Source organism: Alteromonas sp. I10 (assembly GCF_003201515.1).
GTDB classification, from domain to species: Bacteria; Pseudomonadota; Gammaproteobacteria; order Enterobacterales; family Alteromonadaceae; genus Alteromonas; species Alteromonas macleodii.
The window spans coordinates 115,344-173,014 of sequence record NZ_QJJN01000004.1 but is presented as its reverse complement, the minus strand read 5'-3'; the positions used below and the strand labels follow the sequence as shown (position 1 = coordinate 173,014).

Genomic DNA, 57,671 nt, shown 5'->3' with positions numbered 1-57,671 from the left:
TAAACTTGTACTACTGTATAATGTGACAATTTTGGGGCAGTTTTGGGACGCTCATATCGTGAACAATCAATGCGTGGGGTAAGTCATTGAAAAATAGGAGAAGTTGGTCGGTGTGAGAGGATTTGAACCTCCGACCCCTGACACCCCATGACAGTGCGCTACCAGGCTGCGCTACACACCGACCGAAAGAGCCGACAAGTCTACTCAATTTCAACGACTTTGCAATGTAAAAAAACCAAATAACCGCCTAAACGATTATTTGGTAAACAAAACCCAACTAAAACGAAGCTTATTACAAGTCGTCTGCACTTACATCTTTGATTTCTGGCCATTCTTCATTCGCCTCATTTATATGAGTAGGAATGTTCTTAGCCCATGCTTTGTATACACTTTCGTCTTTATTCACATAAAGTACGCCATCAACAATTTCAAACGCTTTGCCGTTTATTTCAAATTTCTTACCAAACGTTGCGCCGTAGGCACAAAAGCCGCCGTAAGCTGGTGCGTATTTGTCTGGGTTGCTTACAAACATGTCTCTATTTTTCTGCGATGAAAATCGGTAAATAGCGTCGTTGTGGACAGCCGTTATAGTCGCTTTACCCAGCACTGGCTTACCTTCAGTAAAATAAGCTACAGCGTCGTGCCCGGCTAAAATAATTCCGTTTTCGTCGGTCTCTGTATCAACGCCAGCGAATACCGCGCCACTAGCAATTAGTGAAACTGCAAATAAACTACCTTTTAAGAATACTCTCATGCTATTTCTTCTCCACATTGGTGTTTCGAGTGTTTTCACACTATCTCTGTATAAGTTCGAAGAATATGGTACGTACTTCGGTCTTATACAAACATGCTCCAAACGCTTAAATACTTGTCCAAAACACCATGAAAAATTTAGAAAGCCTTTTTGACCAACTTCAAATAACCACCAATGTATTTCACAACGGACAATATTGCGGTAACTGGCAAATTGACACTTCTGGCACCGGCTTTATTAATTTTCACGCCGTAACTCACGGTCAATGCTACTTACACCGCAACGACGACGGCCCAGTTCTGTTAGAAAAAGGCGACATGGTTTTACTGCCTGTTGATAGCCCACACCTTTTAAGCCCTACAAAAACTCACACTTACAAAAATGTTAGCGCAAGCTCTATTCCTGTTAGCGAGAAACTAGGAGCTGAAGGCCCGGTGCTACTTTGCGGTTACTTCGAGTATCAGCACCCTTTAATGAGAGTAATAACAAAAGAACTGCCAGAATTTTGGATAATTAAAAAAGCATCAAAAGAAAGTAGAGTGCTACATGAAAGTCTGCAGTTACTTATCAGCGCGTCGTTAGAAGTGTCGGACTCAACCTTCACTTCGTCGGTTCTGCTAAACAAAATCGCTGAGGTTGTATTCCTTTTGATTGTGAAGCATTTAATGAGCAAGTACTCATCAACCTTAGGGGCTCTACTGCATCCGGCCATAGCAAATAGCCTTCAAGCGCTGCATAACGCGCCTGAACAACATTGGAACGTAGAAATGCTGGCGAGTATTGCGAATATGTCTAAATCTAACTACGCAGCAAAGTTCAAAGCCTGTGCAGGCGTAACTCCAATTAAATACCTAACGCAATGGCGCCTGCGTTGTGCCTGCACAGAAATAATCCAAAGCAACAAGCCGTTAATTACCATTGCAAACCAATATGGTTACGAAACGGAAGCTTCTTTTTCAAAGGCTTTTAAAAGAGAGATTGGCGTATCTCCTTCACAAAAGCGCGTTCAAGCTAGGCCAGCGTAACGTAACACACCCCAGTGACTACCAGTGCAACTAACACGTTTAGCACCACACCCTCTCTGGCCATAGTTTTTATGTCGAACTTTTCCGTTGAGTATGCAATGGCGTTAGGCGCTGTAGCTACTGGCAGCATAAAAGCGCAACTTGCGCTAATTGCCGCGGGGATCATCAACAACTTAGGATCTACGCCCACAGCCATACCCGCGGCCGCTAGAATTGGCATTAGTAGTGTAGATGTTGCCGTGTTAGAGGTAATTTCCGTCAAGAAGGTAACGAACAAGCAAATTCCAAGTACCAATAGAAGAACAGGAAGCGTAGAAAGTCCCGTTAACCATGTTCCCATAAGAACACTTAAGCCCGATGACATAAATGCTTTGGCTATACAAATACCGCCAGCAAACAATAACAACATGCCCCACGGAATATCGTTTGCGGTTTTCCAATCAAGCAGTTTGTCGTTGTTTCCTTTTTCGTCTACTTCACCGTTATCGTTTCCGCTGTTGGTAAAGAACATAGCAGCAACACCCGCTACGGCAATAGTACTGTCACTTACTGTGCTTATGCCTATCCAAGCAGTCCAAAAAGGTCTGAAAATCCAAGCTAAAGCGACAGTGCCAAAAATAGCAAGAACACGCTTCTCGGCTTTTGTCCATGTGCCTGGGACAGGTAAATCGATGTTCCCCACTTGTTTAATACCGCGCGCTAACCATAAGGCCATAATAGGTACGCCTAGTATTACGATTGGTACGCCTGTTTTCATCCAGTCGATAAAGCTGTATTCAATACCTTGGGTTTCTTCATACACGCTCATAAAGATAATATTAGGTGGCGTCCCAATCGGTGTCCCTACCCCACCTAGGCTTGCCGAATAAGCGATACCAAGTATAAGCGCCACGCCAAATCGAGGATTGTCTACTGCGTTGATAATAGCGATAGCCATTGGCAACATCATTAGGATTGTTGCCGTGTTACTAATCCACATACTGAGTACTGCGGTTGTTAACATGAAGCCCAGTACCAGTTTGAGCGGGCTGCCGCTGCCCGTTATACGCAACATGTAAATGGCGAAACGCTTGTGTAAGTTAGCGCGCTCCAACCCTTTTGAAAGCATGAAAGCAGCCATTAATAGAATGATAACGTGGCTTCCGAGAGCAGAGGCAGCTTCGCTGTGAGACAACACACCAAATAGCGGGAATAGCGCGAAGGGTAAAAGTGAGGTAGCGGGAATAGGGAGCGCTTCAGTCACCCAGAGCACAGCGACAAATAGCGTAATTGCTGCGGTAAAAATGATCTCGCTGGGCTGATCAATGGCCCACAATCCCAAGCCACATAGTACTGAAGCGATAAAGGCAAATAGAATTATACTGTTTTTGCGTGTTGGCTTTCGTTGTAGAGTTTCTGAAGAAGGTTCAGAGTTTGTGTGCATTGCGCTTCCCGTTACTAATAGCTTTATTATAAGTGCTAGTTATTGCTCTTATATTTTCTATCAGTAATTAGCGGGAAACGCACTACGCTTTTGCGAAAAAAACGTGTTTTTAAGACGGTTTCTTTTATTTACTCTCGTCGTCTGACGAGATTCGGCTTGCAACTGCGCCTGCTTGGCCTTTGTATTTAGCGTCCACTCTTGCGTTGTACGGTTTTTCAGCTGGCGCCGATAGCACCTCAAAGCTAAGTGCCCCTATTTTCATTTTAGGGCGAAGCGCCAGCGGTAACTTACCACTGTTGTAAAACTCAAGAACGATGTTGCCCGACCAGCCTGGATCTATTCGATGCGCGGTCACGTGAACCATTAAGCCCAAACGCGCAAGCGAAGAACGCCCGTCTAACCAACCTACGATGTTGTCAGGCAAGGTTACTGACTCGTGGGTAATGGCAAGCGCTAGCTCCCCAGGGTGTAGAAAGAAGGCTTTACCCTCTTCTAGTTCAATTTCATCGCTCATAACATGGTCGAGCGCTTCTTGAACCTGTGCTTTCGGCCCACTTAAATCGATAAACGGCGCTTGGTGATCTTCAAACACGCGAAATTTATTACCTAGGCGGATATCTACCGTTACACCACTTATTTGATCGTAGCTGGGTGTAGGGTCAATTTTAATTTTTCCATCTTGCAGATGTTGGTAGATATCGCGGTCGCACAAGCGCATGGTGTATTCCTCATTTCGTTAGGCCGCTATTATGCGTATGTCGCCGCATGCATTCAACTGCTCAAAGGCTTGTTTTATCTGCTTTTGCGCAATTTTCGTATAGTTTTATCAAATTTTAAATTTAAGCAATCGAACCTGGCTATAATTCACCTTTACTACACCTATCTGAATTTACCTATCCGTCGGGCATTCCTGATATTTGTTACCTAGATATTTCAAGCTAGTTACTCTTTACCAACAATGCCAATAGGGTTGCCCTTAATGTGGTTTACTGCCCCTTTGCGTGGCGCAACAGTAAGGGCCAATTGCATAGACAGGGCGCGAGCAGCCTCACGATAACTTTCACTCAATGCACTTTCGGGCGAGGTAATTAACAAAGGCGTGCCGGCATCGCCATGCTCGCGAATATGGATATCAAGCGGTAGCTGACCTAAAAGTGGCAGTCCATGGCGTTCGGCAAGCGCCTCGCCCCCGTCTTTTGAAAACACATAGTCTTTGGTACCACAGGCTCTGCACTGGTAATAACTCATGTTTTCAATAAGCCCTAATACAGGTACGTTCACTTTTTCAAACATACTTATGCCTTTTTGGGCGTCGGCTAGTGCTAAGTCCTGCGGCGTTGTAACTACCACTGAAGCAGTCAGCGGTACTTGTTGCGCCATCGTCAGTTGGATATCGCCTGTTCCTGGTGGCATATCTACAATCAAGTAGTCCAGCACCGGCCATAGGGTTTCATCTAGCAACTGCTTTAATGCCCTGCTTGCCATGGGTCCGCGCCATACCGCCGCATCTTCCTGAGGCACTAAATAACCAATTGAGTTCGCCACCAGCCCATGTGCCATTAGCGGCTGCATGTGCTTATTATCTTCGCTTTCAGGGTGTGCATCGGGGTTGCCCAACATAATGGGAATAGACGGCCCATAAATATCGGCATCTAAAATCCCAACTTTCGCGCCTTCTTGCATAAGCGCAAACGCTAAATTAATACTGGTTGTCGACTTACCTACACCGCCCTTGCCAGAGGCCACTGCTATGATGTTTTTAATGTTGGTGACAGGTGCTACTTCAGTTTCTCCACTCGCTACGTTTTGTTTAAACGTAAGCTGGTCATCGCCAAGCTTCCCTTTTAGTTGGCTAAGCACTTCTTGTTTAAGCGCGTCTAACTGAGTAGCTATACAAAATGGCAAGGTAACTGTTACACCGGCATCTTCATTTTCTGGTTGGCTAAAAGCACACCATGGCAAGGTATCTTCAACATCTAGCGAAAAATACTTGGCCAAAATTACAGCAACTTTTTGAGTTACCGGCTCTGCTTTGCGAGAAAAGAACATAAAATGCCTTACTAGTAGTAGAATTGTGTGAATTACGTAATGCAAAAAACGCGGTTTTCCGCTAGTATTTGCAGCCATTTTGAAACGCAAAGAATCAATAACGTCATTATGTCAGAAAAACGCCGAATTCTGGTAACCAGTGCGTTGCCATACGCAAATGGCTCTATTCACTTAGGTCATTTGCTAGAACACATTCAAACCGACATCTGGACTCGTTTTCAGCGCCTTCGCGGAAACGAATGTTACAGTGTTTGCGCCGACGATGCACACGGTACGCCGGTTATGCTTAAAGCCCAAGAGCTTGGCATTACACCAGAAGAAATGGTGGCAAGAACGCGTGCTGAACATCACCAAGACCTTGTTGATTTTCACGTAGATTACGACAACTACTATGTAACCCATTCACCAGAAAACAAGGCGCTGTGTGAAGAAATTTACACTCGTTTGGATAATGCGGGTTACATCAGCAAGCGCACCATTAACCAACTTTTCGACCCTGAAAAAGAAATGTTCTTGCCGGATCGTTTCGTTAAAGGTACATGTCCAAGCTGTGGTGCAGAAGACCAAAACGGCGACAGCTGTGACGTATGTGGCGCAACGTATAGCCCAACAGAAGTAAAGAACCCGCGCAGCGTTGTATCGGGTGCTACACCAGTGCTACGTGAGTCTGAGCACTTCTTCTTTGACCTGCCAAAATTTGAAGGCATGTTAAAAGAGTGGATCCGCTCAGGTGCCCTGCAGGAAGAAATGGCTAACAAGCTGCAAGAATGGTTTACTGAAGGTCTTCAACAGTGGGACATCAGCCGTGATGCGCCTTACTTCGGCTTTGAAATTCCAGGTGCGCCGAACAAATTCTTTTACGTGTGGGTAGATGCACCTGTTGGCTACATGGCTAGTTTCAAAAACTTCTGCGACCAAAATAACTTGGAGTTTGATGATTTCTGGAAAGCAGACTCAGAGGCTGAGCTTTACCATTTTATTGGTAAAGATATTACGTACTTCCACTGCCTATTCTGGCCTGCCATGCTAGAAGGTGCGGGATACCGTAAGCCTACTGGCGTAAATATTCACGGTTTCGTAACGGTGAACGGCGCGAAAATGTCAAAGTCGCGCGGTACGTTTATTAAAGGCCGTACTTACCTTGACCATCTGAACCCAGAATATCTGCGTTACTACTTTGCGTCTAAGTTAGGCGACGGTGTTACCGACATCGACCTTAACTTTACTGACTTCGCACAAAAAGTGAATTCAGACTTGGTAGGTAAAGTGGTTAACATTGCAAGCCGCTGTGCAAGTTTTATCACTAAGCGTTTTGACGGAAAACTGTCTGACAACGTAATTGAACCAGAACTGATTGCTGAGTTCCAAAACGCATCTGAAAGCATTGCTGCACTATTTGAGAAGCGTAAGTACCACCAAGCCGTGCGCGAAATCATGGCCCTTGCTGACAAAGCAAACCAGTTCATTGATAACAATGCACCTTGGGTAACCATTAAAGACGAGACTAAGCAGCAGTTCACACACGATGTGTGCTCGCTAGGTATTAACATGTTCCGTCTGTTGGTGATTTACTTAAAGCCGGTACTGCCAGTACTTGCAGAAAAAGCAGAAGAATTCCTAAACGACAAGTTCGACTGGAATTCACTGCAAACCCTATTGAAAGGCCACGCCATCAACAAATTTAAGCCGATGATGCAGCGTGTAGAAATGGAGAAAATCGACGCCATGGTTGAAGATTCAAAAGAAAGCCTAGCGCCAGCAGCACCGGCTATCGACCCAGACAGCCCGCTTGCTAAAGACCCTATTAGCGACACTATCTCGTTTGATGAGTTCGCCAAGGTAGATTTACGTATTGCACGTATTGCTAAAGCTGAACACGTAGAGAAAGCTGACAAACTTTTACGTTTAGAGCTAGATTTAGGTGGAGAAACTAAACAAGTTTTTGCAGGTATTAAGTCGGCCTACTCGCCTGAAGCCCTAATCGGTAAACATACGGTAATGGTAGCGAACCTCGCCCCTCGTAAAATGCGTTTTGGCATGAGTGAAGGCATGGTATTAGCCGCGGGCCCTGGTGGCGACGAGCTATACATTCTTGAGCCGCACGAAGGTGCAAAGCCGGGTATGCGTGTTAAGTAAGCTGTAAAGCGCCCCCTTAAAAGTAAGGTGACATTCAGCGCTATAGCGCGACTGGATGTCACCTTTTTTATTGGGCGGTCAAAGCGGCGCTCAGATTTATAAAGCAAAAATCATATAACCAGAATCAAGGTGCAAGCACATAACCTGGTATGCTATTAAACCTTATCATCTTACACTCCCCACTCACTAATTACTTACCCACTCACTAACCTTATCTGCCTAAGGCAAACCGGCTAGAAAATTCTTGTCAAAACACAGCGCAGTTCCGTTCGGTTTGATTCAAGGCGATCTAACCCTCTTTTTTTAACGTAATCAACGTGGTTAATTAATAAAAGAGGTATTTATGGAAGATTTCTTCGGGACTAATATCGATTTATCGGAATTAACCGAAAAAGCTATATCACTGGTGATGACTTACACCCCCAAATTATTATTGGCTATTCTTACTTTGGTGGTGGGTCTCTGGTTAGTGAATCGTTTTGTAAACCTATTAGATCATCGGCTAGGTAAAAAGGACCCCACGTTAAATAAGTTTTTGTGCGGACTTATCAGTGCGGTGCTAAAAGTAATGCTGTTGATTTCAGTTGCCTCAATGATAGGCATTGAAACCACCTCATTTATTGCCGTCGTAGGTGCAGCAGGTTTAGCTATTGGTCTGGCATTACAAGGCAGCCTGGCGAACTTTGCTGGCGGTGTGTTAATACTGATTTTTAAACCCTTTAAAGTGGGTGACACCATTGAAGCAGAGGGTCATTTAGGCTCAGTGTCAGAGATACAAATTCTTTATACTGTACTTAACACTTTTGACAATAAGCGCATTGTTATTCCCAATGGCAGCCTATCTAATGCCACGTTAATTAACGTTAGCGTGTATGATAAACGCCGTTGCGACATGACATTTGGTATAGGCTACGATGACGATATCGATAAAGCGAAGAAGGTGTTGCAGCGTCTATTTGAAGAAGATGAGCGCTCGTTGACCGACCCTGCACCAAGAATTTGTGTAGGCGGATTAGGCGATAACTCAGTCGATCTGATGTTTAGACCGTGGGTCGCCACAGATGACTTGTGGCCTTACTACTGGGATATGCAGGAAAAAGTTAAAAAAGCCTTTGATGAAGAAGGCATTAGCATCCCATATCCACAGCGAGATGTGCACCTCTATAAAACGAGTGACGACTAACGTCTCAGTTGGGAGATAGCAGTCTATGCTATCTCCAATTCCCCTTTCAAACTTGCGTAAAAACGCGAAAGCCATCCGTTTTAGTTACAACATCTTGGTAAATATAGAAGATGGTTAGCGTCTGTCACTGCTTCCTAGTTAAGAGCTTGGCGTGCTCTCTTTGCACATGGCATACACATTAACAATACTAGCGCAGCGTGCGATTCATCGTAGAGGTCCTTACACTGGCGCCCACCGCCGAAAAACGCGGCTTCAAATTGCGTTTGGGTTTTATTGCGGTCATGGGTATAACCCGCTTTTTCGCGAGTATTACGTACACCGCACTGCACCATGGCAAATAAGATGCTAAATAGTCTTGAAGCTTAACCGCCCCTTTCCACTTTTGTTGAAAAAAGAGCGTTGAAAACATCACTTGACGTTGTTCAACAATTTCAAATCCCAGCAGCTGAAGCCAATCTTTAATGCGATAGGACGTAAAAAAGCGAGCATCGTGTAGGATATTTCCGCGCTTAACAGGTAGAAATTTGGCAATGCCGGCGAGGCTTAAGGGGTTAAAGCCACTTATGATCACATAACCGTTTTGTGTAATAACGCGGTCTACTTCTCTTAATATTTCGTGAGGGTCTTGTGCAAAATCTAATTCATTAGCAAGTAGAAAGCCATCAATGCTGTTTTCGGCGAAGGGTAAGCAGTGCGACTGCCCCACTACCGTGTTTTCTCTACTTATTTTCGGTTCGCGTTTATCACCGCCTAACGATATACCCGATGCATTGTGATTGGGAAAGCCCTCTTTCGCTTCATTGTGGTGTGGCTGCTCGCTAGCTAGGTCATTAAACGGAACGTGATTGATGTGGTGTCGAATTGGGCTGGTATCGAGATTTATATCGGCACTTAGCGAGCCTAGTTTGGCAAAGTGATACCCAAAAATTCGCTCAGCATAATCGCTACAAACTGCATTGACCGCATGTCGAATGTGCTCTCCGGCGGGGAAATCATTCCAATTTGTAGGGTAGCGTGGCGGTTTGGCTTTAAACGCCGATCTCATTAACACTGCGCGCTCTTAGGTTGCTCTGCTCTTCACAAGTCCCTATAGTAACGCATAATTCTACCTACACAAGCAGGTACTCTTATGACGGCAGAAACACTTCCTTCAGGCGTAGCCATTCATCCTATTCCCGCTTTTACCGACAATTACATTTGGTGTATTTATAACGAGAGTAGCGCTATTGTTGTCGACCCAGGTGATGCTGAGCCAGTACTGGCCTTTATTAAAGCCAAAGGCTTAACGCTGAGCGCAGTTCTCATCACTCATCACCACAGAGACCACACAGGTGGTATTGCTAAATTAGTATCTGCAGTACCAGATTTGCCAGTTATTGGCCCAAGAGGCAATCACATAAGAGGAATAACTAAATCTGTTTCTCAAGGCGATACTGTCTCGCTACCTGTTTTTAAAATGGCGCTGCAAGTAATGGAAGTGCCAGGTCATACCCTTGATCACATTGCTTTCTTCGGGCATGGCGCATTGTTTTGCGGCGACACGTTATTTTCAGCAGGTTGCGGACGATTGTTTGAAGGTTCGCCAGAGCAAATGCATCATTCACTGAATAAGTTAAAGCGACTGCCCGACACCACGAAAGTGTTCTGTACACATGAGTATACTCAGGCTAATGTCCAGTTTGCTTTAGCCGTAGAGCCAGACAATAAGGCGCTGTGTGACTACGCACAGTGGGTGGCAGAAAAACGCGCTCAAGGTCAGCCTACACTACCTAGTAATCTCAAAGAGCAAAAAAACATAAACCCATTTTTACGGGCTCATGAACTTTCTGTGAAAACTGCTGCCGAAGCCTATTGCGAAAATAACCTGGCTGACGATGTAGCTGTATTTGCTGCAGTTCGCCGCTGGAAAGATGAGTTTTGATGCAAAAGTAAGCCGATTATCGTAACATGGTAGGTTTGCAGTGCTCCACGAGGTTTCTTCATATATGCAGTTGAAGTTTTTCCCACTGTCGCCACTGATATTGGCGCTAGGTTTAACGGGTTGTCAGTTAACCGATAATAATAACGACAATGCACAATTAGAAAGTAACGAAACCGCTTCACTAGAAGCGTGCAGTGAAATTCATAACAACGAAGAAGCCATTTCTGATTGTGAAATTGCAAGAGACGGCGTTATTGATGTTGTTCACCCCAATGATGATACGCTAGAAGAAGGCGCTGAGCTTACCGATACACCGGATATGCATACGCAGGCGGTCGTTACTGACGTATGGGAACGTGCAAGTGCGAATTTCGCCTTACCTATCCCTGACGACAAACGCATTAGCGCACAGCGTAAATGGTACCTGAAGCACCCAGAGTATATGGCTCGCGTTGTAAAACGTGCCAAGCCTTTTCTTTATTACATTACCGAAGAAATTGAAAAGCGCGACATGCCGATGGAGCTTGTGCTTTTACCAATAGTAGAAAGTGCTTTCGATCCCTTTGCTTATTCCCATGGCCGAGCGGCTGGTATGTGGCAGTTTATTCCTGGCACAGGCAAGCGCTTTGGTATGCAACAGAATTGGTGGTATGACGGACGTCGAGACGTTGTTGCGTCTACTCAAGGTGCACTTGACTATCTAACCTATCTAAACGAAATGTTTGATGGTAATTGGCTGCACGCACTTGCCGCCTACAATAGTGGCGAAGGCCGCGTTCAAAGGGCTATTAAAGCTAACAAACGCGCGGGTAAACCTACCGACTTTTGGAACTTAAATTTACCCAAAGAGACACGTGCTTACGTGCCTAAATTGCTTGCACTGGCTGATATTCTAAAAAATAAAGATGAATATGCGTATGCGTGGCCTGAAGTTGAGAATGTAGCGGTTATCGAAGTGGTTGATATCGGCTCACAGGTCGATTTAGCGTTTGCCGCCGAACTTGCTGGTATGTCTTTAAAAGAACTACACGGGTTAAACCCAGGGTTCAATCGTTGGGCAACGTCGCCAGAAGGGCCCCATAGGTTGATACTTCCTTTAGACAAAGCGGCCGCTTTTTCCCAAGCACTGGCCAAAATTGATCAAAAAGAGCGATTGAACTGGGTACGCCACTCGGTGAAGCCCGGCGACAGCTTAGGTAAAATCGCTAAGCAGTATCACACCACCGTGAAAGTTCTTAAAAAAGTGAATGAGCTAGACTCGTCCATGATCCGCGTGGGTCAAGCGATAATGGTACCAGTAGCACTTCAAGAACTGGACAGCTACACATTATCTCAGGAACAGCGTCTAGCCAGCTTGCAGAACGGCAACACGTCTAAGCAAAAAGTACGTCATACCGTACAATCTGGTGATACGCTTTGGGATATTGCCCGTAAGTACAATATAGGCACTAAACAGTTAGCTAAATGGAACGGTATGGCCCCTGGCGATATGCTTCACCCTGGCAAAACCTTAGTTATCTGGCAGGAAGGTAAAGCGCAAGACGGTGTTACCAAAAAAGTGACCTACACAGTAAGAAATGGTGATTCGTTGTCTCGTATCGCCAGCAAGTTCAATGTTAGAGTAAGCGACATAGGCAAGTGGAATTCACTTAATACCAAGCGCTATCTACAACCTGGTCAGAAGCTAAAACTTTATGTAGACGTAACAAGGTTGAACGCATCAAGCTAACCTTTAATACTTAAAGTTCAATACTGTTCATGCCTAACTGCATTTACGTCACGCTTTGAGTCAGAATACAGGATAAGGAAATGCTAAGAATTAACCGAGAAAATTTGCGAAACAGTCATGAAACGCCTTGGTTAATCTTAGATTTAGTCATGTTAGGTATACTTTTTGTGAACCTAACATGGCTCATTTTCGACGCCTTATACGCCTCCGACTTTGTCTATGGTCTATTGGGCACGTATTTTCCCGCTTTTCTTAGTGCTTACGATCCTGTTCACAACAACTTTCTGTTGGTCGACTTGGTGTTTATCGCCATTTTCTTCAGCGAATTTTGCTTCCGGTGGGTTGTAGCTATTGTGCGTAAAGAACACTTACGCTGGTACTTTTTTCCGTTTTTGCATTGGTACGATATCATAGGTCTAATCCCTACTGGACCTACCCGCCTATTTCGTTTCTTGCGCATATTTTCTATTTTGCACCGCCTGCACAAATTCGAAATCATCGACTTAAATCAAACCGCGGTCTTTCGCTTTTTTGCGTTTTACTACGATGTATTTGTTGAAGAGTTAAGCGACCGGATTGTTGTAAAAGTGCTCAGCGATGCGCAAAAAGACATCTCAGCAGGTTCGCCTTTATTAGACGATATCAACGCACAGGTACTGGCCCCCCGCCGTCCTGTCATTACCCAATGGATGGCTGGCGTTATCAACCATTTAGGCCAGTCAATTCAAAGCGAAGAGCACGGCGAGGTGATACGGGAGCACGTGCGCAAGAGCGTGGGTAAAGCGGTGAGAAGTAATGCACAAGTTTCTTCCCTGCATTACCTACCTGTTATCGGCAAAACCATTGAAAATACGTTGGAAGAGTCAGTCACCGATATCGTGACCACATCGCTAGTTAATCTGTTAAGCGACTTAGACGCAGAGCGCATCGACCATTTCATTTCAGTCGGCATGCACGACTATACCCCTACCGCCGATGCACTTGATAAAGAAGTACTTAACGTTGTAAACGAATGCTTAGAACTGGTAAAAGCGCACGTTGCACAGCAGCGTTGGAAGTCACATCTCACCGAAAAAGAATCGGCCATCCCCACTGGCAAGCCCGAAATTTAATTAATTTGCAAAGCGATAGAGTCAAGGTGAACGCTAGCCAGTATTCTGTTCAGCCACTGTTCATACAAATAAGCTAATATAAAGTCCTTATGAATATAATTATAACGATTAGAGGGACTTATGATGAAAATTAAACGCTGCCGAACGTTCAGCCGCTCATTTAACCACGCAATACTAGTAATTTGTATAGCGGCATTTGCTTCAGGCTGTATGGTGATCTTGCCGACCTCTTCTATTTCCACCAACCAAGAACCTGAAAAAATAGTTGAGCGCATTGAATACAATGCAAACCGATGCTGGTCCACACTGCATCAGCCAATCCATAGCGATATAGTCGTAAACACGTACACAATACAAAACGGCTACAAACTCACGGCCAGTCGTAAAGAAGGGAGCACCCCGCAATATCCTTTTTTACACGTCACCGTTACCCACTCAACCTACGGCAGCGAGGTATCTGTTCGAGAAGGTGAGTTTAACTTGGGCACAGACTTAAATTTAAGTGATGATGTAAATCGATGGATAAATGGCGACAATAGCTGCTAAGACTGATAAGGCGTACACACTATTTTTCAGTAGTAGACAGAATAATACTCGTCTCACTATTAAGCACGCCTTTAACGCCGCGCACTTCTTTTAAAATGCCATCTAAGTGCGCGAGACTTTCGGCGGTTATAACAATAAGTAAATCCCAATTTCCGTTTGTAGTATGAAACCGCTCAACACCATTCACCTGCCTAAGCTTACTAATAAGCTGTGTTGTACTAAGCCCTTCAAGCTCGACTGACATAAGAGCTTTTATTTTGTCTGGTTGCAGCTGCTCGTTAACACGAATAGTAAAACCGTCGATCACCCCCGAATTTATTAACCTGTCGATTCGTTTTTGCACCGTATTTCGCGATAACGAGAGGACTTCAGCTAGCACGGTTACAGGTGTTCGCGCATCGCGCTTCAATATATCGAGAAGCTCGCGATCTTTCGCATCTAAATCTACATACATAGCTATTTCCCCAATAGATAAACAAATCGTCGAGTCATTAACTCGTTCTCCAAGACTAATTAGCAAAACGCATAATGATAAAACTATTGAACATTATGCTTAAACTAAATAACAACTTGCAACACCTTGAGCATGGTTAAGTGAATTCGCCAGAGAATAAAATACACGCTCTTTTCAGTGGAAATATTTCAGCTAAGGGCTGTAGGACGTTATATGCAAGCCAGTCACATCAAAAACTCACGATTAACTACACCAAATTCCGTTTTAATGGTACGCTCCTGTGCCTTTCGCCCCAACGAACAAACAGCCAAAGACAATAGTTTTCAGAAGCCCCTTGTATCGACGGGAAGAAATAGAGCGGAAATATCAAAGAATGCGTGTGCGGAATTTGATGAGATGGTTCGCACTTTACGTATGAACCACATAACGGTAGAGGTGTTTGAAACAGAAGGGGAAAACACGCCCGATGCCGTATTTCCAAATAATTGGTTAAGTACACATCCCAACGGTTTGCTTGTCACCTACCCTATGCACTGTGAAAACCGCCGAGCGGAGCGTCGTGACGATATTGTCAGTTATCTGCAGCAACACTATATCGTACAGCAAGCTAAAGATTTATCTTCCCTTGAAGAAGACGGAGATATTGTTGAAGGTACAGGAGCTATGGTGATCGACCATGTAAACGCGCTAGCTTATGTTTGCCTATCCCAACGAGCCAATAAGAGAGCTGTAATATCGGCGTGTAAAGCTATTGGTTTAACGCCTATATGTTTTAGCGCCTTTGATACTGCTGGTACGGCGATTTACCACACCAACGTAATGATGTGTGTGGGCAGTGATTTTGCCATTGTTGCTACTAGCATGATAGAAGAAAGCGACAAAAATGTGGTGCTTTCAACACTTAAGGAGACAGGTAAAAACGTCATCGAAATTAGCGAAGAACAAGTGAATAGTTTTGCCGGAAACTGCCTAGAGCTTTTGAATAGCAATGGAAAACGTTTATTACTTATATCAGACACTGCTTTTAGTTCAATGAACGAAGAGCAACTAGCTTTACTACCCAGCGATCTTACTTTACTTCCCATCGCAGTGCCTACTATTGAAATGGGAGGAGGCTCCGTCCGCTGCATGGTCGCGGGTATTCACCTTGAGTGTAAAACGATTGGCGCTAAACAAACTACGACTAATAACATCAGCTTTGACACCCGCGTGAGACTAGCAAAAGGTGATGACTTGGAAGGCTTGCTTGCGTTAGCTGAAGCTGCATCGCCAGGTATGACAACCTTCCCACCGGATAGAGCAACGCTTGATAACAAATTAAAGCGTTCCAATAGAGAAGAACAAAAACTTATGCGTCAAGAGCGTCCAGACTACCTTTTGTTTGTATTGGAGGACCTTCGAACTGGCAAGCTTATTGGTACATCTGCAATTTTTGGTGAATTAGGAAAAGAAGACAGTTTTTATAGTTACAAACGAGAAAAAGTCGCACAGCGAAATAAATCACTAGGCGCACACTACACCCACGACATACTGCACCTAAGTCACCATTTTGAGGGGTACGCGGAAGTGGCATCACTCTACTTACTGCCTGAATACAGAAAACACTTCAACGGAAAACTACTTTCAAAAGTACGCTACCTTTTTATGGGCTTACATCAGCATGTATTTCCAAAGCAGGTCATGGCCGATCTACGAGGCTATGTAAATACGCATGGGGACTCGCCTTTCTGGAATGCCGTCGGACGTCACTTTTTTCCTATGACATACGCTGAAGCGGATTTATATGGCGCCGTAAATGGAAATCAATTTATTGCTGATTTAATGCCTAAACTTCCGCTGTATGTAAATATGTTACCCAAAGAGGCTCAGTTGGCTATTGGTAAACCACATAACGACGGCCAACCCGCTATGGCAATGCTTGAAAAAGAAGGGTTTAAATTCACGAACTACATCGATATTTTTGATGGTGCGCCAAGTATGGAAGCTGAAGTTTTAAGCCTAAAAACTGTCAATTCAACAAGGCAAGTAAGAATAAAAGTTTGCGAAGGTACAAGGCGCGGCACCGAGAGTAAAATGACGCTTGTCGCCACGTTGAGCCAGCCTTTTTATGCAATGATGGCAGAAACCGAAGAACAAGACGAAATAGCTGTTATCTCTCGCAAAACAGCACAAGCATTAAACGTTAGCTCGGGAGATACCATCTTACTTTCAGATGTTTAGCCTCGTGCGTATATCCAAAAACCGCTGTTCAATGACGAAAACACGGTGTGCGCTTTAAGCTTAACTAAAAAGAAAGCCCGCAAATGCGGGCTTTTATTCTGTTAAAAAGTATTGGGTGCTAATTACGCTTTACGCCACGTAGTACCGCTCGGACCGTCTTCTAACACTACGCCTTTTGCGTTTAACGCATCGCGTGCGGCATCTGCCGCTGCCCAGTCTTTGGAGGCACGGGCATCGTTACGCTGTTTAATTAACGCTTCAATCTCTGCTGCTTCATCGTCATTGCCTTCACCGCCTTTAAGGTAAGTATCTGGGTCACTTTGAAGCATACCTAAAATTGCACCTAGACCTTTAAGAACCGCGGCCAATTTACCCGCTTCGTCAGCATTGTCTTTTTGGCGGTTAAGCTCACGTGCCACGTCGAATAACACCGAAAAAGCTTCAGGTACGTTTAAGTCGTCGTTCATTGCTGCTTCGAAACGCTTCAGATAGCCACCGTAGCTCAGATCAGTGCTTTCATCTACTTCAACACCACGAAGGGCTGTATACAAACGCTCTAGGGCGGCCTTCGCTTGAGTAATATTGTCTTGAGAGTAGCTTAACTGGCTACGGTAATGCGCCGACATCAGGAAGAAACGCAATGTTTCTGAGTCGTGCTCTTTAAGCACATCGCGCAAGGTAAAAAAGTTACCCAATGACTTAGACATTTTTTCGTCATTAACCTGTACCATACCCGCGTGCATCCACACGTTTACGTAAGGTGTGTCATACGCACAGCACGACTGAGCCACTTCGTTTTCGTGATGTGGGAACGTTAAATCTGAGCCACCGCCGTGAATATCAAAGTGCGCACCAAGATGCTTATGATTCATTGCAGAACATTCAATGTGCCATCCCGGACGTCCCTCGCCCCATGGCGATTGCCATGCCGGCTCACCAGGCTTGGTGGTTTTCCACAGTACGAAGTCTAGCGGGTCGTCTTTTCCTGCCGCCACTTCAACACGAGCACCCGCTTTAAGCTGATCTAAGTCTTGTTTGCTTAACTTGCCATAATCTTCGTACTTGCTTACGTCGAATAGTACATCGCCGCTTTTAGCTTGATAGGCGTAACCTTTGTCCATGAGTCGCTGGATAATTGCAATGATCTCATCCATATGACCACTTACTGTCGGCTCGACGTCTGGCTCTAGTAAGTTAATCGCCGCAAAGTCTTCGTGCATCATGGCAATAGTGCGTGCAGTTAGCGCCTCAAAGCTTTCACCATTTTCATTGGCGCGAGCAATAATCTTATCGTCGATATCGGTGATATTGCGCACGTACTTCACATCTAAACCAAGGTGGCGCATGTAGCGTACTAAGACATCGAAACTCAGGTAAGTACGGGCATGACCCATATGACTTAGGTCATAAACGGTTATACCACAAACATACAAACCCACTTTCCCTTCTTGAAGCGGTACAAACTTCGCTTTTTCACGGGTTCGGGTGTTGTAAAGATGTAGCATGTCTATATTTCCTATTTGTCATAATTTTTCGGCCGCAAAGTTTAGCACTGTCACGATTTAAATGGTACAAGCCTTTTGCAACGATATGGCTGGGTTTTGCGATAACCGTCTCTTTGCGCTAACGACTCGTTTTGCGCTAAAATGCCGCCACTTTATATGTATGCTAACACACAGGACAAACCACAATGGTTACGTTAAAAACAAATTTCGGTGACATCACCCTAGAGCTTTTTGAAGATAAAGCGCCTAAAACGGTAGCTAACTTCATTTCTTACGTTGAAGACGGTTTTTTTGATAACACTATTTTTCACCGTGTAATCAACAACTTTATGATCCAAGGTGGTGGTTTTACGCCAGATATGGATCAGAAAGACACAAAAGACCCTATTGAAAACGAAGCGGACAACGGCGTAGCAAACGAAGTGGGTACAATCGCGATGGCGCGTACCCAAGATCCACACTCTGCGACGGCTCAGTTTTTTATTAATGTAAATAACAACGACTTCCTTAACCACTCTAGCAAGTCTGTCAATGGTTGGGGCTACTGTGCATTCGGTAAAGTAACTGAAGGTATGGATGTTGTTGAAAAAATTAAGGCTGTTAAAACCGGTAACAGCGGCTATCACCAGGATGTTCCTGTTGAGCCTGTTATCATTGAAAAAGCGACTATTTCTTAAATAGCCGCTGACATCTATGCTTGAATAGCTGTCTCAATAACGCCTTGGCCAATATGATTTTCAAGACATACTAAGGCCTTGAGTTAAGAACAAGCCGCGTTACTTTAACGCGGCTTTTTAAACCACAATAAGAAGATTTATGTCGTTCACCTACTTCATTGCCGACTTGCACCTAAGTGCCGACCGCCCTGACATTACAGAATGCTTAATGCGCTTTTTAAAAGAAGATGCGATTAATGCTGATGCACTTTACGTTCTTGGTGACTTGTTTGAAATTTGGATTGGCGACGACAACGTTACTCCATTTAACACTGCCATAGCATCAGCTTTCAAGGCAGTGAGTCAGCATTGCGCTATATACTTCATTCACGGTAATCGCGATTTCGCCATACGTGAAAAGTGGCTATCAAAAGCCGGCATGACGTTATTAAACGAACAAGAAGTTGTAGACTTATACGGCACACCTACCCTGCTTACTCATGGTGACGAACTATGCACTCGCGATGTTGCTTATCAAAAGTTTCGCAAGAAATCCCGCGGTTGGTGGTGGCCACGTTTAATGCTTGCGCTTCCGTTATGGTATCGACAGCGTGTTGCCGATAACGGTCGTAAGGAAAGTAAGGCTAAGCAGCAAAATCTTAAGCCAGATATTATGGATGTCACGCCTGAAGAAGTGGTGAAAGTCATGGAAAAATGGGGCGTGCAGCGCATGATACATGGCCACACACACAGACCCAACATTCATAGCCTTACAGCAAACGGCAAGCCTGCAACTCGTATTGTACTTGGCGATTGGTATGATCAAGGCAGTGTATTGAAGGTTACTGAAAATGATGTGATGCTGCAGAAACATAACTTCAGTTAGTCACCATCATTATTTGTTACAAACTAGCCGAAAGTACATGTGTTAGACGCTGGCTTAATTTTTGTTCTGTGGTATAAAGAATAAAAGCAAGTTAGTCATCATGGATGGTGTAAATGACAGATGTTCTTCTTTCCCCTACAAACTTCTGGTTTAGCATTTCGCTCATAGCCGTTTTCTTTATTTTCATACTAGAACTTGTTAGCACTATTTTTGGTATAAGCCTGTTGGGGTTAGGCGATGATTTTGCAGAGTTTGATGGCGATGGGTTTCTTAATACCTCGTTTGCCAACTGGCTTAATATCAATAAAGTTCCCTTTCTTATTTACCTAGTAGTACTTCTTACTCTATTCGGTTTAGTTGGCTTGATGGTTAACGGCTTAACAGCGAGTGCACTCGGCTATACCTTGCCAGCTTTCCTATCCGTTCCTCTTGCATTTGTTATTGGCGCATTCGTAACAGCTAAAACCGTAAAGGTAATTTCAGGCTTGTTGCCTAGTGTAGAGTCTAGCGCGGTTAACAGCGATGACTTCATTGGGTCTGTGGCCGAAATCACGATTGGAAAAGCAAGCCGAGGCAACCCAGCTGAAGCAAAGTTTACCGACCATTATTCACAGCCTCATTTTGTGTTAGTAGAGCCTTTCGAAGATGAAGAGTTGTTCGCACAGGGAGAGCGCGTCATTTTAGTTCAGAAAAAACAACACAGCTGGTTAGCAACCCGCTACCTATAACCTAAAAGAGATAAAAGTATGGATACAATTCAACCATCTAGCTTGCCGTCAATACTCTTTATTGCCGGTGCTATTGTTGTAGGGCTTATCGTTATTGGCCTTATCTTTGCCAAACTTTACACCCGCGCGACGAAAGAAACAGCGTTCGTAAGAACCGGTTTAGGCGGTGAAAAAGTCATTAAGGACGGTGGCGCTATCGTGCTTCCTGTCGTTCACGAAATCATTCCAGTAAATATGAACACCCTTCGTATAGAAGTGGAAAAAATTCAAAAAGACGCGCTTATTACCAAAGATCGCATGCGTGTTGATGTTAAGGCAGACTTCTATTTACGCGTGGCCCCCAATGCCAATGGCATATCAATGGCTGCGCAAACGCTAGGAACGCGCACCACTCGCGCTGAAGAAGTTAAGAAACTAATGGAGTCTAAGTTTGTTGACGTACTACGTGCCGTAGCTGCTGAAATGAGCATGACCGAAATGCATGAACAGCGTGCTGACTTTGTACAAAAAGTTCAGCAAAGCGTGGCTAACGACCTTGAAAAGAACGGTCTTGAGTTAGAATCGGTGAGCTTGACTGGTTTTGACCAAACCGACCTACAGTTTTTCAATGAGAACAACGCTTTCGATGCAGAGGGGCGTGCACGCTTAACGAAGATCATTGAAGAAAAACGCAAAGAAACCAACGATATTCAACAAGAAAACCGCATTTTCATTGAACAGCGTAATTTGGCTGCTGAGAAACAATCACTAGAGGTGAAACGAGACGAAGAAGAAGCTCGCTTAGCCCAAGAGCAAATTCTAGCCTTTAAACGTCAGGAACAAAAAGCAGAAATTGCTAAGCAGCGCGAAATGAAAGAACGGGAAGAGCGCGAAGCAGAGATCGCTAAAAACCGTGCTATCGAGGCTGCGGAAATTGAAAAATCACGGGAAATTGAAACCCAAGAAATTGCTAAGCGTCAGGCATTAGAGCAAGCGCGCATTCGTCAGCAGCAAGAAGTTGAGGTTTCTGAGCAAATTAAACAAATTGCCGTTGCGACAAAATCTGAGGAAGAGTCGGCCGCGCGTGCTAAAGCTGCTGAAGCGGAAAAGGCTAAAGTGGAAAAAGTGGAAGCAGTAACCACAGCGAAAATGGTGGCAGAAGCTGAGCGTAAGAAACAAATTGAAGTTATAGACGCGCGTAAAGAGGCAGAGCGTGAGGCTGTGGGCATTACCGTAGAAGCACAAGCTAAGAAAGAAGCAGCTGAAAACTCTGCTGCCGCCATTCTTACGGAAGCTAAGGCTGCTGCCGATGCAAAAATGCTTCAGGCTGAAGCTGATGAGAAAGTGCTTGCTGTTGAAGCACAAGGTAAACAAGCGCTTTATGAGGCTGAAAATACGCTTAAGACCGAGCAAATTGAGCTGCAAAAAGCCCTTGCCATGCTCAAAATATTGCCTGAGCTTGTGGCACACGCCGTTAAGCCACTTGAAAACATAGAAGGTATTAAAATTCTTCAAGGCTACGGCCAAGGGAATGGCGTGAAAGGCGATCACACCGTTGCTACTGCTGGTAGTGGTTTAGCTGAACAAGTAACGCAAGCCGCACTAAGCTATCGTGCTAACGCCCCACTGGTAGACTCTATGTTGCGTGAAGTGGGCTTGGTCGATGCGGAAAAAGGCACATTAGATGATTTGGTAACAGGCAACAGCGACATACTGACCAAGGCCAATGCCGTAAAACCTAAACCTATTGTGGCAGCACCAGAAAACCTAAATGGTAATAAAGCGTCAGAAGAGCTTCCAGCTGATTAATGCTCATTGAGCTAGTATTTAGCTAGCTAATACGACACAACATCCTAAGCCCTGTAATTCAACAGGGCTTTTTGTTTTCACGTAATTTATCAACTAACCATTCTGAAAATACTTTTAATCGAAGTGGCATTTGTCTTCTAGAGGGGTACAGGAGATTTACCGGCATCGCCTGGGCCTCGAATTCAGGAAGCACACGAATTAGTTTTCCTTCTTTCAGCTCTGACTCAACCCCCACACTTGGAATTTGCGCAATACCTAATCCACTTGCGCACGCCGCAAAGTAGGCCTGGGTACTGTTAACACTTAACAAGCTTTGCATTTCGACGCCATGGAGTTCTTCACCTTTCATAAATTCAAATTCTGGTGTTTTGTGACTTAGGGTATGGGAATAATCAATAAGCTTGTGATTAGCTAAATCTTCCAGCGACTTCGGTATGCCCCACTTCGTCGCATAATCAGGACTTACACAGTTATAAATTGGATAAGTTAAAAGGCGACGGGCAACCAAACTGCTATCCGCTAATGCACCAACCCTAATCACACAGTCAAACCCTTCTTTAATAAGGTCAACTTTGCGATCGACACTGCTCACTCGCAACGTAATCTTGGGGTAAGTAGAGATAAACTCACCTAAAATGGGAAGCAGAATATTGGTTGCAAATCGGCTTGGCATATCGATACGAAGCTCGCCACTTACACTGTCTGCTGAGGTTATGAACTGTGATTGTAAGGCGTCCCATTCACTCAATAAGGCAATACTTTGCGGCAAAAACGTTTCTCCATCAGAGGTGAGAGAAACGCTTCGCGTACTTCGGTTAAAAAGGCGCGTGCTCAACTGCTTTTCGAGATTTGTTACCGCTTGAGAAATACTCGATTTCGGTAAACCTAGAAGTGCAGCCGCCGCACTGAAGCTTCCCAATCTCGCGGTTTCTACAAACCGTGTAAGCATATCGAACCTGTCCATCTTTCGCCTATTGTTCACTAAATAAGAACAATGTTATCGCTTTAGGTAGGTTTTTCATACCAATTTTAGTCAATATAATCGTCTACGAATTAACCAACAAAGAGAGATAACAATGGCGATTGCATTAATAACAGGTGGAAGTCGAGGTCTTGGGCGCGCTGGCGCATTAGCACTGGCGAAAAAAGGGATAGACGTTGTTATCACGTATAACACTAATGAAGCAGCAGCCGATGAGGTTGTTAAAGAGATTCAGAGCATTGGAAGAAAAGCCTGTGCCCTGCCCCTTAACACCGCCGCCTCGCATTATTCGTTCCCGGAATTTCTAGTTACGCTTAAAGACGTGCTGAACAATCAATTTGGCAAACAGGCTATTACCTATCTGGTAAACAACGCCGGCGTTGGTCTAAATGCTTCTTTTGCAGAAACAAGTATAAAACAGTTCGATACGCTATTTGATATGCATGTGAAGGGACCTTATTTTTTAACCCAAACACTGTTACCTATTATTGAGGATGGCGGAGCAATACTGAATATTTCCTCTGGTTTGGCAAGATTCTGCTTCCCGGGATACAGCGCCTACGGTATGGCTAAAGGAGCCATAGAGGTAATGAGTCGTTACCTGGCTGCAGAGTTAGGAGCCCGTAAAATTAGAGTAAACACCCTGGCTCCAGGTGCCATTGAGACTGACTTTAGCGGTGGCTATGTTCGCGATAATAGCGAAGTCAATAATGCTATAGCCTCTCAGACCGCTTTAGGCCGCGTTGGCCAACCCGAAGATATAGGTGGCGTTATCGCAGCGCTATTAAGTAACGATAGTTATTGGATTAACGGCCAAAGGATTGAGGCATCTGGTGGTATGAAGTTGTAACACCATTAGCATGATGGCGTTGATGTCAGCTTTCACTTATTAACGAAAATGGGTTAAACGCCTTTGCAACCTTTCAAGCTGCAAAGGCGTATCATAAGGAGTAACATACACAGGCAAAGTTGTATTCTCTGCGCTTAAACATTAGGTTTGGACGTGAGGATATTGTTAAGCCTTGAAAATATTATCTGAGATTGAGATATTTTTAAGGGAGAAAGTCGAGGATAAGTGCTATGAAGTCGCTACCCGAAGAACCAGAGAAACCATTAAGAGACGATTGTTGCGGCGGAGGTTCGTGTTGCCCATGTATTTGGGACGTATACTACGAAAAGCTTGCTAAGTGGAAAGAAGCAAAGCGAGAATTTGACGAGTTAGCGAATAATGAGTCATCAGACACAAGGTCTCCAGACTAGCGGTCCGTACTCGTATTTAAAAATGCCCTGTTCGCTATTTCCTACTATTGAACAGCCCTCGAACGAGCTATCCTGCCTTAGAACTTGCCTAATTTAAACCGCCGCATGAGCGTTCGACAGTTCCATTTTTTAAACTTCTCATTTACAAATTTCTATTCTACTGCTATTTTATCTTAATCGATTAAGATTTTGATTTTCTGTGAGTCTCAACCAAATTTGGTCAGTCAATAGCAGAAGATTAAGAATTAAGCTAAACCCGTTACATGGTTAATTTTGAATCTGCCAGACTGGTAGTGCTTAATTCGTAGTAATGTGTGCTCGCGATACGTAAGAGAAGTACGAGCAAGCGCATGCTGAATTTTGGAGAGTTATCATGTCTATACGCAATGGCGTTCAACTAATCACCTATGCAGACCGACTAGGCGATGGCAACATCGAGAGTCTAACAAGCATACTTCAGGGCCCGTTAGGTGGCCTGTTTACGGGTGTTCACATCCTTCCTTTTTACTACCCTTACGATGGTGAAGACGCGGGTTTCGATCCTATCGATCATACCTTGGTCGATGAGCGCTTGGGCGATTGGGACAACGTTAAAAAGCTTGGCGAATCGGTAGATATCATGGCCGACCTCATTGTTAACCATATGTCGGGGCAAAGTGAAGCGTTCAAAGACGTGCTGAAAAACGGGCGCGAATCGAGTTATTGGCCGCTGTTCTTAACCAAGGAAGATATTTTTAAGGGCAACGATCAAACCCAAATTGACGAACAAATAGCACAAGTGTTCCGCCCTCGACCCACACCGTTTTTCAGCGATTACGAGGTGGGCACAGAGACTGGTAACCCTGAAACCGTGCCGTTCTGGACAACTTTTACCTCTAATCAAATTGATATTGATGTGGAGTCACAGTTAGGCAAAGATTACCTATCTTCTATTCTTCAGTCGTTTACTGAAAGTAATGTTGATCTTATTCGCTTAGATGCGGCGGGCTATGCAATTAAACGCGCGGGTTCGAACTGCTTTATGCTTGAAGAAACCTTCGAATTTATCGAAGAATTATCAAACCGCGCACGTGGTATGGGCATGCAGTGTTTGGTCGAAATACACAGTCACTATCAAACTCAAATTGATATTGCTGCGCGTTGCGACAGTGTTTACGACTTCGCTTTACCTCCGCTTGTACTACACACCTTGTTCTCTAAAAATGCAGAGGCATTGGCATACTGGCTTTCAATTTCGCCACGTAACTGCTTTACCGTGCTAGATACTCACGATGGCATCGGCATTGTTGACGTGGGCGCGAATGGTGACAAACCAGGCCTGCTTACCGCAGATGCGATTAATTCGCTCGTTGACCAAATACATGAAAATTCCAATGGCGAGTCTAAAAAAGCCACTGGTGCCGCTGCAAATAATGTAGACCTTTACCAGGTAAACTGCACATATTACGATGCGTTAGGTAAAGATGACTTCGCTTATTTGGTTGCACGCGCCATTCAATTTTTTAGCCCGGGTATCCCTCAAGTTTATTACGGTGGCTTGCTTGCTGCGCACAATGACATGGCGTTACTTGCTAAAACCAATGTTGGCCGCGACATCAACCGCCCATACTTGTCTACTGCCATGGTAAAAGAAGCCGTTGAGAAGCCAGTGGTTAAAGGCCTGATGCAGCTTATTAGGCTAAGAAACGAAAGCGATGCTTTTAACGGTGTATTTGACGTGAGTTACATCAACAACGTATTCGTGCTTTCGTGGAAAAACGGCAACCATGCGGCGTCACTAAACGTGAACTTCAGCACCATGGATGCAACAATTCATACGGTGGATAATGGTGAAGAAAGCGTGTTGTCAATCAGCTCGCTACTTGCTTAAAACGCAATCTTTAGCGATAGTTTAGCTACTTAGCGCTCAGCTATTCAGGAACTAACACGTGCCGTCAATGCGCTTAAACGCATTAGCGGCACGTAAACCTTGGATTAGCCATTACGATTTAAGTATTACAAGCCCCACCAGAAGAACTGGTATTGTTGTGAATTAACTCAGTACTCGTTTACCTAAACGACGTATTATTTTGTGTTGGTGTTTTATCTGTAGTCGTCGTTATACGCCCTACCCCAGTCACATAGCTGACGTAAAGTTGGCTCTAGTGTACGGCCTAAATCGGTAAGAGAATACTCTACACGAGGGGGCACTTCAGCATACACTTTCCTGTTTACCAACCCATCACGCTCTAACTCTCTGAGTTGCTGTGTAAGCATTTTCTGGGTAACGCCTTGCAATCGTCTACGCAACTGACTGAAACGTAGCGTTTTATGGCAAAGGTGCCACAAAATAACCCCTTTCCATTTACCGCCTATTATCTCAAGGGATACTGCTACGCCACAAATGTATTGATTTGAGCCGTTCGTATTTTCTACAGCATTGGACGCATTATCTTGTTTCTGGCTTTTTAGGACGGCGTTATTATCAATGTCTGATGTCACATCACTTTCCTCTGCCACTACACTGTTCAAAGTTGCGGTCATACTACTCCCTCTTAGAGTAATTACGTTCATATTCACTACGTAAAAGGCATTTTTATTAAAGTCAGCATTGATGTCGGTGCACTTTGTTAAAGCGACCAATCGAACAAAGGGTTTACATCACGCCACTAGTATCTTTTAGGGTACTACCCTACTAAAAAGTGCATACTTGCGCAAAGTTTATATATCGTCACAATGGGTAGCGTAATCATTCGACTAACGGAGACAGGTATGACATCGTTTAAAGCTTTGCTTGTAGAAAAGCAGGAAGATAAATCCTTCACGCGCAACGTAACGCAGCGCTCAACTGATGACTTGCCTGAAGGCACGCTACTCATTAAGGTGCATTATTCATCGCTTAACTATAAAGATGCACTGTCAGCCACCGGCAATCCAGGTGTGAGCAGAAACTTTCCTCATACCCCAGGAATTGATGCAGCAGGCACGGTGGTATCGTGTGGTGACAATCGCTTTAAAGAAGGAGATGAAGTTATTGTCACCGGATTTGACCTCGGCATGAACACCGCTGGAGGCTTTGGCGAATACATCAGAATTCCAAGTGAATGGGCGGTAGCTAAGCCAAATGGACTTACGTTGAGAGAGTCAATGATCATTGGTACCGCAGGTTTTACTGCAGGACTATCAGTACAAGGCTTGGTTGAACACGGCGTGACTCCTGACAAAGGCGATATTCTAGTCACTGGCGCTACAGGAGGCGTGGGCTCTGTCGCTGTTGCCCTGTTGGCAAAAGCTGGCTTTTCGGTTGTGGCATGCACCGGAAAAAAGGAGCATGAGGCATTCTTAAAAGCACTGGGGGCCAGCAAAGTGATAACCCGCGACGAGTTATTGGAAAATAAAGAACGCCCTATGTTAAAAGAGCTATACGCTGGCGCTATTGATACGGTAGGCGGTGAATATTTAGCGCAGGCAATTAAAGCGACACAATATGGCGGCACAGTAACGTGCTGTGGCCTAACCGCATCTGCTGAACTTAACGTAAGCGTATTTCCATTTATCTTGCGAGGCGTTTCATTGCTTGGAATCGACTCTGTGCAGTGTCCAATGCCTCCCCGTTTGAGGTTGTGGGACAAGCTTGCTAGTGAATGGAAGCTAAACTGCCTTGATGACCTTACCGAGGAAGTGACCCTTGATGCGGTAAATGAAAAAATAGACGCAATCTTAAAAGGGCAGATTTCTGGCCGTACTTTGGTTAATGTTCAAGGCTAAGCACATAAAAAGAAGGCACCTTAATATGGTGTCTTCGGTTTATCTGGCTCGCCCCTACGAGTGACTAGTTCCCGTCGTTACTCATTTTTTTAGCCAAGTGAATGGTGCTGACCTGCTTTGCTCTTCGCGAGCGAACCTTAATATTCAGAATTTCTACAATAAACGAGAACGCCATCGCAAAATAAACATACCCCTTAGGTACATGAACATCAAAGCCTTCTGTTATTAAGGTAAAGCCCACTAAAATCAAAAACGATAAAGCCAGCATTTTGATGGTTGGGTTTGCATCCACAAAGTCGCCAATCGGCTTTGCAGCTACTAGCATCACTGCTACTGACGCAACAATAGCAATAACCATGATGCTTAAATGTTCAACTAACCCTACTGCTGTGATAACAGAGTCGAGAGAAAAGATAACATCGAGCACCGCAATTTGAACCAAAATTGAGAAAAAACCAGAAGCTGCTACTTCCGTAGTTGATGCTTCGGTCACCTCGAAACTGGCATGTATTTCGTGGGTTGATTTTGCAATAAGAAAGAGGCCGCCCAACACTAAAATAATGTCACGGCCAGATATTTCATTCCCAAAGAGGCTAAATAACGGATTAACTAAGCCCATTACCCAAGCCAAACTAAATAGCAATAACAGTCGCGAGCCCATGGCTAAACCAAGGCCTATTTGACGTGCTTTATTTCTTTGATGTTCAGGTAGCCTGCCCACCAATATTGAAATAAAGATTATGTTATCAATACCAAGCACTATCTCTAATGCCATTAAGGTGCCTAATGCCACCCAAGCTTCTGGACTCGCAAGCCATTCAAACATTTGCGCTATAAACCTTAGCCAAAACCACCTAATTTAGCGCATAGTATTACGGAATATCATCTCAAGCACGCTTTCTTTAGAAGCCCTCTAGAACCAACTTACCGATAGCTCGCCCTTCTTCTAAAATTTTGTGCGCGTCGATTAAGTTAGCAGCGTTAATTTTACCTAAGTGTTTGCCAACGGTAGTTCTAATTTTGCCTTCGTCAATAAGCGATGCTACATGAGTAAGCAGACGGCTTTGCTCTGCCATATCGTCGGTTTCAAACATTGAGCGCGTAAACATGAACTCCCAATGAAGTGACAAGCTCTTCTGCTTTAGCTTGGCTACGTCAAGACTTTCTGGGTCGTCAATTAGCGCTAGTTTGCCCTTTGGCTTCATAACTTCAACAAAGCTTTCAATGTACTGGTGCGTATTATTTAAACTTGCGACATGAGTCACTTCACCAATGTTTAACGCCTTGATTTGCTCAGCCATAGGCTTGCTGTGATCCACTACGTAGTCGGCACCTAACTCCTGAACCCAGCTTTTTGAGCTTTCACGCGAGGCAGTGGCGATCACGGTAGCCCCCGTTAGTACTTTAAGCAATTGCAGCATAATAGAACCCACGCCACCAGCTGCGCCTACCACAAGCACAACCTCATCGCTCTTTTCACTTTGTTGCCTTAGAGCAAGATGATCAAACAACAATTCGTATGCTGTGATTGTGGTTAGAGGAAGTGCCGCAGCATCGCTGTCTGACAGAGACTTAGGCGCTTTACCGACAATACGTTCATCAACTAATTGAAACTCTGCGTTTGAGCCGGCTCTGGTAAGGTCGCCAGCGTAGTAAACCCTGTCACCAACTGCGAACTCGGTAACATCAGCGCCTATATCAACGATTTCACCTACTGCATCCCACCCCAGAATTTTGGGATCACCTCCATTAGGATTAACGCGATGACGAATTTTATAATCCACCGGGTTAACTGCTATCGCACTTATTTTTACAAGTAAATCTCGACCCGACGCGCTGGGCTTTTCGATGTCAATATCCACCAGTGCAGTAGGCTCACTAATACCAAGTGAGTGGGTATAACCAATAGCTTTCATCATTTGTCTCTCCTTTGAGTAATATCATCATCATACTCTTGATTAAATTTGGATAAACAGCACAATAAAAGAAACATTATCAAATAGTTTTTGAAAGCCATGTTACTCGACGACTTGAATGTAGTAATAAAAGTTGCTGAATTTAGAAACATTACTGCAGCAGCGACACATTTGAATATGCGTACAGCAACCGCAAGTGCTGCGGTCAAACGCGTAGAACAGGCCCTTGGTGCCGAATTATTTGTTCGTACTACACGCTCACTACGTCTGTCGTCTGCGGGTGAAAGGTTTTTGCCAACGTGCCAAGAAGCCATGTCAATGCTGGCTAATGCCAAGCAGAACTTAAAGGGCGATACAGGCGTGATTGAGGGCGAGCTTAGGTTAGGTTTATCGTCTGATTTAGGCCGAAATGTGATTGCGCCGTGGCTAGATGACTTTATGGATTTGCATGACAAAATAACCGTAAAGCTCAACCTGAGTGACAGCAACATCGACTTTTATCGCGATCCCGTCGATTTAGCGCTAAGGTACGGTACTCCAACCGATGCGAATGTATACGGTTTCAAAATTTGTAATGTACCAAGTTTACTTGTTGCCTCCCCATCTTATATCAGCTCTCATGGTGCCCCTGAAAAATTTGAAGACTTGCAAACACACAACGGGCTTTTTTACCAACTACATGACAAGGTATATAACGAATGGGAGTTTTTTCACAAAGGGACACCGCTGAAGATAAAAATGCGAGGCAACAGAACCGCAAACGACGGAGAAATAGTAAAGCGTTGGGCCGTCGCGGGTAAAGGTGTTGCTGTTAAATCTGGCTTAGATGCGTGCGACGACATTTTAAAGGGTCGACTTGTAACCTTGTTGCCCGAATATCAACCTAAACCGAAACAGCTTTGGCTGATTTGCCCTAGCCGCCAATCTATTACTCCAGCAGTAAGACTATTCAGAGATATGCTGAAAGAGCGCTGCGCTGAATGTTTAGCGCAGCTCAAGGAAGCTGGTGTAGTTGTAGAGAGTAAAAACTAGTCGCTTAAGCTGACATTAGAGGTGCAAACCACAGTACTCTCACAAATGACAAACGGCTGTCGTTACGTTAATCAAGTAATGACAGCCCAATAACGTGAGAATACCTATTATCAACTAAGCGATTTGCCTTTCACTATCGCTTGTATTCAGCAGGTATGCCTTTGCCTGGTGTGCTCATTTTAATAAACTCGCGTAGGTCTTGGTTGGACTGTTTTAAATCGTCGCGACGCAGATACATCATGTGGCCGCTGCGATATCCCTTAAAGCTCAAACGGTCCTTTAAATTGCCACTTTGATCGAGCTGCCACATCGTATACTTGGCATCAAAGTAGTTCGTTGCGCCGTCGTAATAGCCAGCTTGAATCATCACATTCAGATACGGGTTTTGCGCCATGGCCAATCGCAAGTTCTCACCCGTTTGATTATTGCTTCTATCCCATGGGTGCACGTTTCCAAACATGTTGTACTTAATATCAGTTTTGTAGTTTAACTCTTCACGCAAATAGTAATTAATAGCGGGCGTGAACGAATGAAGCCATGATGTTAGCTCAGCCCAATAGTCAGGGCGGTCGCCGCTTTGCTTAGCATCTATACCCAAATAGCGGCTGTCTAAACGACCTAGCGTCTTCCCTTCGTCGCGCAGCAAGTCTTTCCAGAAAAATGCAGTGCTCACGTCTAAGTTGTTTTGCGCAATAGACGCTTCACTTAACCCAGAATAGCGCGCCATTTGCTTTAACACATCGCGCTTTTCCGTTTCACCAATGAAGCCACCTTTGGCCAGAGCAGGAATAAGCGTATTGATGGTGAAGTCTTCAACTTCAGGCAATAGCTCAGTAAGATCTTTGTTTTGCAACGCGGGTTCAAGCTTATTGTGATACCACGCCGCGGCAGCAAAATAAGGCAGTCGATTAGCGGCTTTTACCGGCCCGTTGCGCTCTATACCAATATCGGTTGGCGATACAAGCACAACGCCGTTTAAGTACATCCATTGGCGATTTTGAAGCTCTAATGCTAATCCTGACACACGCGTCGTGCCGTAACTTTCACCGATAAGATATTTAGGTGAACGCCAGCGATTATTACGCGTTACAAAAGTATTCACCCAGTCTGCCAAATAGCTAATATCGGCGTTTACACCAAAGAACATTTTCTGCTGTTCATCTTGCGATGGCATGCTGCCGTCAGCTTTAGGCAGCACACGGCTGTACCCTGTATTCACTGGGTTAACAAACACAATGTCTGCCACATCCAAAATGGAGTAAGGGTTGGTTTGAACACCATAGGGCTGAACTGGATAGCCTTCATCGTCAATATTAAGAATACGAGGGCCTGTGTAGGCTACATGCATCCACACTGACGCAGAGCCTGGACCACCGTTAAAAGAAATAATAAGCGGGCGCTCAGTATTCTCTTTTACGTCAGTGCGCTGATAGTAAGTGTAAAACAAAGTGGCAACCGCTTCGTCTTTACTGTTCCAAACCGGTTGAGTACCCGTGGTAGCACTGTACTTTACGCGCTTGCCTAGGATTTTAGTTTCGTGCTCTGTCACTACACTGCTATCAATTTTTATTGAACGAGCATGGGCAGATGCGCTTTCTTCTTGCGCTGAAGCACTGGTAGTTAAGCTTACAAAAGCAATTAAGGCTGCCGTTAACCATGCTAGGGTCGCGTGCGATTGCGCTTTGTGCTTATTTTTACCCAGACTTAATAATACGGGCGATGTATTTCTAACTAAGGATTGAATATTCATCATTATTATCTTTGAGTGTCGTTAATTTTATCTTTTTTGTGTTGTCTTTGTATTGCACGCTTTACTATATCGCTGTTCACATGACAGCTTAGCAATGAACGACAAAACGACCAATTTCTTCGATACATTTCTGTAACACGGTTAAGCCTTTCAAATATTCTCAGGGCCATTGATTTTTATGTGTGTAATGAGTTCAGGGAAAAACGTTAAGAATCTCGCTTCAATCTCGTCTCTGTTCGCATTAATATCATCCACAGCAAGATGAAACGTGTTGGGGAAACGAATACGTTTAGCAACCACAGCAATCGCCTTAGCAATGCCCTCTTCCTTAGCATAATCTTCAAACCAGTCATGGGTTATCATATGCCCAACACTGTGCTGCATCGTTCTTGGCATAGTGGGCAATCGCTGTTCTAACAATGCGAAACTCTGTTTTCTGAAGTCGTCAAAACCCTGTGCTGTAAACGACGCCCAATGTTTAATTAGCAGGTGATCGAAGTAGATATCCAGCGCCACAGGTGCAAAGCGCCGACGACTTTTATGAAATAACGCCTTTGCTGCTAAGACGCTGGTATGACTGTCGGTGAACCTATCCACTTCATAGTGGTTTTTGAGACCTAGCTGTACCGCTTGTCCAAACTCTTTAATATCAACACCCCGCCTGAAGTCTCCGAGTAAGTTACCGAATTGAGAATCGGCGGTTGGTCGGGCTAAGAAAAGATGGGCAAGATAATTCATTTTGTAATTTATTGGTCTCTATTTTAAGTTGTAAGGGCTTGTAGGTATCAAGTAAAATTGCGGTTCAATTTAGATACGCTGAATTTTGTACTTTTATAAACCGAAACTGCCGAGACTAGCGTTGGCAGCAACCAAATTCAAATGTAACTGAAAAACCGTAGCACTTAAAATTGAGTTTCAACATGTCTGTAATCTCCACTTCTGAAGTCACGTCTCTACTTTCACCAATCAATGCCTTTTTACATTGCGAGACGCCACAGTCGTGGATAGACGAAGCGCAGAAAGAGGAAAACCTTCGCGTTATCCTTACTGACCACCTAATTTGCGAGCTTAAAGCGGCTCAGTCGGCTATGTACCTACTTCGCCGCTATGTAGCCGATGAGGAAACCAGTAAGGTATTGCTGGGCTGGTTGAAACCTTACGAAGACTTCACTTACCGCCACGAAGGCGATTGGCAATCGCTTAATACTAAGCACCTTTCCAAAAATGTATTTAACACAGAAGGGCTAGACCCTTTTAAAAAAGACATGCTTGATAAAATGGTCATGCTAATTAAAGAAGAGCTTCATCATTTTTACCAAGTGCTAGAAATTATGCACGAGTTGGGGTTTGAATATAAGTCGGTAACATCCAGTCGTTACGCAAATGGCTTATTGCGTCACGTACGCACTTACGAACCTGAAAAGCTCATCGACAAGCTCATTTGTGGTGCCTACATTGAAGCGCGCTCCTGTGAACGCTTTGCCAAACTTGCGCCGTATGTTTCCGAAGATTTAGGTAAGTTCTATGTGTCATTGCTGCGTTCAGAAGCCAGACATTTTGAAGACTACCTCACCCTTGCTGGGCAGATCGCTAAAACCGATATTTCAGAGCGCGTTGCCCACTTCGGAAGCGTGGAAAAATCGCTGATTGAAAGCGACGATGACGAATTGCGTTTCCACTCAGGTGCACCACGCTTAAGTTAACGCTTTGCATCCGTTTATAAATTAATCAATTTATATTGACGGTTTAGTAATTCTGCTGCACACTCAATTTGTAAACATATTGTTAACGGCAGTGTTTGGCGCTTTGCGCTATGTTTGTGTCTCCTTGGTTTTACGGTTAGTCCGTGTGTTCTCCCTGCCTCACAACAATATTTTTTAAAATAATAACGTTGGTGAACAAGGCAGGACTTTATGATTTTGAATCATCTAATTGGTATTTACACTCATCCAAAAGAAGAGTGGCAAACCATTGATACCAAACACGAAACCTATTTTTACGCGCTTACCCATATCGCTTTTATATCTCTCATTCCATCACTCGTGGCCTATTATTCCAGTGCCCATACTGGCTGGAGTATCGGCGCAGGTGACATAATTCGCCTTAGCGAAAATACCGCCATTATGATGGGTATAGGCATGTATTTTGGCTTAATTGCAGGCGTGGTCGCATTGGCTGTACTTATTCATGAGTTGGCTAAAGCGTTTGATGCGACGCCAACTTATACGCAGTCGCTGGAACTTGCGGCCTACACGGCTACACCGTTGTTTATGGTGGGCTTCGCAGGTCTTTACCCAGAACTCTGGGTAGTGATGACGGCGCTGTTAGTCGGTATTAGCTATTCGGTATACCTGCTCTACTCTGGCGTGCCAATTTTGATGCATATGCCAGAAGATAAAGGGTTCATTTACTCAAGCTCGGTAGTGACATGTGGGCTAGTATTGCTCGTTATTCTAATGACAGGTTCAGTTTTGGTATGGGGACTGTCCGGCGGACCAGTATTTGTTCACTAGCCTCTTTCATTGAAATAAAGCATTAAAAAAGCCGCTTTAAAAAGCGGCTTTTTGCTATATCAAAGAGCGTCTTACATTAATCAGCGGCATCAATATTATGCACATCAAGATTGCTAAGCTCTGCTTGTACCACTGGCGCTTTTCTTGACGCTTCACCGCGCGACATATCAATTCGCTCAAGGTACTCTTGGTCGATATCCGCAGTAATATAGTTACCATCAAACACTGACGTTTCAAAACGCTGAATGGTTTCGTTCTCTTCGCGAACGGCATCCACCAAGTCAGAAATGTCTTGGAAGATAAGGCCATCTGCTTGGATAAGCTCTGCAATTTGATCGATTTCACGACCATAAGCAATCAACTCGTTTGCCGATGGCATATCAATACCATACACATTTGGGAAACGAATTTCTGGAGCAGCTGACGCAAAGTATACTTTCTTCGCACCTGACTCACGCGCCATCTCAATGATTTGACCCGATGTAGTGCCGCGCACGATAGAGTCATCGACAAGTAGTACACTCTTACCTTTGAACTCAGATGAGATTGCGTTTAGCTTACGGCGTACTGATTTTTTACGCATGGTTTGGCCAGGCATAATGAAAGTACGACCAATATAGCGGTTTTTAACGAAGCCTTGGCGATATGGCAAATCCAGTGTGTTCGCGATTTGAAGCGCCACATCCATCGACGTTTCAGGAATAGGAATAACCACGTCGATATCCAGATCTGCCCATTCGCGCTTAATTTTTTCACCTAGCTTACGGCCCATGTTTACACGCGATGCATAGACTGAAATGCCATCTATAAAGCTATCTGGGCGAGCAAAGTAAACAAACTCAAAGATACACGGAGAGGTTACTGGATTCTCGGCGCACTGTCTGGTGTGCAGTTGACCCTCTTCGGTAATAAATACCGCTTCACCTGGCATTACATCGCGCACAAACTGGAAGCCAACAGCATCAAGCGCCACGCTTTCAGATGCCACCATCCATTCCTCACCCAGCTCGCTCATACGCTTACCGAGTGCTAGAGGACGAATACCGTGCGGGTCGCGAAACGCTACAATACCTTGGCCGATGATCGCCGCAACGACTGCGTAGGCACCACGAATTTTCTTATGAACTTTCGTTACCACTTCAAAAATGTGTTCGGCACTTACGCTTAAACCTGCTACCTGCTGCAGTTCATGCGCAAGAATGTTAAGCAGTAATTCTGAATCTGAGGTGGTGTTGATGTGGCGGCGTGCAATGCGGAATACTTCTTCCTGCAGCTCATGGGCGTTGGTGAGGTTGCCGTTATGAGCAAAGGCAATACCAAACGGCGAGTTCACATAAAACGGTTGCGCCTCTGCAGAGCTTGATGTACCCGCGGTAGGATAGCGAACATGGCCAATACCCATGTTGCCAGACAGTCTCTTCATATGACGCGTATGGAAAACATCTCGAACCAAACCATTTGCCTTACGCAAATTAAACATATTTTGGTCGATAGTCATTATGCCTGCGGCATCCTGTCCACGGTGTTGAATAACCGTTAGACCGTCGTACAGTGACTGAGCTACGGGCGTTTTACCAACTATTCCGACTATACCACACATGTGCGTTACCTATTTCAAGCGGGATTTAAGAAACTGGAGGAGTCTTTCACATAGCTGAAAAACCACTCAATGATGACACCAAACTCTGGAATGAGTACCGATGCTTGCCACCAATCTGAGGAAGCTGCACCAGTAAAGGTATCCATAAAAAAGAGCAATGCGCTAACTATAAGCACGCCACGCAGTGCGCCAAAAACTATACCGAGGGCCCTATCTGTTCCAGACAGCCCTGTTGCCTGAACCAATTGGCTAATCACGTAATTGATCATGCCGCCAAGAATGAGCGTGGTGACAAACAATGCTGCAATTGCAGCACCGTTTTTTAAGTAAGGATCGTCAATGGCTGTGAAGTAAACGGCGAGGTCAGCGTAGAAATTGCTTGAAATAAAGAGTGCAGCAAACCATACCACTAACGAGATGGCTTCTTTAACAAACCCTCTGATCAGGCTTATTAAGGTAGATACCGCAATGATACCCAGTATGGAAAAGTCTACCCAGTTCATCGTCTCTTTATTGCGTTGATGTTGCTTTTTATCGTAAAGCAACGAGCCTTTGGCGAGATGGCGCGCATTCTAACAGAAGATAAAAATATTACTAGTCTGTAATACCAATCCCTGTTGCTCTGTCCGTGCTTAATTCGACTAGCACCAGGAACAATGCGCACTATTCAACTTTGAACGTAGTGACCTTACCTTTAAGACTCGTGAGTTCCTTTAAGTGAGGTAGTGCCGATTCCAGTTTTTTCTTGTCTAAATCTGGGCCAACGAAAACTTTATTAAGCGGGCCAGAACTGGTTTGAATTTTGCGACTAAACGCACGATACCCAGCCTTTTCCAGTTTCGTCAGCAGTGCCTTCACGTTTTTCTCGTGTCGGAAGCTGCCAAGTTGAATAACCCAACCAGCGTCATCGTCTGCGGCACTTTTTGTGTTAACCACCGTTTGGCTTGCTAGATTGTCCTCTTCTTCAAAGGTTTTCACCGATGGCGCTTTTGCGGTAGTGGCTTCACCTGCACGACCACTTTCCCCTGCGCCAGAAGAATCCAGATCATCATCTAATGCCGTTTCATCTTGAATTTCAACCGCTGGCACCGCAGCTTTCGCCACGCGCTCTGATGGAAAAGATTCTGGCTCTACGATGGGCTTTTTAGGCGGATTAGCAGGTACAGAGACAAAAGGTTCTCTGTTTGTTTGCTTTTTGCCATCAAGAAAGTCTGGTAAAAAGATTACCGCTAGGGCGACAACAATAATTGTCCCCACCAGTCTATTCTTTAATGCCGATGTCACTGTGCTCTCCTGCTTGAATACACGGTTTTACTCTACAATGCGCGTGTTAGTTTTGCTCAGCAAGCACGTCTGCTACGGTAACAAAAGAACCAAAAACGAGAATAAGTTCACCAGTTTGATAATCTGCAAGCGCGCGCTGATATGCCGAGGTCACGTCCTGAAACGTGTCTATATTCTCTATGGTTGTGCCGGCATTAACAAGTGCATTTTCAAGTACTTCTGCCCTGCAGCCCCGAGGACCACTCGTTGACGCTACGTACCACTTGGCATTAAGTGTCGCCAGTGGCGCTAAGGTCTCTGCAATAGACTTATCTTTTAGCATGCCCACCACAACGCGCATTTGGCTTACATCGTAACGGTTTAGCCAATCTTGCATAGCTGTCGTCGCTTGTGGATTATGGGCAACGTCTACAACTACTAACGGGGAATCACTGATAGTCTGCTGGCGCCCCGGCATGGTGGTGTTCTCAATAATATCTCTTACCACGCTTTCTTCGGGCAGCAAATCTAGTAGCTCCAGCGCGGCCAACGCTGTACTCGCATTTTGAAGTGGAATTTTAGGATAAGGTAGCGACGTATAACTATTGCTCTTCCCTTTCCAGCTCCACTCACTGTAATCACTTGCTACCACTGTTTCGAAATCTTGTGTAGCCCAACGTACGTTAGCTTGTAGCTCGTTAGCCACATCGTAAAGCGATGATGGAGGAAACAGCTCACCAACTACTGCATTGCCGCTTTTGCGCATAATGCCCGCTTTTTCCCGAGCAATTTTTTCGCGGGTATTACCAAGCCAATCTTGATGGTCAAGATCGATAGTCGTAATAACAGCTAGATTGGGATCAATAATGTTGGTGGCATCCAAACGTCCGCCTAGGCCTACTTCAAGAATGACCACATCAACAGCCCATGACTGCATCATTTTCATGGCAGCCAGTGTACCGAACTCAAAGTAAGTTAGAGTAATAGGTTCGCCACCCGTGTCTTTTCGCGCGCTTTCAACAAACTCAAATGCATTTACAAATTCATCGGCAGGCGGTAATTCGCCGTTGTAACGCACGCGTTCACGATAGTCGGTTAAATGGGGTGAACTGTATACCGCAACACTTTTGCCTTGCGAAAGCATGGCCTGCTCAAGTAAGCGGCACGTTGTGCCTTTACCGTTTGTGCCTGCAACAGTAATAACCAAAGACTGGCTAAGTGAAAGTGCCATGGCATTGGCCACTTCTTTCACTCTGTCTAGCCCCATATCGATGGCGCTAGGATGAATAGATTCTAGGTAGGATAACCACTGGCTCAGGCTTTTTTGCGAAGATGAAGACGCTGAAGCGTTTTCTGCGTGTGGCGCTGAGCCAGTATTTAGATTGTTTTCGTTATTCACTAATTCTTATAATGCAACTTAACCAACAGGCTGTGTAATCTATCACGCATATCTCTGCGGTCAACAATCATATCAATTGCACCTTTCTCAACAAGGAACTCACTGCGTTGGAAACCTTCAGGCAGCTTTTCTCTTACTGTTTGTTCGATTACGCGAGGACCCGCAAAGCCGATTAGCGCTTTTGGCTCGGCTACGTTTACGTCACCAAGCATCGCCAAACTTGCAGATACACCACCCATTGTAGGGTCTGTAAGTACACTAATATAAGGCAGGCCTTTCTTACTCATTTTAGCAAGCGCTGCAGATGTTTTAGCCATTTGCATTAGCGACATCAGTGCTTCTTGCATACGCGCACCGCCACTAGCACTAAAGCAAATAAGCGGCATATCGTTTTCTAAGCATGCATTAACAGCAGCAACGAAGCGAGCCCCTACAACCGATGCCATTGAGCCGCCCATAAACGCAAACTCAAAACACGCAACCACTACCGGCATACCTTTTAGCTTGCCCTGCATTACCACTAGTGCGTCTTTTTCGTTTGTCGCCTTTTGTGCAGCAACGATACGGTCTTTATAGCGCTTAGAGTCTTTAAACTTAAGTACGTCTTGCGGCTCGTGCTCTGCACCTAACTCAACGCGATCGCCATCATCTAGGAACGCATCGATACGGCGGCGTGCCGTAATACGCATGTGATGGTCACATTTAGGGCAAACTTCCTGAAGTTTTTCCAGTTCGCTCTTATACAGCACTGCTTGGCATGAACCACACTTCGTCCAGATACCTTCTGGTACGTTACCTTTGGTTGATGTTTGCGTGCGAGGAAGAATTTTTTGAATCCAGCTCATGGAAATTGAATCCTTTGTTTTTTGTTTGCCGACCATGACGATTGATGTTTGTTCATACTTGTGGTCAACAACACATTAATTTTTTAAGTTTCATACTGTATTACAAAGAAAAAATACGTAACACAATAGAACAGCTACCTAATATAGCGCGCTATTAGACCACAATACAACGAAATGGAAAAAACAAAACTGGTCTTAGAAGTTGGCAAGGGATGATTTGAAGATACACGCTTCAATACAACCTGAGTTAACTGCTTGCCGATGTGCAGCTAACTCAGATTGAAAAATTTAAAGGCGAAGGTAGATAGATTAGGCTTCTGGAAGGAATAGTGGTCCTAAAGGCGGCTTAGGTAAACCATGCTCGTCAGGGTATGTGACGTCAACCAAGTACAACCCATTTGGCTTCGCCGTGGCTGCAGATTTGCTTCTGTCTTTCAGGCTTAATAAGTGAGCTATCCAATTTACATCTTGCTCCCCTGCCCCAATCTCAACAAGCGCGCCCGTGATATTGCGAACCATATGATGCAAGAATGCATTGGCGCGAATATCGATAATAACGTATCGCCCTTGGCGATATACGCTTACATCAGTAACGTTGCGAAATGGTGTTTTACTTTGGCACAGCGCTGCGCGAAACGAGGTAAAATCTTGCTCACCTAGCAATGCTTGTGCGGCAACATGCATTTTTTTCTCGTCTAATTCGCGGTGGATATGGGTAACACCGGAATGGAGAATAGCTGGACGCATTTTCGCATTATGAATAACGTAACGATAGCGGCGATGGGTAGCAGAAAAACGTGCATGGAAGTCATCGCTGACGTTCTTTGCCCAAGTAACAGCAACAGAGTTAGGCAGATTCGCATTTACGCCGAGTGTCCAAGCGCGCTCTGAGCGTGGTGCATCACAGTTAAAGTGAACCACTTGCCCAGTAGCATGTACACCAGCATCGGTACGTCCAGCGCATTGCACTTCAATGGGTTCGTTGGCTACTGTCGATAGTGCCTTTTCAAGATGTTCTTGAACACTTGGTACTTCACGCTGGCGTTGCCATCCGTATACAGCAGCACCGTCGTATTCAATCCCTAAGGCAATTCGCCCCATATCTGTATTACCCCGTTTCTGAAAAGGCGCTAAGTGTAGTCATGTCGCTTGCAACATGCAATGCCGCTAATACGCAAAACCCTTTTAGGTCATAGAAAATAAATGTTCTTCACCTAAAACAAAAACGGCCTGCGTATCTTATAAATACACAGGCCGTCCAAAATCTCAAACGAGAGCGCGGTTATGCGCATAAGAGCAAACTACTTAAGCAATATTCGCTAAAATCGATGCGGCTTCCTGTTTTTGCTCTTCGCTACCCTCTTTCATTACTTCTTCAAGCAACTCTTTTGCAGCGTCCACATCGTCCATTTCAATATAAGCGCGAGCTAAGTCCAGGTTAGCGTTCTGCCCTGCGTCTTTATCTATATCAATCACCGTATCTTCATCAGATACACCTGTGAAGTCAGATAAACTTACATCAAGATCTAGCGCTTGGCTATCCGGGTCAATAGCGTCTGCATCATCGCCATCGTCCATTAAAGCCTCTACATCAAGGAAGTCTTCTGGTGGCGTTTGCGCGTCACTTTCACCATCGACATCACTAAGTAAGGCGGCAAGATCTAAATCAGGGTTATCGAGTTTAAGATCATCCTCTTGAGCCTTTTCAGTCTCAACGGATTGAGCCTCTTGTTCGTCCTCTTCAATTTCAGTTGGCGTGGCAATATCCAATTCCACATCATCTGGAATTTCAAGGTCGTCTAATGCAAGTTCCGAATCATCTTCTTCAAGGGCGAAAGTATCTTCGTCGTCTTCTTGCTCAGACTCAAAAGCACCATCTTCGTCTAGCTCAAAGGTTTCATCTTCTTCGTCTAGTTCAAACGTATCATCGCTTTCGTCGAATCCAAGGTTGTCGTCACTCCCTTCTAACTCGAATGTGGCTTCATCATCTTCCTGCTCAAGTTCGAAAGTATCTTCACTCTCTGCTGAAGATGCTTCTGGATCCTGACCGTCGTCATCACTTTCAATTTCACTGGTGTCGACATCACTTGTATCAACAATAGCGTCTGACTCAAGACTTTGAAGAAGCTCATCGAATTCCGCACTGTCAAGATCGTCAAGAATCTCGTTGTCGTCTACATGATCGTCGTCATCGGAAGCAGACAGCCAGTCGTCAAGGCCAGGAACATCGTCAAGTTCGTTAAAGTCTTCTTCGCTGTTCTTATCTGAATCGCTTTGGTTTAAATCAGTTTCTTCAGGTGAACTCGATTCTTCAGCAGCACTAGATTCTGATGATATTTCGTCACCTTCATCTTCACCGTCTACTACACCGTCAATTTCTTGCTCTAATTCAAAGCTTTCTACTTCGTCATACGCAGCGTTTAACAGGCTGTCGTCGTATTCATCACTGTCTGCTGCTGAAGCATCTTCCGCTGGCTCTGTTGGCGCTGAGGGCTTTTCCTGCGCTGATGGCTCTTCCGTATCCATCTGACTGAACGAAGGAATATCATCCATCATCTGTCTTTCAAACGCTTCAATAGCGTCATCTAGTGGATCGTCTGACGTTTCCTCCGCTCTTTCTTCGGCGTCTTCATCAACGGTTTCGGAATCTAGCTCTACGTCAGTTTCTGGCTCCAGTTCTGTCTCGGCTTCAGGTTCTAGCTCTAGTTCATCTTCCAAGTCGGCTTCAGGTTCAGCTTCAGTTTCAGGTTCAGCTTTTTCTCCTAGTTCCTGGTCTTGTTCTGTTTCAGAATCGATATCCTGTTCTAATTCAGGTTCAAGCTCAGGCTCAGCTTCAAATTCTAGCTCTGAATCTAGTTCTGACTCCGTTTCACCTTCGGCTTCCGCCTCTAGCTCTGCTTCATCTTCCGAGTCGGCTTCAGGCTCAGCTTCAGTTTCAACTTTATCTTCTGATTCCTGGTCTTGTTCTGTTTCAGAATCGATATCCTGCTCTAATTCAGATTCAAGCTCAGGCTCAGCTTCAAATTCTAGCTCTGATTCCGGCTCAGGCTCAGACTCAAGTTCCGCTTCTAATTCAGACTCAATCTCAGCGTCTTGTTCTGCTTCTACTTCAGTGCCAAACTCTGGCTCTGAATCTAGTTCTGACTCCGTTGCACCTTCGGCTTCCGCCTCTAGCTCTACTTCATCTTCCAAGTCGGCTTCAGGTTCAGCTTTATCTTCAGCTTCGTGGTCCTGTTCTGTTTCAGCTGCGAAATCCTGTTCTAAGTCAGGTTCAAGCTCAGGCTCAGCTTCAAATTCAAGCTCTGACTCCGGCTCTGGCTCAGACTCAAGTTCCGCCTCTAATTCAGGCTCAATCTCAGCGTCTTGTTCTGCTTCCACTTCAGTGCCAAATTCTGGCTCTGAATCTAGTTCTGACTCCGTTTCACCTTCGGCTTCCGCCTCTAGCTCTGGCTCAGAATCAAGTGCCACTTCTCCTTCTGACTCAATCTCGACTTCAGATTCAAACTCTGCGTCTGTTTCATCATCAGGTTCTATTTCGGATTCAAGTTCAGAAAGTAGCTCGTCTGTCAGCAGATCTACATCTTCACTGCCTTTAGACTCCTCAGCTTCTAATTCGGCAAGCAACTCGTCAGTTAACGGGTCGCTAAAATCATCGTCGTTATCTTCACTTTCTGAATCATCAAGGTCCAAATCTTCATCATGGGGTTCGGGGCTAACTTCAGGCTCACCTTCCAATTCTGCTTCTAGTTCTGCAAGTAACTCGTCGGTAAACGGGTCGTCAAAGTCACCGTCTCCATCATTATCAGAAGGTAATGCGCTTGGGTCATTTTCTTCAGCCTCGTCATCAGCCGAGTTATTTTCATCCTCTAAATGCTCTTGCTCTGCTGAGGTCGATTGATCCGCTGATGGCATTTGATCCGCTGAGGGCTCTTCAGCAAGCTCATCTTCCGCCTGTAACTCTGCAATAAGCTCATCGGACAGAGGGTCACTGAAGTCCGCGTTAGTTTCTATTTCGTCAGTGACAATTTCGTCCAAATCATCAGTAATGGCATCAAGACTCTGAATAGACTGCGGCGACGGCGAAGACGTTGTTATTTCTTCCTCAATATCATCCTCGTCTTCGTCATATTCGTCGCCTAGACCACCCATCATTTCGATTTGCTCAATTTCGTTTAGCAAATCGTCGGTGATTTTATCTATTTCTTTATTTTGCTGATTAATCTCATCATCTAGCTTGCTCAGCATATCCTCATTGATAAGGTCATCGTTGCTATCTAGCTCATCAGTAAGGCCTGCATCAACGCCGTGTTCTTCTAGCAAATCGTCAATACTGATTTCAGGCTTATCGTCTTCATCTTCCACGCTCGGCAATGATGCAACGCTTTCCAAACCGTCGTCTTCTTCGGTGTCAGGCAATGAATCAACCGAACTAGCAAGCAACGCGTCGATATCGTCTTCGTCAACATTTTCAGATTCTGCAGCTCCGTTAACCTCGGCAAGGATATCGTCAGGGTCTACGTCGCCCGCCTCATCTAGCTCGTCACTTTCAGATTCTGTTGTATCTTGGCTTTGAACATTATCGAGTAAGTCGTCAATGTCAAAATCATCGTCATCTGCCGATGCAGGCTCTTCAGCACCCGCCGTCTCTGACTCGCTTTCTTCAGAATCTTCATCAAAGATGTCGTCATCCCCCGAAAGGTCGAAGCCTTCAAGGTCGTCTGCGTCGTTTTCGTTTAATACTTTATCTGACAAGTCATCGTCGTCGAACAGGCTATCCAGTTCGCTTTGATCTAGTTCATCATCGCCTGCCTCAAACAAGTCATCACTGCCATCGTCTGGCACCAACATATCGTCCTCAAGATCGGCGAAGGTTTCTAACTCATCATCTAGGCTTTCTTCTAAATCTGAGGTAAGTACGTCATCGAGCAAGTCGTCGTCATTAAATAAATCGTCATCTGATAACTCTGCTTTATCATCAAAATCGGATGCCAATGCGCTTGATAGATCGCCAATGTCAGAATCAGGTACCGGCACTTCATCATTATCAGCTGTAATTGTCGGGGCAGCTGCAGGCGCTTCTTCAGGCTTACTGTTGCGTTTGAGCAGCCACATGATAAGGCCACCAACCAACAATAGTGACAGAATTGCCGAACCTATAATTAGACTCAAAGGGCTGGTAAGTGCGCTTAAAAATGAAGACTGCTTTTCTGCTTCGCGCTGCGCTTGCTCGGCCTTGATCATGTCGAGCAATTCTTGCTGAAGCGCCACTTGCATATCAAGCTGGCTCTTAACATCACCTTCGACTTGCCCACGCAAGGTTTCTAGCTCGCCATTAACAGCCTCAACCCGCTCGTACAAGCGTCTGTTTTCGTTAAGAATCGCTTCAACATTTTCCAGTGAGGCTGCAAACTGCATACGCAGTTCGTCGAATTGTCGGGTTTGCTCCTGATCCAAGCGAGTGATTTTCTGCTCAATATCAGTTTGGGTTTGCGTCAAGTCTTGTTGATTGACTAAAGGAGATGCAGGCTTGATGTTTCTCACGCTACTGCCAGGTTTATTAAGCATTTCAGCAAATGCTCTATCATCCTGCTCAGCGCGCATCTGGGCTTTTTGCTTATCAATTCTGGCGATATACCGCTCTGATGGTAACTTTAATACCGCACCATCAACTAATAAATTTAAATTGCCGTTTTCGAATGCGTTTGGATTGAGCTCGTAAATAGCGGTCATAACCTGATACACACTCAGGTTATTGTTTTGGCGGTAACGCTCGGCAATACGCCATAGAGTATCGTTGGCGTCGATAGGGCCATATTCTAGGCCCGAATACTGATCAGTTGCGTCTTTGGGACCTTTTAAGAAGGTAGCGCGTTCTTGTGCATCTACAGTGATAATAGGGCCAGACAAACAAAGTGTTAGTAAAAGTAAGCCCGTCAAATGCAATTTCATAGCAGTCCTATATGCCCTCAAGCGTCTTTACCACCCGAGACGTATGGGCGGATTTTCTAGCCAATCAGTACGGAAGAAAATATTGGCTTTTATTTTTATTCTTAAGCCACCTTGAAACCATTAATAATCAAGCTAGCGTTTTACAGTCTTTATGAACTTAGCAGTAAGATTTATTTGCGCTTTTTAGAGTTCTTACCCTTCGCCTAAGTGTCTGACTGAGTATTGTTTTTAACGTTGTTCTATTCCTAACTTTACAAACTATAAACCAGTTATTAAGGGTGATCTAGTTAGACAGTAGTATTGAACCACTCTTATGCTCAAATTTTCGCTAAAAACCGTCATTCAGTAGCTTCGAGTGCTGTCTTTCTATCCCGTTGAACAGTGCTGCTTCATTGCAACAGGCATTGCCCTTTCATTGCGTATCGGCAAGCACAGAAAAATGTTTACCTTTTCCTGTGCTTATCCAATTAATCAGAGGCTGTGTCTCTGTAGAGCATTTACAAGTAGTCGCGAATAAGTGTCTCAGCAATTTGAATGCTGTTTGTCGCTGCACCTTTGCGAATGTTGTCTGACACCACCCACAAATTTAAACCACAAGGATGAGTAATATCATTCCTGATACGACCCACATGCACAATGTCGTTGCCGCTAGCGCTGCTTACTTGCGTTGGGAATTGCTCATTTCCGTCGTAAACTGTTACGCCTGGCGCATCGGCCAAAAGCTCTTTAACATGCTGCGCATCTATTGGCGAACGCGTTTCTAAGTGAATGGCTTCAGCATGACCGTAGAAAACCGGCACGCGCACAGCCGTCGCGTTTACCAAAATACTTTGATCGCCCATAATTTTTTGGGTTTCCCACAGCATTTTCATTTCTTCTTTGGTGTAATCGTTGTCTTGGAATACGTCTATTTGAGGGATAACGTTAAAGGCAATTTGGCGACTAAACGATTCTGGCTTTACTTCACGTGCGTTTAGCAAACCTGCGGTTTGTTTAGCCAACTCTTCCATGGCTTCTTTACCTGCACCAGAAACTGACTGGTATGTGCACACATTAATACGGTCAATACCAACCGCGTCTTGAATAGGTTTAAGTGCAACCAACATTTGAATGGTTGAGCAATTTGGGTTCGCAATAATGTTTCTATTGCGAAACTCTGCCAGTGCATGGGCGTTAACTTCTGGCACCACAAGTGGGATATCTGGCTCGTAACGAAACTCTGAAGTATTGTCGATAACAATACAGCCTTCCTCTGCCGCTAGCGGAGCAAATTTTGCAGAAATGCTGCCTCCAGCTGAGAAAAAGCCAAATTGCACTAATGACCAATCGAAATCATCAGCATCTAATACTTCAATGTCTTCGCCTTTAAACGACACGGTACTACCTGCTGAACGTTTACTGGCAAGCGGATACAAACGGTTTACCGGAAAGTCTCGCTCTTCTAATAGTTCAATCATGGTTTGGCCCACTAAACCTGTGGCGCCAAGTACCGCTACGTCAAACGCTTGCGACATAATGCTTTATGCTCCTAATATTAAAATAACTAAACCAGACTTACGTGAAAGCCCAGTTTGGTGAATGTGTCTTGGATTTGCTTACTGGTGTTTTTTGGCAAGTGTAACGCATAGGCGCTGCACTCGCGACGCACTCTGTATTGCTTGCGCAATGTAGAGAACGTATTTGCTATGTGTGTCTCTGGCGTTTCATTATGGCCTGACGCAAACGCGTTTCGCGTTATCTCATCGTCAATAGCTACATCATACACATTGTGGAATACGGCAATGAGATCCTCAACCGACAACCGCACCGCCTCAGGCGAATTTAACGCAACTTTGATCGGATTGGTTTTCTCTAAAAAGTCGCTAAGCACTTTGTCTGGGGCTTTGCCCACTACGTCACAAATTTGCTCGTAAATCATTTGCGTACCGCGCACTTTGCCTTCTACAGAGTGCCCCGCGATATGTGGTGTAACGAACCAAACATAGTCAAATAATGCTGTATTTATGGCAGGCTCATTATCGAATACGTCGAGTACCACCGTTGGCGCTTTTTCCCCTTGAAGTACGCTAAGTAGTGCCACTTCATCAATAACCTCACCCCGGCATGCATTTATAAGCAGCTGGTTTGACGTTAATCCTTCCAGAAACGCTTCGTCTATCATCTGATATGTAGGATATTCGCCGCCTTTAATAAAAGGCACGTGAAGCGAGATAACATCGCACTTTGCTATTTGCGTTAAGTCTACAAATGACTGACCGTTATGCTCCTTCTTACCAGATTTTGCTAGCGCTTGCTGTAGCGGTGGGTCATACAGACAGTGTTTAACGCCAATTGCCATTAAAATTCTTGATAATGCAGTTCCCACATTACCAGCACCTACTATTCCCACTGTCGCATTATATAAATCGAGCTTTTGGGCTTTTTGCGCGTGCAGCAAAACACTCAACACGTACTCGGCAACCGCTACGGCATTACAGCCTGCTGCACTGCTATGCATAATACCCACGCTATCTAAATGCGTTTTATCTAGATGATTGGTCCCCGCCGTTGCCGTAGTAACAAACTTGAGCTTGCTAGCGCTGGTCAGCAGTTCAGGGGTAACCTTGGTAGTAGAACGTAGCGCAAGAATATCTACATCGCGCAGCATTTCAGGCACAAGAGATTGCCACGCATAGGTTTCAATCTCACCTACGCTATTAAGGTAATCGGTGCCAAACGGAATGGTATCTTCAAGAAGTATTTTCATGGCGCTAAGTGTACCTTAACTTAGGCTTTTAGTAACCCAGCGCCCTTGATTTATCTTATCGGTGATTCGTTTAATTTACGTCATTTTGATGCACGTTTGGCCGCAACATTAAAGAGACGGCCGAAGTTCATACAATCCTTTAAAACGGGAATGCTTAGAGCAAACCGCTTTAGCTCACGTTTTTTGTCCACTTCATCCTTTGCGAACGTGGTATTGGATAACGTTAACTTTAAATAGTTACTTGTCGTAACCAGGGAAACGGCGTTCAACGCGTCGTTTAATACCCGGCCATGCTAACGAACCACCAGCCTGCCGAGTGACTTGATCGGCTTGTGTACGAATGCCATCTAGAATTGCCGAATGAATTGGAATAAGCGGCTTGCCTGTGGCCTGCGCTTTTAACTGAATTTCACAGGCGCGCTGCATAATAAACATAAACAAGAATGCATCGGGAATATTGTCTGCACAGGTTAAAAGCCCGTGATTGCGCAAAATCATAAATTGGGTATCACCAAGGTCGCGAACCAATCGCACTTTTTCTTCTGGGTTTAGCGCCACGCCTTCGTAGGCATGATAGGAAAGCGACGCCAGCGGAAAAAGCGACTGTTGCGAGTAAGGCTGCAGTCCTTCTTCTAAAATGGATACCGCCACACCTTCTGCTGTATGCAAATGCAACACGCACTTTGCATCGTCTCTAGCCTCATGAACGGCGCTATGAATAGTAAAACCTGCTGGGTTAATGTCGTACTCACTTTCCATTACCTTGTTACCGTGAAGATCAACTTTAACCAAGCTTGATGCAGTAACTTCATCAAACATTAAACCGTAAGGATTGATCAAGAAATGATGATCAGGCCCAGGAACACGGGCAGAAATATGGGTGAAAATAAGGTCGTCCCAACCATACATAGCAACTGCGCGATAACATGCGGCAAGGTCAACACGGGTTTGCCATTCTTCACTGCTAACTTTCGACTTTACTGAATCTGTCATAGATTTACTCTTTTAACGTACAAATTAATTTCATTTGAGGCGGGAGCCCTAGGTGGAAGGCTCGATACCTTGAACGTTTCAATGAAACTTCCACTAACTTTCTCTTACCACCTACATTACGCGCAGTAATTGCTATACACTGTCGGATATACGACATTGTAAGAAATTTGTTAAATGGAAAAATTTAAACCTGTTCTCGCTAGCTCTACTTGGTTTGGCGCGCTCCCACCCTATTTGCAGGAAGCCATGTTCGACAAGATGCGCCTAAAACACCTAAAAGCAGGGCAGCAACTTCATGCCAAAGGTGAAGACGGTGTCGGTTTTTACGGCGTATGCGAAGGCCGTTTAAGAGTTGTCACTGTGGGCGTAGATGGTCGCGAAATGCTATTTGCACTACTGGGCCCCGGCACCTGGTTTGGTGAGATATCGATGTTTGACGACCTCCCTCGTACTCACGACAACTTCTGCGAGACAAATTGCACGGTGGCGATTATTCAAAAGAACGCGTTTAAAGCACTGCTTGAACAGTTCCCTGAACTCTACCCGCATTTTACTCGCCTTTTATGCACGCGAGTGCGCAGCGCGTTTCAGTTTATTGACTCAAGTGCGGGTCTTAGCCTTAAGCACCAGCTGGTAAAACGGCTTTTAATGCTTACCACCAGTTACGGTCAGCATTTGCCCAAACATAACGCGATTACACTTACCCTTTCGCAAGAATCTTTAGCGCAAATGATAAATAGCAGTAGGCAAACGGTGAACCAGTTATTAGGTGAACTTCAACAAGAAGGTTTGGTTAAACGGCATTACGGGAAAATCACTATTCCCGAACCAGATACCTTGTTTAGTCGTTACCAGTTTATCTAACCGAAATAACTAGCTGAATTGCTAAAGAATTTGTGGAATATTAATAAAGTCGTGGAAACGCAAAGAAAAGGAAAGTTCGCGTTGAAAATTTTATCTGTCAGCATCGTTATGCTTTTATTAGTCGGTTTTGTATATCAGTCATATTCAAGCTATGTCGATTCCACCTCTTTTGACAAGCGTGGAGAAATGATAGATATCGGTGGCTATAGCCTTTATGTCGAGGACACTGGAACAGGAAAAGTTACCGTAATTTTTGACGCTGGTATGGGTGATGACTCATCAGTCTGGAACAAAGTAGTAGAAGAAGTCTCACAGTTTTCTCGGGTTATTACCTATGATAGAGCTGGCCTTGGGTGGAGTGAGGAAAGCCCGCACGATAGAGACAGTAAAGTCATTGTCGCTGAACTTCACTCGGTTCTAAAAGACAAAGATATTACTGGACCAATTATCCTTGTAGGCCATTCATTTGGTGGGGTTAACATGCAGCGCTATGCCCTTACCTATCCTGAATATATAGCCGCTTTGGTGTTGGTAGACTCTGCCCATGAAGATCAGATAGAGGAGATGCCTCAAACGAATTATCTTCAAAAATACCTTTTCAAATTTGGAATGTGGGCAGCCCCTGTCGGTATTCCCAGATTGTACCTTTCCAACACTAATCCAGAAGAAAAAGCTAAAAAAAGTACAACCAAACATCAATATACCAGCTTAGATGAAGCCGAATACTTTCCAAGAAGCCTTAGTGAATTAAATGAATTAACGCCTAACTTTGGCAATTTGCCTTTGGTTGTTGTTGCGCGAAATAAAGCATCTTCTGAAATCGATAATACAAAAACCAGAGATTTGGTATGGGCGACTTTGCAGGAAGACATTGCCACTCGCTCTACCAATAGCACAATCATTTTTTCAGGGGAACGTCAGCATTCTATTCAGAAAAGGCAGCCAGAAATAGTTGTTGAAGCAATTCAAAAGTTAGCTGAAAAGCTTTAACTAATACTAGAATTCCGCTATGGAATGCCTTGTAGTAATTTTCCGAAAACTTAGTAATAACACAGTAGCCCTCTATTAATATTAGGGTGAGCTTAGGGTTTTACTTAGTCAGATATGGATTTGTACGTGACGAAATGTATTGAGCGGTGCAACTTCGTTTCCGTCTTTAAGGTCTGCCAAAAAAAAGAGCGGACACCGAGTTTTGTTTGTTGGCTTGATTTAGAGCCATTCAACGATGTCTTGCCCACCCAGAATTGCCATTATCTCAACTTCAATACCATTGTATCGATAGTAAATACTGTCTGAACCATAAGCGCAGCGTCTATACCCCTGTCGAATATGGTCAACTGATTGGTATGCGGATGGATTACTTGCAATTCTTTCAAATGTCTGAAAAAAACCTTCGAAATACTTATCTGCTTGGAGTTCGCCAAATTCTACAAATCCATATGTATAAATACGCCTGAGATCCTCTTTGGCATTCAGCGATAACTTGTAGCTTTCCATTTATCTTTTTAATTCAGCCTTAAATTCTTTCAGCATATCTTCAGGCGATTGTTCAATGAATCCGCTTCTCTCTGCACTGACGAGCTTTTGATTTATTTCCTCAGCGCGTCTGGCCCGGCGAATTAAATCATTCACGAGTTCACTTTTGTTTGCATATTCTCGCGTATCTTCAATATGACTTTTGAGCCACGCATCATTTTTTTCAGTCAGAGTGATACTTTGACGAGGCATGACATTTACTCCAATAAATCTTATCTGGTGCAATATTACACCAGACTTGGTTAAACATCAGCATTTTTTAATTTAGAGAAGACAAGAGCCAAAATTATCACAGGCAGCTTGAGTGACGGGTAAATGTACGCAGCCGAAGAATAGTCTTTTCTGGCAACTACAGACAAACATGGTGGCTAGCAATGGTAACGACATGAGATAACCGTAATTGATGTATCTTCCATCACATATACCAAACGGTTGGGTCATCTAGGATCATAGAGCATCTAGAAAACTAGCAATTGAAGATTTTAACTCTTCGTCATCTTGATTTATCAAATTCAAAGCTTCTTGTCCGTATTTTTTTGCAAGATCCACCTGCTCACGTTGCTCGTAACCTTTGGCTAAGTTAAAAATAACCCACGCAGAGTCTGGATATAATGATGCATTGTATTTTAATAACTTCATACCTTTCTCTGGAGAGTGAACACCATTGGTCATGTAGTCTGCGGCGAAGTTAATTGACCCCTTACGAGGTTGAATTTCTTGATAAAGGTCGGAAGATAGCTTTTCGTAGTGTTCAGAAATGGCTTCAGGCCCTCCTTCTATTGCATCAAATGGTAAAACCCAATTCCTGTAGAGTTCGTTTGTTGCATTAACCAAACCGGATATATTCGTTGCAGCATGGGGAAGTTTTTTTAAAATTTCACTTTTCACCCTTAACCCTGGAACACTGTGTTCTTTGAAAAAGGTTTGTAACCTTAAAAAAGAAGCGGCCATTGTATTAGTTGTTTCATACTCACTTTTTACTATTTCATTACCTAAATTCATATATATGAATTGCTTTAAGGATTTACGAGATGAAAGGTAAGTAATAATTTTTTCTACTGTTTTATTATCTCCCCAGTGAAGGGATGGGCTGAAAGCATAATGCGCTGTAAAGAGTTCAGGCCGAGCTTGAACGGCATATAACGAAAGTAATCCTCCAAGAGAGTGACCTTCGAAAATTCTAAATTCAGAAGTCTGATAATTACTGTCTACAAAAGGGATAAGCTCTTTTTCGATATAGTCTAGGAAAACATCTGCTTTACCGCTAAGTACATCAGCTTTTGCGTGTGGAGTAGGTGTATAATCTCTGATGCGGTTTTCATTATCTATAGTAACCACAATAGTCTCAGGAATTAGCCAGTCATCATAAAAGCGTGCAATTACCGCACTTACCATTTGTTTATAATACTTGCCGTCCAAAGCATATATTACTGGGTATCTGTGAGTGGGATCTTCTCCATACTTCTCAGGAAGGTAAACACTTATTTTCTGTTCTTCGTTGAGTACTTTTGAATTTAACACATGCTCTTCTAAAGTAAGCTGTTGCGCCAATATCGAACTTGAAAAACAAAATGATAAGAATAAGCCAAACAAAAACTTCCCTGCTACATTCATGATTTCCTATCTTTTTTTGAATTGATTTATTGCTCACTATATAAATGTACCTATTAATGCTCAAGCTGACCGATGCGTTAGCTTAAATAGAGAATTAAAAAGTAATTGGTATTGTCTTCTCTATAATACCTAGGCACTTTTCATAGAAAAATGGAACAAAAAAGGGCGTAAACACAAACACCCACGGTGCTCAGGTTTACGCCCTTTTGTCTTCTTTGAAACTTCTTAACTAAAGCTAAAAAAGCTTACTGGTTCGAGCGGTTTCAATTAACCGTTGTAACGCTGCATAACAAGCGTTGCGTTAGTGCCGCCGAAACCAAAACTGTTAGACATAATTGTGTTTAACGTTGCTTCACGTGCTTGAGTAACAATATCTAGCCCTTGTGCCGCGTCGTCTAGCGTGTCGATATTAATTGATGGCGCAATAAAGTTATTCTCCATCATCAACAAGCTATAGATAGCTTCGTTTACACCCGCTGCACCTAGTGCGTGACCTGTCAGTGACTTAGTTGCACTAATAGGTACGCCCGCTTGGCCAAACACTTCTTGAATCGCCGCAAGTTCCTTCACGTCACCTACAGGCGTTGATGTACCGTGAGTATTTAAGTAATCGATATTTGCATCGACATTTTGCATTGCCATCTTCATACAGCGAATTGCGCCTTCACCCGACGGTGCAACCATGTCGAAACCGTCTGATGTAGCGCCGTAACCTACTACTTCGCCGTAGATTTTTGCGCCGCGTGCAAGCGCGTGCTCAAGTTCTTCAACAACAACCATACCGCCGCCGCCTGAACTTACAAAGCCGTCGCGTGCTGCGTCATAAGTACGTGATGCAACGGCAGGATTGTCGTTATATTTAGAGCTTAGTGCGCCCATAGCGTCGAATTGGCTTGATAGTGACCAATGTAGTTCTTCACCGCCACCGGCGAATACTACGTCTTGCTTTCCAAGCTGAATAAGCTCTAGCGCATTACCAATACAGTGGGCACTCGTTGCACACGCAGAAGCAATTGAATAGTTCACGCCGCGAATTTTAAACGGTGTTGCTAAGCAAGCCGATACCGTAGATGCCATACAGCGAGGAACCATGTATGGACCAACACGCTTAACGCCTTTTTCGCGAAGAATATCAGCAGAAAGCACTTGGTTTTCAGAAGACGCGCCACCTGAGCCTGCGATAATACCTGTGCGCTCGTTTGAAATGTCGCTATCTTCTAAACCAGAGTCTGCAATGGCTTGTTGCATCGCCACGTATGCGTAGCCTGCCGCATCGCCCATAAAGCGCATAGCTTTACGGTCAATATGGTCTTTCAAATCGATGTCGATGTTGCCCCAAACTTGGCTGCGAAGGCCCATTTCGGCGAACTGTTCTGAAAATGTAATTCCAGACTTACCCGCTTTAAGTGAAGCAAGTACGTCTTCTTTATTTACGCCGATGCTTGATACGATACCAAGACCGGTGATAACTGCTCTTCTCATAGTTTACCCTTTGCGTTGTTGCGGCTTATGGTAACGATTTTGAATGGTAAAGTGGTCTGCTCTGCCAATTGCCATACTCAAATTTGCCAAGTTTCAGCGTTGCAGTACCTGTTTCAATTCTGGGCTTATGTGTATAAACAGGTAGTTTCCCACTTCCCTTCTTTTTCGTTTTTGCCGTCTTCGTCTAAGCTTTCTTATTCGGAATAATTCCAATGTAGCACGAATGCACAGGGTCATGACCAGCGTTAATTTATACCTTCACAAAACCTTCAAAATAGCTTTAGCGGTTTCTTTTATTGACCAAAGTGAGCTCTAAGTTTGTTCTTAAATATTTTACCCGTATCTTCTCTGGGCAGAGTATCGAGTATTTGCAACATTTTAGGCCACTTGAACCGCGCCAGTTTGCCATCTAAATACCCGTGTAGCGCATCAATCGACAGCGCGTTGTCGGGTGAGCATTGAACAGCCACCACCACTTTCTCGCCATACTCAGCATCAGGCACCCCGAATACCGCGCAGTCTGCAACCTCAGGCATTTCTATGATGACACTTTCTATTTCAGCAGGAAATATATTGGCGCCACCTGAGATGATCATGTCTTTTTTTCTATCGCAAATATATAAGTAGCCATCTTCGTCCACATAACCCATATCACCTAATGTCGTGAATTCACCAACATGTAAGTCGCTTTGCGAGCCCGTAGTATTGGTATATTTGAATGGCGCGAACATGGAAAGGTGCGCATATATAACACCAACACCACCTACTTCGCACTCCTCTTTATCGTCGCTCAGTATTTTAATCGCGGCACCGGGAATGGGCTTACCCACAGAATTTGGCTTCTCTAATGCTTCTTGAGATGAAATTAGGGTCATAAAGCCTAATTCACTAGCGCCATAAGATTCATAGAAAATTGGACCAAACCAGTTAATCATTGCTTCTTTCACGTCGCTCGGCAGTGCGGACCCGGTTGATAAAGCAAATCGCAAACTTGAAGTGTCGTATTTGCTTCTTATCGACTCGGGCAGTTTAAGTAGCCTCACCATCATAGTGGGAACAATATAGGCGTGAGTCAGCTTAAACCGCTCTATGTCTTGTAAAAAGCGTTCGGGGTCGAATTGAGGCTCAATGTATACATCAATATTACCCGCTGCTAAACAGCAGAGCGTAAGCGCATGTGGTGCACTGTGATAAAGCGGTGCCGAGACGAAAAAGCGATCACCTATTGATAGCTGCATTAACGCTTCAGACAGCCCCTTAAATATCAAATAAGGGTCTGGCCGCGTTAGGTCTTCATCTCGCTTAATACCTTTGGGTTTTCCGGTGCTGCCAGATGTGTAGGGAAACATGCCCTTAAAGCGTTTTGGCGGCTCATTGTGGCGCGTTGCGTTTGGGGCAGCTAATAGCGTATCAAGGCACTGATACTGTTCCCCAGTTTTCGCCTCTGATGCTAACAGTGAATTATCTGTTAAATGATAGCGCTCTAAAATGCTTTCCGGCGTTTTAATCGTGTATATCACTGACAAGGTGGAAACTTGTAATAAGGTTTAGCGGTCATTCTCCCCCTTTAATAAATCGCGATGAGCGAACAGCACTTTAGCGCTGCAGTCGTCTAAAATAGGCAGAAGTTCGGCAACAGGGCTGTGCCAATTAAGCAGAACATAGCGCGAACCCACATATCGGCATGCCTCAACTATTTCAAATATATCGACATGGTTTCGCATAAAAATAGCTACCACATCGTTATCGCACACACCTTGCTCAGCCAGTGCACGTGCTATGATACGTGCACGATCATCCATTTCGTCTCTAGTGCGTTTGCAAATGCTTTGACCACATTGGTGAAACACGCCCGCCATACCTTCTCCCTGAACTATCTTGAATAGACCTAGCGCCAAATTTAACAAATTATTTACAAAAACAATTAAATAAGCGTATTGTTTTTACTGATAGATTGTTATTTGCAGAAGCAATAAGAAAAGAAGAGTTTAAAGCAGGTACAAACTTTTGCGGAAAAACAAAAAGGTGACAGGTAGAATACGCGGCCAAACGTTCGAAATTTAGA

48 protein-coding genes, 1 tRNA gene and 1 pseudogene are annotated in these 57,671 nt (G+C 44.4%); 21 read left to right on the top strand and 29 right to left on the bottom strand.

Translation table 11 applies throughout. The features are described from left to right. Positions 1–104 precede the first annotated feature (104 nt). A tRNA-Pro gene (locus BZA03_RS09795) sits at positions 105–181 on the bottom strand. A gap of 111 nt (positions 182–292) precedes the next feature. Next, entirely contained in the window at positions 293–754 is a 462-nt protein-coding gene (locus tag BZA03_RS09790) for a YHS domain-containing (seleno)protein (RefSeq protein WP_101565029.1), read from the bottom strand. A gap of 128 nt (positions 755–882) precedes the next feature. On the opposite strand from BZA03_RS09790, the gene BZA03_RS09785 reads away from it, so the two are divergent. After that, positions 883–1,779, top strand: a complete 897-nt coding sequence (locus BZA03_RS09785) for an AraC family transcriptional regulator (RefSeq protein WP_049586886.1) — start codon at positions 883–885, stop codon at positions 1,777–1,779. On the opposite strand, the gene BZA03_RS09780 is transcribed toward BZA03_RS09785, so the two are convergent. The 3 genes from BZA03_RS09780 to apbC all read right to left on the bottom strand — a co-directional run bounded on the left by BZA03_RS09780 (position 1,766) and on the right by apbC (position 5,251). After that, on the bottom strand, positions 1,766–3,202 hold the full coding sequence (locus BZA03_RS09780) for a DASS family sodium-coupled anion symporter (RefSeq protein WP_110288653.1): 1,437 nt from the start codon (positions 3,200–3,202) through the stop codon (positions 1,766–1,768). The two genes, BZA03_RS09785 and BZA03_RS09780, sit on opposite strands and share 14 nt — an antisense overlap. Before the next feature lie 124 nt (positions 3,203–3,326). Continuing rightward, the gene (dcd, locus tag BZA03_RS09775; protein ID WP_014976864.1) at positions 3,327–3,920 is read right to left on the bottom strand and encodes a dCTP deaminase; all 594 of its coding nucleotides are present in this window, start codon (positions 3,918–3,920) and stop codon (positions 3,327–3,329) included. A 224-nt stretch (positions 3,921–4,144) separates the two neighbouring features. Beyond that, a complete protein-coding gene (apbC, locus tag BZA03_RS09770; RefSeq protein ID WP_110288652.1) occupies positions 4,145–5,251 on the bottom strand; it encodes an iron-sulfur cluster carrier protein ApbC in 1,107 nt (368 codons plus the stop codon). 108 nt (positions 5,252–5,359) lie between these two features. Between apbC and metG the strand changes: the two genes are divergently transcribed. Together metG and BZA03_RS09760 are read left to right on the top strand one after the other, a co-directional pair. After that, on the top strand, positions 5,360–7,387 hold the full coding sequence (gene metG, locus BZA03_RS09765) for a methionine--tRNA ligase (RefSeq protein ID WP_014976866.1): 2,028 nt from the start codon (positions 5,360–5,362) through the stop codon (positions 7,385–7,387). Between the two features lie 343 nt (positions 7,388–7,730). Then, a complete protein-coding gene (locus tag BZA03_RS09760) occupies positions 7,731–8,570 on the top strand; it encodes a mechanosensitive ion channel family protein (RefSeq protein ID WP_014949914.1) in 840 nt (279 codons plus the stop codon). Positions 8,571–8,757: 187 nt separating this feature from the next. On the opposite strand, the gene BZA03_RS09755 is transcribed toward BZA03_RS09760, so the two are convergent. After that, positions 8,758–9,615 carry a class I SAM-dependent methyltransferase gene (locus BZA03_RS09755; protein ID WP_014976867.1) on the bottom strand — a complete coding sequence of 286 codons (858 nt, stop codon included), beginning with the start codon at positions 9,613–9,615 and terminating at the stop codon, positions 8,758–8,760. An 84-nt stretch (positions 9,616–9,699) separates the two neighbouring features. Here BZA03_RS09755 and gloB point away from each other — a divergent pair, with 84 nt between their 5' ends. The 4 genes from gloB (at position 9,700) to BZA03_RS09730 (ending at position 13,878) form a co-directional block, all read left to right on the top strand. Then, positions 9,700–10,491, top strand: coding sequence for a hydroxyacylglutathione hydrolase (gene gloB / locus BZA03_RS09750; protein WP_039225290.1), 792 nt, complete (start codon positions 9,700–9,702; stop codon positions 10,489–10,491). 64 nt (positions 10,492–10,555) lie between these two features. Continuing rightward, on the top strand, positions 10,556–12,220 hold the full coding sequence (locus BZA03_RS09745; protein WP_014976869.1) for a LysM peptidoglycan-binding domain-containing protein: 1,665 nt from the start codon (positions 10,556–10,558) through the stop codon (positions 12,218–12,220). Positions 12,221–12,300: 80 nt separating this feature from the next. Beyond that, the gene (locus BZA03_RS09740) at positions 12,301–13,332 is read left to right on the top strand and encodes an ion transporter (protein ID WP_110288651.1); all 1,032 of its coding nucleotides are present in this window, start codon (positions 12,301–12,303) and stop codon (positions 13,330–13,332) included. A gap of 120 nt (positions 13,333–13,452) precedes the next feature. After that, on the top strand, positions 13,453–13,878 hold the full coding sequence (locus BZA03_RS09730; RefSeq protein WP_231513084.1) for a halomucin: 426 nt from the start codon (positions 13,453–13,455) through the stop codon (positions 13,876–13,878). Between the two features lie 19 nt (positions 13,879–13,897). Here the strand turns inward: BZA03_RS09730 and BZA03_RS09725 are convergent, their stop codons facing one another. Continuing rightward, positions 13,898–14,332 (bottom strand): Lrp/AsnC family transcriptional regulator, encoded by a 435-nt coding sequence (locus BZA03_RS09725; protein WP_110288650.1) that lies wholly within the window; start codon positions 14,330–14,332, stop codon positions 13,898–13,900. Between the two features lie 213 nt (positions 14,333–14,545). Here BZA03_RS09725 and ctlX point away from each other — a divergent pair, with 213 nt between their 5' ends. Then, the gene (gene ctlX, locus BZA03_RS09720; RefSeq protein WP_110288649.1) at positions 14,546–16,552 is read left to right on the top strand and encodes a citrulline utilization hydrolase CtlX; all 2,007 of its coding nucleotides are present in this window, start codon (positions 14,546–14,548) and stop codon (positions 16,550–16,552) included. Between the two features lie 122 nt (positions 16,553–16,674). Here the strand turns inward: ctlX and cysS are convergent, their stop codons facing one another. Next, positions 16,675–18,057 carry a cysteine--tRNA ligase gene (gene cysS, locus BZA03_RS09715; protein ID WP_101565047.1) on the bottom strand — a complete coding sequence of 461 codons (1,383 nt, stop codon included), beginning with the start codon at positions 18,055–18,057 and terminating at the stop codon, positions 16,675–16,677. Between the two features lie 185 nt (positions 18,058–18,242). Here cysS and BZA03_RS09710 point away from each other — a divergent pair, with 185 nt between their 5' ends. The 4 genes from BZA03_RS09710 to BZA03_RS09695 all read left to right on the top strand — a co-directional run bounded on the left by BZA03_RS09710 (position 18,243) and on the right by BZA03_RS09695 (position 22,115). Next, positions 18,243–18,734, top strand: a complete 492-nt coding sequence (locus BZA03_RS09710; RefSeq protein ID WP_014949922.1) for a peptidylprolyl isomerase — start codon at positions 18,243–18,245, stop codon at positions 18,732–18,734. Between the two features lie 139 nt (positions 18,735–18,873). Further along, the gene (gene lpxH / locus BZA03_RS09705; protein ID WP_110288648.1) at positions 18,874–19,599 is read left to right on the top strand and encodes a UDP-2,3-diacylglucosamine diphosphatase; all 726 of its coding nucleotides are present in this window, start codon (positions 18,874–18,876) and stop codon (positions 19,597–19,599) included. A gap of 113 nt (positions 19,600–19,712) precedes the next feature. Beyond that, entirely contained in the window at positions 19,713–20,327 is a 615-nt protein-coding gene (locus tag BZA03_RS09700) for an OB-fold-containig protein (RefSeq protein ID WP_014949924.1), read from the top strand. Positions 20,328–20,345: 18 nt separating this feature from the next. Beyond that, the gene (locus tag BZA03_RS09695; protein ID WP_110288647.1) at positions 20,346–22,115 is read left to right on the top strand and encodes a flotillin family protein; all 1,770 of its coding nucleotides are present in this window, start codon (positions 20,346–20,348) and stop codon (positions 22,113–22,115) included. Positions 22,116–22,173: 58 nt separating this feature from the next. Here BZA03_RS09695 and BZA03_RS09690 read toward each other — a convergent pair whose 3' ends face one another. Continuing rightward, complete coding sequence (locus tag BZA03_RS09690; protein WP_110288646.1) at positions 22,174–23,079, bottom strand: LysR family transcriptional regulator; 906 nt, start codon at positions 23,077–23,079, stop codon at positions 22,174–22,176. A 112-nt stretch (positions 23,080–23,191) separates the two neighbouring features. Here BZA03_RS09690 and BZA03_RS09685 point away from each other — a divergent pair, with 112 nt between their 5' ends. From BZA03_RS09685 to gtfA, 3 genes are all read left to right on the top strand, one after another. Next, on the top strand, positions 23,192–23,947 hold the full coding sequence (locus tag BZA03_RS09685) for an SDR family NAD(P)-dependent oxidoreductase (RefSeq protein WP_110288645.1): 756 nt from the start codon (positions 23,192–23,194) through the stop codon (positions 23,945–23,947). A gap of 230 nt (positions 23,948–24,177) precedes the next feature. Continuing rightward, the gene (locus tag BZA03_RS09680) at positions 24,178–24,357 is read left to right on the top strand and encodes an oxidoreductase-like domain-containing protein (RefSeq protein ID WP_014949928.1); all 180 of its coding nucleotides are present in this window, start codon (positions 24,178–24,180) and stop codon (positions 24,355–24,357) included. A 373-nt stretch (positions 24,358–24,730) separates the two neighbouring features. Next, positions 24,731–26,227: a sucrose phosphorylase gene (gene gtfA, locus BZA03_RS09675; RefSeq protein ID WP_110288644.1), complete on the top strand. Its 1,497-nt coding sequence runs from the start codon at positions 24,731–24,733 to the stop codon at positions 26,225–26,227. A 212-nt stretch (positions 26,228–26,439) separates the two neighbouring features. Here the strand turns inward: gtfA and BZA03_RS09670 are convergent, their stop codons facing one another. Further along, entirely contained in the window at positions 26,440–26,880 is a 441-nt protein-coding gene (locus BZA03_RS09670; protein ID WP_110288643.1) for a helix-turn-helix domain-containing protein, read from the bottom strand. Between the two features lie 228 nt (positions 26,881–27,108). On the opposite strand from BZA03_RS09670, the gene BZA03_RS09665 reads away from it, so the two are divergent. Continuing rightward, on the top strand, positions 27,109–28,104 hold the full coding sequence (locus tag BZA03_RS09665) for a YhdH/YhfP family quinone oxidoreductase (RefSeq protein WP_110288642.1): 996 nt from the start codon (positions 27,109–27,111) through the stop codon (positions 28,102–28,104). Positions 28,105–28,168: 64 nt separating this feature from the next. Here the strand turns inward: BZA03_RS09665 and BZA03_RS09660 are convergent, their stop codons facing one another. Next, a complete protein-coding gene (locus BZA03_RS09660; RefSeq protein ID WP_039225280.1) occupies positions 28,169–28,930 on the bottom strand; it encodes a TerC family protein in 762 nt (253 codons plus the stop codon). A gap of 76 nt (positions 28,931–29,006) precedes the next feature. Continuing rightward, positions 29,007–30,020: a zinc-binding alcohol dehydrogenase family protein gene (locus BZA03_RS09655; RefSeq protein WP_110288809.1), complete on the bottom strand. Its 1,014-nt coding sequence runs from the start codon at positions 30,018–30,020 to the stop codon at positions 29,007–29,009. A 99-nt stretch (positions 30,021–30,119) separates the two neighbouring features. Between BZA03_RS09655 and BZA03_RS09650 the strand changes: the two genes are divergently transcribed. Continuing rightward, positions 30,120–31,052, top strand: a complete 933-nt coding sequence (locus BZA03_RS09650; protein WP_181417291.1) for a LysR family transcriptional regulator — start codon at positions 30,120–30,122, stop codon at positions 31,050–31,052. 133 nt (positions 31,053–31,185) lie between these two features. On the opposite strand, the gene BZA03_RS09645 is transcribed toward BZA03_RS09650, so the two are convergent. Both BZA03_RS09645 and BZA03_RS09640 read right to left on the bottom strand, forming a co-directional pair. Then, a complete protein-coding gene (locus BZA03_RS09645; RefSeq protein ID WP_110288640.1) occupies positions 31,186–32,802 on the bottom strand; it encodes a S10 family peptidase in 1,617 nt (538 codons plus the stop codon). 150 nt (positions 32,803–32,952) lie between these two features. Further along, positions 32,953–33,540, bottom strand: coding sequence for an ACP phosphodiesterase (locus BZA03_RS09640; RefSeq protein ID WP_110288639.1), 588 nt, complete (start codon positions 33,538–33,540; stop codon positions 32,953–32,955). Positions 33,541–33,722: 182 nt separating this feature from the next. On the opposite strand from BZA03_RS09640, the gene BZA03_RS09635 reads away from it, so the two are divergent. Continuing rightward, on the top strand, positions 33,723–34,505 hold the full coding sequence (locus BZA03_RS09635) for a tRNA-(ms[2]io[6]A)-hydroxylase (RefSeq protein ID WP_110288638.1): 783 nt from the start codon (positions 33,723–33,725) through the stop codon (positions 34,503–34,505). Positions 34,506–34,715: 210 nt separating this feature from the next. Then, entirely contained in the window at positions 34,716–35,315 is a 600-nt protein-coding gene (locus tag BZA03_RS09630; RefSeq protein WP_014949940.1) for a Yip1 family protein, read from the top strand. Between the two features lie 76 nt (positions 35,316–35,391). Here the strand turns inward: BZA03_RS09630 and purF are convergent, their stop codons facing one another. The 10 genes from purF to BZA03_RS09580 form a co-directional block, all read right to left on the bottom strand. Continuing rightward, on the bottom strand, positions 35,392–36,915 hold the full coding sequence (purF, locus tag BZA03_RS09625) for an amidophosphoribosyltransferase (RefSeq protein ID WP_014949941.1): 1,524 nt from the start codon (positions 36,913–36,915) through the stop codon (positions 35,392–35,394). Positions 36,916–36,929: 14 nt separating this feature from the next. Then, positions 36,930–37,418, bottom strand: a complete 489-nt coding sequence (locus BZA03_RS09620; protein ID WP_014949942.1) for a CvpA family protein — start codon at positions 37,416–37,418, stop codon at positions 36,930–36,932. Positions 37,419–37,578: 160 nt separating this feature from the next. Further along, on the bottom strand, positions 37,579–38,199 hold the full coding sequence (locus BZA03_RS09615; RefSeq protein ID WP_110288637.1) for an SPOR domain-containing protein: 621 nt from the start codon (positions 38,197–38,199) through the stop codon (positions 37,579–37,581). 46 nt (positions 38,200–38,245) lie between these two features. Continuing rightward, positions 38,246–39,577, bottom strand: coding sequence for a bifunctional tetrahydrofolate synthase/dihydrofolate synthase (folC, locus tag BZA03_RS09610; protein WP_110288636.1), 1,332 nt, complete (start codon positions 39,575–39,577; stop codon positions 38,246–38,248). Beyond that, on the bottom strand, positions 39,577–40,422 hold the full coding sequence (gene accD, locus BZA03_RS09605) for an acetyl-CoA carboxylase, carboxyltransferase subunit beta (protein ID WP_014949945.1): 846 nt from the start codon (positions 40,420–40,422) through the stop codon (positions 39,577–39,579). The genes folC and accD overlap by 1 nt, the downstream gene beginning before the upstream one ends. A 309-nt stretch (positions 40,423–40,731) precedes the next feature. Further along, positions 40,732–41,523, bottom strand: a complete 792-nt coding sequence (gene truA, locus BZA03_RS09600; RefSeq protein WP_014949946.1) for a tRNA pseudouridine(38-40) synthase TruA — start codon at positions 41,521–41,523, stop codon at positions 40,732–40,734. A 204-nt stretch (positions 41,524–41,727) separates the two neighbouring features. Continuing rightward, positions 41,728–46,371 carry a FimV/HubP family polar landmark protein gene (locus tag BZA03_RS09595; RefSeq protein WP_110288635.1) on the bottom strand — a complete coding sequence of 1,548 codons (4,644 nt, stop codon included), beginning with the start codon at positions 46,369–46,371 and terminating at the stop codon, positions 41,728–41,730. A 497-nt stretch (positions 46,372–46,868) separates the two neighbouring features. Next, entirely contained in the window at positions 46,869–47,885 is a 1,017-nt protein-coding gene (locus BZA03_RS09590) for an aspartate-semialdehyde dehydrogenase (RefSeq protein ID WP_014979671.1), read from the bottom strand. Between the two features lie 29 nt (positions 47,886–47,914). Beyond that, entirely contained in the window at positions 47,915–49,117 is a 1,203-nt protein-coding gene (locus tag BZA03_RS09585) for a 4-phosphoerythronate dehydrogenase (RefSeq protein WP_110288634.1), read from the bottom strand. A 237-nt stretch (positions 49,118–49,354) separates the two neighbouring features. After that, positions 49,355–50,110 (bottom strand): class II aldolase/adducin family protein, encoded by a 756-nt coding sequence (locus tag BZA03_RS09580; RefSeq protein ID WP_039225270.1) that lies wholly within the window; start codon positions 50,108–50,110, stop codon positions 49,355–49,357. Between the two features lie 174 nt (positions 50,111–50,284). Between BZA03_RS09580 and BZA03_RS09575 the strand changes: the two genes are divergently transcribed. Both BZA03_RS09575 and BZA03_RS09570 read left to right on the top strand, forming a co-directional pair. After that, the gene (locus BZA03_RS09575) at positions 50,285–50,974 is read left to right on the top strand and encodes a Crp/Fnr family transcriptional regulator (protein ID WP_014979674.1); all 690 of its coding nucleotides are present in this window, start codon (positions 50,285–50,287) and stop codon (positions 50,972–50,974) included. A gap of 81 nt (positions 50,975–51,055) precedes the next feature. Further along, positions 51,056–51,964, top strand: a complete 909-nt coding sequence (locus BZA03_RS09570) for an alpha/beta fold hydrolase (RefSeq protein ID WP_146212362.1) — start codon at positions 51,056–51,058, stop codon at positions 51,962–51,964. Between the two features lie 219 nt (positions 51,965–52,183). Here the strand turns inward: BZA03_RS09570 and BZA03_RS09565 are convergent, their stop codons facing one another. The 5 genes and pseudogenes from BZA03_RS09565 to BZA03_RS09540 form a co-directional block, all read right to left on the bottom strand. Further along, a complete protein-coding gene (locus BZA03_RS09565) occupies positions 52,184–52,471 on the bottom strand; it encodes a type II toxin-antitoxin system RelE/ParE family toxin (protein ID WP_110288632.1) in 288 nt (95 codons plus the stop codon). After that, positions 52,472–52,702 (bottom strand): CopG family transcriptional regulator, encoded by a 231-nt coding sequence (locus BZA03_RS09560; protein WP_110288631.1) that lies wholly within the window; start codon positions 52,700–52,702, stop codon positions 52,472–52,474. Positions 52,703–52,957: 255 nt separating this feature from the next. Continuing rightward, positions 52,958–54,124: an alpha/beta hydrolase gene (locus tag BZA03_RS09550; RefSeq protein WP_110288630.1), complete on the bottom strand. Its 1,167-nt coding sequence runs from the start codon at positions 54,122–54,124 to the stop codon at positions 52,958–52,960. A 267-nt stretch (positions 54,125–54,391) separates the two neighbouring features. Next, complete coding sequence (gene fabB, locus BZA03_RS09545; protein ID WP_110288629.1) at positions 54,392–55,606, bottom strand: beta-ketoacyl-ACP synthase I; 1,215 nt, start codon at positions 55,604–55,606, stop codon at positions 54,392–54,394. Between the two features lie 293 nt (positions 55,607–55,899). Continuing rightward, positions 55,900–57,465 (bottom strand): annotated as a pseudogene (locus BZA03_RS09540) (AMP-binding protein). Positions 57,466–57,671 lie beyond the last annotated feature (206 nt).

Excerpts from the sequence above, each read along its gene's own strand:
- ctlX (WP_110288649.1), top strand. The coding sequence starts at position 14,546 with ATGCAAGCCAGTCACATCAAAAACTCACGATTAACTACACCAAATTCC.
- BZA03_RS09690 (WP_110288646.1), bottom strand. The coding sequence starts at position 23,079 with ATGGACAGGTTCGATATGCTTACACGGTTTGTAGAAACCGCGAGATTG.
- fabB (WP_110288629.1), bottom strand. The coding sequence starts at position 55,606 with ATGAGAAGAGCAGTTATCACCGGTCTTGGTATCGTATCAAGCATCGGC.
- purF (WP_014949941.1), bottom strand. The coding sequence starts at position 36,915 with ATGTGTGGTATAGTCGGAATAGTTGGTAAAACGCCCGTAGCTCAGTCA.
- BZA03_RS09650 (WP_181417291.1), top strand. The coding sequence starts at position 30,120 with ATGTTACTCGACGACTTGAATGTAGTAATAAAAGTTGCTGAATTTAGA.
- accD (WP_014949945.1), bottom strand. The coding sequence starts at position 40,422 with ATGAGCTGGATTCAAAAAATTCTTCCTCGCACGCAAACATCAACCAAA.
- BZA03_RS09780 (WP_110288653.1), bottom strand. The coding sequence starts at position 3,202 with ATGCACACAAACTCTGAACCTTCTTCAGAAACTCTACAACGAAAGCCA.
- BZA03_RS09670 (WP_110288643.1), bottom strand. The coding sequence starts at position 26,880 with ATGACCGCAACTTTGAACAGTGTAGTGGCAGAGGAAAGTGATGTGACA.
- BZA03_RS09660 (WP_039225280.1), bottom strand. The coding sequence starts at position 28,930 with ATGTTTGAATGGCTTGCGAGTCCAGAAGCTTGGGTGGCATTAGGCACC.
- BZA03_RS09575 (WP_014979674.1), top strand. The coding sequence starts at position 50,285 with ATGGAAAAATTTAAACCTGTTCTCGCTAGCTCTACTTGGTTTGGCGCG.
- BZA03_RS09560 (WP_110288631.1), bottom strand. The coding sequence starts at position 52,702 with ATGCCTCGTCAAAGTATCACTCTGACTGAAAAAAATGATGCGTGGCTC.
- gtfA (WP_110288644.1), top strand. The coding sequence starts at position 24,731 with ATGTCTATACGCAATGGCGTTCAACTAATCACCTATGCAGACCGACTA.
- BZA03_RS09565 (WP_110288632.1), bottom strand. The coding sequence starts at position 52,471 with ATGGAAAGCTACAAGTTATCGCTGAATGCCAAAGAGGATCTCAGGCGT.
- BZA03_RS09760 (WP_014949914.1), top strand. The coding sequence starts at position 7,731 with ATGGAAGATTTCTTCGGGACTAATATCGATTTATCGGAATTAACCGAA.
- BZA03_RS09550 (WP_110288630.1), bottom strand. The coding sequence starts at position 54,124 with ATGAATGTAGCAGGGAAGTTTTTGTTTGGCTTATTCTTATCATTTTGT.
- BZA03_RS09580 (WP_039225270.1), bottom strand. The coding sequence starts at position 50,110 with ATGACAGATTCAGTAAAGTCGAAAGTTAGCAGTGAAGAATGGCAAACC.
- dcd (WP_014976864.1), bottom strand. The coding sequence starts at position 3,920 with ATGCGCTTGTGCGACCGCGATATCTACCAACATCTGCAAGATGGAAAA.
- apbC (WP_110288652.1), bottom strand. The coding sequence starts at position 5,251 with ATGTTCTTTTCTCGCAAAGCAGAGCCGGTAACTCAAAAAGTTGCTGTA.
- BZA03_RS09630 (WP_014949940.1), top strand. The coding sequence starts at position 34,716 with ATGATTTTGAATCATCTAATTGGTATTTACACTCATCCAAAAGAAGAG.
- BZA03_RS09645 (WP_110288640.1), bottom strand. The coding sequence starts at position 32,802 with ATGAATATTCAATCCTTAGTTAGAAATACATCGCCCGTATTATTAAGT.
- BZA03_RS09730 (WP_231513084.1), top strand. The coding sequence starts at position 13,453 with ATGATGAAAATTAAACGCTGCCGAACGTTCAGCCGCTCATTTAACCAC.
- BZA03_RS09790 (WP_101565029.1), bottom strand. The coding sequence starts at position 754 with ATGAGAGTATTCTTAAAAGGTAGTTTATTTGCAGTTTCACTAATTGCT.
- BZA03_RS09740 (WP_110288651.1), top strand. The coding sequence starts at position 12,301 with ATGCTAAGAATTAACCGAGAAAATTTGCGAAACAGTCATGAAACGCCT.
- BZA03_RS09700 (WP_014949924.1), top strand. The coding sequence starts at position 19,713 with ATGACAGATGTTCTTCTTTCCCCTACAAACTTCTGGTTTAGCATTTCG.
- truA (WP_014949946.1), bottom strand. The coding sequence starts at position 41,523 with ATGGGGCGAATTGCCTTAGGGATTGAATACGACGGTGCTGCTGTATAC.
- BZA03_RS09755 (WP_014976867.1), bottom strand. The coding sequence starts at position 9,615 with ATGAGATCGGCGTTTAAAGCCAAACCGCCACGCTACCCTACAAATTGG.
- BZA03_RS09710 (WP_014949922.1), top strand. The coding sequence starts at position 18,243 with ATGGTTACGTTAAAAACAAATTTCGGTGACATCACCCTAGAGCTTTTT.
- BZA03_RS09685 (WP_110288645.1), top strand. The coding sequence starts at position 23,192 with ATGGCGATTGCATTAATAACAGGTGGAAGTCGAGGTCTTGGGCGCGCT.
- gloB (WP_039225290.1), top strand. The coding sequence starts at position 9,700 with ATGACGGCAGAAACACTTCCTTCAGGCGTAGCCATTCATCCTATTCCC.
- BZA03_RS09680 (WP_014949928.1), top strand. The coding sequence starts at position 24,178 with ATGAAGTCGCTACCCGAAGAACCAGAGAAACCATTAAGAGACGATTGT.
- BZA03_RS09665 (WP_110288642.1), top strand. The coding sequence starts at position 27,109 with ATGACATCGTTTAAAGCTTTGCTTGTAGAAAAGCAGGAAGATAAATCC.
- BZA03_RS09585 (WP_110288634.1), bottom strand. The coding sequence starts at position 49,117 with ATGAAAATACTTCTTGAAGATACCATTCCGTTTGGCACCGATTACCTT.
- BZA03_RS09620 (WP_014949942.1), bottom strand. The coding sequence starts at position 37,418 with ATGAACTGGGTAGACTTTTCCATACTGGGTATCATTGCGGTATCTACC.
- BZA03_RS09595 (WP_110288635.1), bottom strand. The coding sequence starts at position 46,371 with ATGAAATTGCATTTGACGGGCTTACTTTTACTAACACTTTGTTTGTCT.
- BZA03_RS09635 (WP_110288638.1), top strand. The coding sequence starts at position 33,723 with ATGTCTGTAATCTCCACTTCTGAAGTCACGTCTCTACTTTCACCAATC.
- metG (WP_014976866.1), top strand. The coding sequence starts at position 5,360 with ATGTCAGAAAAACGCCGAATTCTGGTAACCAGTGCGTTGCCATACGCA.
- BZA03_RS09590 (WP_014979671.1), bottom strand. The coding sequence starts at position 47,885 with ATGTCGCAAGCGTTTGACGTAGCGGTACTTGGCGCCACAGGTTTAGTG.
- lpxH (WP_110288648.1), top strand. The coding sequence starts at position 18,874 with ATGTCGTTCACCTACTTCATTGCCGACTTGCACCTAAGTGCCGACCGC.
- BZA03_RS09640 (WP_110288639.1), bottom strand. The coding sequence starts at position 33,540 with ATGAATTATCTTGCCCATCTTTTCTTAGCCCGACCAACCGCCGATTCT.
- cysS (WP_101565047.1), bottom strand. The coding sequence starts at position 18,057 with ATGCTACATCTTTACAACACCCGAACCCGTGAAAAAGCGAAGTTTGTA.
- BZA03_RS09785 (WP_049586886.1), top strand. The coding sequence starts at position 883 with ATGAAAAATTTAGAAAGCCTTTTTGACCAACTTCAAATAACCACCAAT.
- BZA03_RS09745 (WP_014976869.1), top strand. The coding sequence starts at position 10,556 with ATGCAGTTGAAGTTTTTCCCACTGTCGCCACTGATATTGGCGCTAGGT.
- BZA03_RS09725 (WP_110288650.1), bottom strand. The coding sequence starts at position 14,332 with ATGTATGTAGATTTAGATGCGAAAGATCGCGAGCTTCTCGATATATTG.
- BZA03_RS09655 (WP_110288809.1), bottom strand. The coding sequence starts at position 30,020 with ATGAAAGCTATTGGTTATACCCACTCACTTGGTATTAGTGAGCCTACT.
- BZA03_RS09695 (WP_110288647.1), top strand. The coding sequence starts at position 20,346 with ATGGATACAATTCAACCATCTAGCTTGCCGTCAATACTCTTTATTGCC.